Consider the following 57,671-nt stretch of genomic DNA (forward strand, 5'->3'; position numbering starts at 1 on the left):
AGCGGACTAATGGCTTCAATACTGATTTTGCGATTGGAGAAGATTTAGACTGGATGCTTAGGCTGGCGTTGATGGGCTGCGAAATTGTTTGGGTACGCCAGACTCACGCTTGCTATCGTCAGCATTCTGACAGTCTGATGTCGAGCGGTTCCAGACTACGCGCCGATATGGAAAACGTCATGGATCAATTTTTTGATCGAGCTGACGTTCCAGACTCAATTCGCCAGCTAAAAGCGCAGGAACGCTATCAAAGCTTAGTCTGGATTGCCTGGAGAATGTATCGAGACGGCTGTAGCGAAGAGATGGCAACCTGTTTAGAGAAATCTTTAAACTACACATCACTTTCATCGACTGAAACTGTCTTAAACTGGATTAATCTTTTTACCTCAGCTTCAGCTGAATATGGCTATGAGTTAGATGTATACTCTTTGATTAATTCATCCGACTGGCAGCGAGTGATAAATGTTATCAAGCAGTGCGATCGCCACCCTATTTCTTCAGCTCAACTTTAATGAAACACATTCTTTTATATAGTGATGATCCGGGAGAAGGGGGCTTAGCTCAGTACGAACATTCCCTGGTTTGTCAACTCAAGAATTTGGGCTATCAGGTGTCTAATGCTCATGGTAAACCGCTCAATGAAAAAATTGAACGGGAGCAAGAATTAGGCATTCAGCAAATCAATTTAGGTTTTACATCGGGTCAAGACTTTACGCGCACGCTCAAGGATCTTGGCAGTGCTGAAAATATCTTTAGAGAAGCGAAGCCTGATCTAATCGTGTTTAGCGATGGCTGGCCATTTTCCACCTTTGCAGCAAAGCAAGCTGCAATTCAGTTAGGTATCCCCTATGCGATTGTTTTGGGATTCATTAATGCTGAATGCGCCAACTTTTCCTATGGAGATGGAGTAGATTATACCGACGCTGTTTCTCATCATTACAGTCAAGCAAAAGCCTTAGTGGCTGTTTCTCAAGAGAATGCAGATCTAATTCACCAAATCTATCGAATTCCTCAGAGCAAAATCCAGATCATCCATTACGGTCGTCCCGCCAAATATTTTGAACCACCCGATCCATCAATTCGAGGAAAACTGCGGCAGCAGTTGGGATTGCCCGATGGAGCGATCGCCTGCTTAACCTCTGCTCGCCTTGCACCCGTTAAAGGGCATCAGTATCTATTAGAGGCAATTCAGCAGCTCAAACAGACTGAGGTTTGGGAAAAGCTTTACTTTTTGTGGGCGGGAACGGGGACGGGCGATCGCTACTCCAACATCGAATCGCAGCTCAAGGAGTCTGTTAGGAAACTGGGCGTTACAGAGCGAGTAAAATTCCTGGGACAGCGCTCAGATATTCCTGATTTGCTCACGGCAAGCGACATTTTTGTGTTTCCTTCAAAAGCTGAAGGGATGCCTTTATCTGTGATGGAAGCAATGGCAAAAGGATTGCCTGTGATTGCCTCATCTGTTAGTGGCATTCCCGAAGAACTTGGCGACACTGGCAAACTACTACCCGATCCCAATAGAGATCCAGAGGGAACCGTTAGAGAGTTAGTCAATACGCTTCAAGCTTGGGCTGGGGATAACCAATTACGCGCCTCTGTGGGTCAAGCGTGTCATCAACGAGCCGCCAAAATGTTCAAAGAAGAGCGAATGCTGGCGGAGCATATTGCCATGATTGAGCAAGCTTTGTCTGGTGAGGACTCTACTAAAGGTGAGAACGAGACAGATTTACTTGATCCATCTTGGATTCAAGAGTTAGCCAAACGCATCGCCTATGGCTCTATAGTGTGGAATGCTTGGCGGTTACAGCATCAGGGTGATTTGAGTGGAATGTCCAAACTACTAAAAACATCCATAAAAGACATTCCCTTCTCAAGAACGGAAGCGGTTCTAAATTGGATAGAAAGTTTTGCAAAATTTTCTCTTGAAAAAGGAGAAAAACTAGATACTTATTACCTGACTACTTCAGTAGAATGGCAAAACTTAATTTGCTCTGTCCAACAAGAAAAAATACTTAAATAAGTAGGCTTAGTTCATGTATGATACGTTACGCTATTGCTAACATATCAAGCTTTGTAACACAGTGCATTACGGCTTTGCCTGACACACTCTACAATATCGCTTACTTAGGAAGTATACTTACCCTCACTTACCTGAAAATAACTCACAACGCATGGACATTACTTTAGACTACCCAGTAAATCCACAGCCTCGATATGGATATGGTAAGCCTCCCCATGCAAAACTTTACGAGCTTATTGATAAGCGCAGACAGTCCTATAAGGAAGTATTGAATCTATTTCTGAAGTATGAAAGTGATTTACTCAAACTTCCTAAAGTGCCTGATCCAGACAATCTGAAAGAGCCTGCCTGGATTAATTCTTGGATTCCAGGAAGCGATTCAACTGCACTTTATTGCCTGCTACGGCTCTGTAACCCTGGACAATATTTTGAAATTGGATCGGGAAATTCTACTAAGTTTGCGAGACGAGCAATTACCGATGGCAATTTAAGAACCAAAATTTTTTCCTTTGATCCGCAGCCGCGGGACGAAGTGAACTCAATCTGCGACTCAATGGTTAGAAAACCAATTGAGGATGTTGATGTTAGTATTTTTGAGCAGTTAGAAGAAGGAGATTTTCTATTCGTTGATAACTCCCATCGTCTATTTATGAATTCAGACGTAGCGGTCGTTTTCTTAGATATTTTGCCTCGATTAAAGAGAGGCATTTTTGTAGAATTTCATGATGTCTTTCTACCCTTTGACTATCCGCCTCAGTGGAAAGATAGACACTATTCTGAGCAGTACATGCTGGCAGCCTATCTCTTAGCAGAAGGCAAAAAATTCGATGTTCTGTTACCTAACGCCTTTGTAGGCGTTGACCCAGAGCTTAGCAACATTCTATTACCTCTATGGAAGAAGCTAGAGATTGACGCAAGTGTGGCTAGACACGGAAGCTCCTTTTGGATTAGAACAAATTAAGGGGAGATTTGTATCACTGACTAATTCCAGTTAAACTCAATACCAAGATATTCTTCCAACATCTGATTGTGTGGCTTGAAGTAATCCGCTAAGGTCCGCCGTAACGATTCACTTACAGGAGACTTATAGTCTCCTGGGTAGTAATTCTTATATTTATTGAGCTGGTAGTTAGGCAATCCCAAAAAGTTGAAAGTATCTGCTACTACCTTCGCAGGATTTGCGTACAAGTCTTCACTCTTTATAATTAAGAAATTTTCTTTAGGAAATAGCTTCGTCCATCTTTTAATTGAATACACGTAAAGACTATTTAAGACATAACTCCAAGACTTACTGAAATAACTACCGTCAGTTAAAGTTTCCTCTGTAGCATCCTTCAAAATTTCTAATTCGGAAAAAATTGCGGTCTCTAAAGAACGTTCTTCATAATGCGCCCGCACAATATCATGATAGTGAGAAATCGTCCTATCTACTGGATTTCTCAGGAGCAGGATGAGTTTTGCATCAGGAAATAAGGAGAATAACTTTTGATCAGCTTCAGGAAATGCAAGGTAGCATGGTGTTGCCTCCCCAGTTAAAAACTTTAGCCCTTCAATTTCGCAGGGAAATTGGGCTAAATACCAGGGTAATCCTTCATCAAAATAGTGACTAAAAAAATTAACTTCCTTCTGTAGGGCAGGCAAAACTTGGGGATGTTTGACCAGGTACTTATACAGAGAAGTTGTGCCCGCTTTACCGACCCCCAAAATGAAAAAGTCTGGCTTGTGTGAGCTACCAAACTGCCAGGAATAGTTTGCTAAATCAGGCTTGATCTTAATCAGCTTTTGATAACAGGCCTGTTGATAGTAAGGAATTGCTTCATTAATTTTTTTCTGGGTTGAAAAGACGTTCCCTAACTGAAAATAATTCCAAAAATTGCTTGGATTAAGCTGAATAGCCTTCTGGTAGCAGAAAGTCGCTTCTTCGAGTCTCCCTGGTTGTAATAGATTGTCTTTTACCCAGGGGTAGAATCGATGTGAAATACGTCGAGATAAAACGTCTCCTAGTTTCTCGTAAGCTCCAAAAAAGTCTGGGTTCAATTTGATCGTCCGACGATAATATTCTTCCGCATTGTGCCAATCTCGCTGCCATGCAAGTGCTTCTCCTAATGCATAGTTAGACCAGCAAAAGTTTGGGTTCAATTGAGTGGACTGACGATATGAGGCGATCGCCTCATCAACTCGCCCCAGTTTTTCTAGAGTTCGACCTAGTTGATAGGAAGCAATATGGTTCTCAGAATTTAATTCAAGCGTTTTCTGATAGTACAAAATCGCTTCTTCTAGCTGCCCCTGCCGCTCCAATATGTCAGCTAGATAGAAATAAGATACATGAGAAGTTGGGTTTAGTTCGGCTGCACGACGATAGCTAGCAGTCGCAGCTGCTAGCTGATTCACAATTGCCAGAGCTTCCCCTAATCGCTGATGTGACTCGTAAAGTTCTGGATTTAGCTGAATTGCGCGATGATAACAGTCGATCGCCGCTTCGGTCTGTCCTTGAATAACTAGCGCTTCGGCTAAGTAATGGTGAGCTTGGGCATCTTCTGGGCTGAGCCGAACAGCATGTTGAAAGCAGGCGATCGCCTCTGGCAGATGATTCTTCTGTAGCAGCAAATTTCCTAAATCAAAATAGAGCTGAAAAACCTCTGAATTCAGCGTAATTGCTAGCCGAAAACAGCCAATTGCTTCGTCAACTTTTCCTTGTTGAGCCAGGACTTTCCCAAGCTGATAGTGAGCTTCAGAGGAATCTGGGCTGAGCGTAGTAGCTTGACGATGAGCGTTAATCGTTACCTCTTCAAGATAGCGTTGTTCAACCAGCAAATTCTCTAGAAGCTGATGAAACAAGTCGTTTTGTGGATCGAGTTGAATTGCTTTCTCGAACCAATTTCTTGCCTGATCTAAATGTCCCTGTGCTTGCAAAATGCTACCTCGATTTTTGCAAGCCAGAGCAAAATTAGGATCGATTTTGAGTGCGCGATCGCAAGCAATGATTGCCTTTTCTAGCTGTCCATGAACATAGAGAACTTCTGCCAAGTCATTGTAAGCGATTGCATCATGAGGATTTTTAGACAATGCCTGTTTGCAGGCTGAAATTGCTTCATCTAATGTTTGAGTATTTCTATGCAAGCTATTGTTGGGCAATGCTGTAGTCACTGAATTAGTTGATGAAGACATTTCTTTCTGCCATCCTTCTGATTAAGCTAGTTATCGATCACGACCATGAACTATTTGCTCAATGGACTTAGCAATCTATAACTAATAGAGAATAACTGACCCATGAGAAACAATTTAATTTCTCGTTGCCTTATTCAAGTTGTGATTTGCGATTCCAGGACTGCTTGAAAAGGGATTTAATCCATCGATTTAGCGGTACCCAGGTTGGGGAAGAAAACTCTTCTGATGCTAAAAGTAAATCTTCGGAATGCGTTATTTCCTGCACCACTTGGGAGTAAGGAGCGATCGCCACTTCGTCAAGTGCTAATTGAGGCAGCAAAGCTTCAACCAATGGCTCAACTTGTCTAGATAAGCTGCTAGGTGAATTGGTGATTAGTTCCGTAACAATCGGTTCAGATGAATCTACTAGTTGTATTTGAGACTGACAGGTCAGTTTAATCTGCAGTAGCGAATAGATTTGAGGACAGTTAACTTCAACCTGCTGCAAGATCGATTCAGACAAATCAGGATTTAATTCAGTCGCATGACAATAGGGAGCAATCGCTTTTTCGGGTTTATTTTGCTCAATCAAGCTATCGCCTAGTTGTCGCAAAACCTCTGCCAGTTTCACTCGAACCAAGTCTGAACTGGGGTGTCGATCGAGCGCAATTTGGTAAATAATAATTGCCTGATTAATCTGATTTTGAGCAACCAGAGCATCTCCCAATTGCAGATACCAATCCATTTGCTCAGGCTGCATCTCAATCAGCTTGTGATATGGCTGAAGGTTGTCCGGGTCAATTTGAATTGCCTGTTGCTGAGCGGCGATCGCCTCTTCCACTTGTCCCTGCTTGGCAAACACTTCACCCAGACACGAATAGGCCCACGATGCCTGGGGGTTAAGCTGAAGCGATCGCTGATAGGCAGTTACCGCCTCTTCCAAATCTCCTTGTTTTGCCAGCGTCTCAGCCAGTGCTGCCTGAATCACAAAAGAATGAGGTTCCAGTTCTACCGCTTTGCGGTAACAGGCGATCGCCTCCTGCCACTGGCGCTGACGGGCAAAGCTATCTGCCATGAAGTAATAGGACCAGGAATGGTTAGGGCTGAGGTCGAGCGTCTTCTGGAAGGACGCGATCGCTTCCTCCAGATGTCCCTGTTGCGCTAGCGCCTTACCCATGTGGTGATAAGACCAGGGAATATCTGGGTCAAGGGCGATCACTTCCTGGTAGCAGGCAATCGCTTCTTGCCAACGGTCTTGCTTTGCCAGTGTTTCACCCAAACACTGATGGTGCCAGACAAACTCAGGCTTCAGCTCGATCGCTTTTTGGTAACAGGCGATCGCAGACTCTAGCTGATTGTGTCGCTCCAGGATTTTACCCAGTTCAAAATGCGCTTCGGTGTAATCGGGCTGAAGCTGGATTGCCATCTGACAAAAGGCGATCGCTCCATCGATTCGTCCTTGTTTTGCCAGCGTCAGTCCCAGTTTCAAGTGCAGTTCAGCATTGTCAGACTGAATTTCCAACGCTTGATAGTAAAGCTGTACGTCGTCAGGATGTAGCTCAATTGCCCGAACATAGCAATCAAAGGCGCTTTGTAAATCTGACTTGGCTCGCTGTTGCAGCGCATCGCCCAGTTTTTGCTGAAGTGCAGGTAGATCTGGCTGCATTCGCAGGGCGTGGCGGTAGGCGGCGATCGCTCCTTCCCACTGTCCCTGTCCGGCTAGCGCGTCGCCTAGATTGACGTGTGACCATTGAAAATTGGGGTTTAACTCATTTGCCCGCTGGAACGCATCCGTCGCCTCTTGCCAACGCTCTAGTTGCAGCAGCGCATTGCCTAGATTGTGATGCGACCAGGAAAAATCGGACTTTAGTTTAATCGAGCGACGGTAGGCAGCAGCGGCCGTTTCCCATTGCTCAAGATTAAGCAGCGCATTGCCCAGGTTGTAGTGAAGCTCCCACCCATTTGCCTGAAAATTCGTCGCTTTCTGGTAACAGGCAGCAGCTTCTTCCCAGCGTTCGTGCTGCGCCAAAATCTTGCCCAGGCTGTGGTAAGAATCTGCATTCGGCTGAAGCTGAATCGCTTTGCGGTAGGAGGCGATCGCCTCTTGCCAGTTTTGCTGACGACAAAACACCTCACCCAGATTGTGATACGCCTCAGAAAAACCAGGGTTTTGCTCTAGAGCACGACGATAGCAAGTGGTCGCCTGCTCCAGTTTGTCTTGCTCCAGCAGCGTGTTGCCCAGGCTCAAGTGTTCCTCTGCCGTTGCCCAGCGTGGCTCCAGGGTAAATGCTCGAAACCAGCAGTCTGCCGCCAGTTCTGGCTTCTCGAGCTGCTGCCACACTTTTGCTAGGCTGCGGTGCGCTTCGACAAAGTTAGGGTTAAGGGCGATCGATCGCTGATAGCAGGTCAGCGCCTCCTGCCACTGGCGATTTTGCGTGTGCAGCGTTCCCAGACTCGTCAACACGTCTGGGGTCGGCTGAATTTCTAACGCTTCGGTGTAATGCCGCTGCGCCTCGGCAAGTCTGCCCTTGGCTTGCAGGGCTTTGCCCAAGGTGGCATGAGCCGCTGCCGTTTCCCGCTGCGCCTGAGAAATGGTTTGCTCACAGACAGCGATCGCCTGATCCCATTTGCCCTCGACACAGTAAGTGGCTGCTTTTTGAATCGGAGGCTGGCTGGGCAACTTCCCATTCTCAGACCGTCCACCGTTGAGGGAATGGCTCCCATTCGTATGGCTTTCATTTAGAGAAAGCTTGCCGTTCGTGGAACCGTTGCCATTGAGGGAATCCCCTCCCTTCACGCCATTTCCATTTCCATTTGCTGAGCCGAGGGAATGTCCGTTGCTGCCATTTAGTGGCACCGTAGGAGAGGGAGATGAGTCAGCTTCAGGATTGGCGCTGCTCAGTTCAATTGCTTTGCGGTAGCAGGCGATCGCCTCGTCCAATTCGCCCTGTTGCCTCAGCGCTTCTGCCAGGTTTTGGTAGGCTCCCACCACGTCAGGATCAAGCTGAATGGCTCGACGATAGCAGGCGATCGCTTTGGATAGGTCTCCTTGGCGAAACAGCACATTGCCCAGATTGACGTGGTCTTCGGGCTGCGCTTTATCTGGCTCCAGCGCCAACGCCTGATACCAGCACTCAGCCGCCGCTTTGGAGTTTCCGGTGTGGGTTAGCACTCGCGCCAAGTTGCGGAACGCTCCAGCAAAATTGGGCTTGAGGGCGATCGCTTTTTGGAAACGGGCGATAGCCTGCTGCCACTGCTGCTGCTGTGCGTGCAGGCTGCCCAGGTTAGCGTGCGCTTCTGCCCAGTCCGGCTGAATCGTCAAAGCCTTTTGATACCAACCCATGGCCGCTTCGGTTTTGCCTGCTTTTTGCAGCGCATTTCCCAGCAGTTTGCAGGCAGGAGCAAAGTCAGATTGAATGGTCAACGCTTGCTCACAGGTGGCGATCGCATCGTCTAACCGTCCTGCGCTCAGATGAGCTTCGGCTTTTGCGGCAAAGTGGGCGGCTGCCGTTGTTGAGTCTACAGTTGAAACCATATTCAGCGTCCTTTGCTTTCAGATGCACGGGTTCAATTCAAATTCAGTCAAATTCGGAGTGAAATAGGGTTTAAATCTATTCGTTTTAACAGGCTTTGGAGCGCATCAAGCCCCACCAAAACATCTTCCGTTAAAGGGTTTTGATACATCAATTCACGCAAGGGTTGACAGGCAAATCCTTCACCTGGCAAATAATAATGCTCTAGCCGAAGGTGTTGGCTGATCACCCAGTAATAATGTCTGATGTAATGGGGTGAAACAAGTTCCACAATTCTGGTGCCGGAGCGACAAAATATCAGATTGGTTAAGCCGCTACCGTGGGGAGCAATAATTACTTTTGCCGCAGCAAATAAAGCAATTTGCTGTTGAAAGGAAAGTGATTCTAGCGTGATTACAGCAAACCCATATTGCTCTAGCAGGTGAATCACTTCTGTCTCATTCAAGACGTTCCGATATCGAGCTTTAGAACGACTGATATAAACTCGTTCAGGATATTCAAAAGATTTGTTAAGATGACCCGTATCAGATATTGTTGCAGAATTTTGGGGCAAAAATTCGCGTCTTAAAAAATCGACTGCCCATGTTTGTACCCAGCCCAGATGTCCGGCAAAAGAAGGAACAATTAACCACTCTGCTTCAAGGTGAGGATGGTAATCGCTCTCTAACACCTTCTCTAACGGAATCCCTAATTGAGTGAGCGTCTCTTTTTGGAAGGGCTGCTGATAGCTATTCACCAAAAAATAATCGATTTCATCCCAGGTAATGCCATTTTGACGAAGTAGTTCCAGACGCGGTAAAACATCTACCATCCAGTGAAAGTAAACGTGTCCCGAAAGCCCCGATAAAACAGCAACCTTTCCCTGAATTTGCTCCAGCGGCGGAAATTCATTCAGATCAAACACGCGATGGTGAGTTTGAGCATACTGGCATCCGGGTAGCTGTCCTGGATATTCGCGAGAAAGGTCTGCTTGCAGGCAATTGTCAGACGTGAAAATGGCGATCGCATTGCAAACTTGCCAATAATTTTTCTGGGGTGCAATCCAGGCACGACCTCGGGCAATTTTTGCAACAGGAAGGGGAGCAGGGTCAGGGGCAATCGCCTCCTGGCTACTCAAGGTGTGAATTCCTTTGCCCAAGTGAATTGGTTCGAAGGAGCCAAAAGTTTGAGTGAGACAGGGGGGGCAGTTGAGTCCGAGGCAGGGGGGGGGGGGGGGGGGTTGGGAGTTGGAGGCTAGAGGGTTTGGAACTTCTAGTTGGGTTGTTGCTGAAGCTTTGCAGTTCCCTAAACCCTGGCGATAGTGGGCGATCGCTTCCTCCAATCGCTGCTGTTTGACCAAGCAGTCTGCTAGCCGCAGATGCAGAATGGGGTTTTGTGGCTCAAGTTGAAGGGCTTGATGGTAATAGGTTTCGGCTTGCTGGTAGATACCACTACCGCCGTACTCCGTTAGCGCATTTGCCAGATGCAGGTAGGTTTGCTGGAGGTAAGTCAGAACAGTTGGGTCGTCAGGCTGATGCTGAAGCGCCGTGAGAAACCGACCGCAGGCGACTTTTGCTTGCGTCAAGGAGTCTGTTTCCGTCAGGGTAGCGACTCGCTGACAAAACGATTCCACAAAAATTTGTTGGAGGGCGATCGCCCGCTGCCAGCACAGCATTGCCTCATTGAACTTGCCCAATCTCAATAGCACTGAACCCCAGTTGCCATACACCTCTGACTGGTCGGGCTGAAGTTGGATGGTTTGCTGAAAACAGCTAACCGCAGCGGCGTATTGTCCCTGCCGTTGCCAAAGTTTCCCCAGTTCGTAATGCGCTACAGCTAAGTCAGGCTGTAGTGAAATTGCACTTTGATAAGCAGCGATCGCCCGATTCACCTGCCCCTGAGCCACAAATACCTGACCTAAGCAGCAGTAAAATTCTGCTGAGGCAGAATGGCTCAAATTTCCAGCCAGTACCTGCTGGCAAGTTTGAATAGCTTCATCCAACTGTCCCTGCTGGATGAGTGCCTGACCTAGATTCAGGTAAGCCTTCAGAGAAAGCTGATTCCAATTATTCTCAGAATCATTCTCAGACTCTTGCAGCAAGATGGTCTGGCGGTAATAGGCGATCGCCGCCTCAGTTTGTCCCTGTTCATCCAGCGCTACTGCCAAGTTGTAATGAGCGCTGGCATGGCTAGGGCACAAAGCGATCGCTTGTCGATAACTGGCGATCGCTCCTGGCAGATCTTCCTGCTGATGCAGAACATGACCCAGGTTGTAATGTAACTGGTGCAGTTGCAGTTGCAATGCTAAAGCTCTCTGGTAGCTAGACCGACCGATGAGGGACAAAAGCTTTCATCCCTCATCCTCCATTCCTTATCCTTTCCAACTAAAAAATCTCAAAGGCAGAAGCACTGAGATTAAGGTTGCTCTGCAATTGGAATAGTGCAACGCTCTGACCATTGCCAGAGTAGTAATACACGAGACCAGTGCTTTGTTCGTAAATCACTCTGGCACGAACCTCTGACTGACCGAGCGGGGAGGTTGTTACCGAGTTAATATTTTGAACAATAGTGAAATCTTCTGCGCTTAATTGCCCTGTCCCAAGGTTGGCTCCTGGCAACAACGAGCGACTCATCTCAATTGTGTCTTCGCCAGGGGTAAAGTCCAGAATTCGGTCTAGCTGCCCATTACCTGTTGAGTCTTCACCCAAGCGGAACGTATCTCTGCCAGCACCACCCGTCAGCACGTCTGCGCCTGCGTCGCCGGAGAGCAAATCATCACCACCGTCACCAGAGAGGCGATCGCTGCCATCGCCACCAAAGAGGCGATCATTACCATCGACTCCACTATCTCCTCGCCGGGAGACATCTCCAAAAATTACGTCGTCTCCAGCACCACCGACAACAGCATCCCTGCCACTGCCACCATAGAGGCGATCGTTGCCATCTTCTCCGGCAACGGTGTCGTTTCCGGCATCTCCGAAGGCAATGTCATCTCCAATACCGCCTAACAGGCGGTCGTTGCCTACGCCGCCATAGATTTGGTCGTTGCCAGAGCTCCCCATTGCCAGATCGTTACCAGCATCTCCAAAGATAATGTCGTTGCCATTATCCCCATAGATGCGATCGCTTTCGCTGCCACCATAGAGGCGATCGTTGCCGTCCCCGCCGCGCAAACGATCCACACCTTGGTCACCCAACATTACGTCATCGGCAGCACCACCTATGAGTAGATCATTGTCTCTGCCCCCATAGAGGCGATCGTTGCCTGCCTCGCCGCGCAGAGCATCTGCACCTTGTTCGCCAAAGAGTTCATCATTATCGGCGCCACCAAAGAGCAAGTCGCCTTCGCTGCCTCCATAAGCTCGGTCAGTCCCCGACTCCCCATAGACAACGTCTCTACCTCTGCCGCCGGAGAGGAGATCACTGCCACGCCCCCCTAGGAGCCTGTCGTTGTTGGCACCGCCTTCTAAAGTGTCGTTTCCATCAACGCCCCGGAGGATAAACCGATCTGTATTACTTCGGGAAACTGTTCGAATGCTGTCATTGCTATTGCTCCCAAAAGCAATAATCGGGCCTTCGGGAGAAGGTCTTCTCAAGACAATGGCTCGACTACTGATTGCCCTTAGCCCGAAAAAAACAGGTGTAGGTGGCGTACCACCAGGTGGCTGAACAACGACTTCCGACATCAGGACTCCTCTATCAAACTGGGTGGTAGATTGTTTGCACGTTCAAACTTTTTAGCTACGCAGTTGCAACCATACAAGAAATCGACCCTGAGTTTCTAAAAATTCTATCTTTGGAGGTAGTAGATGTGATTGCAGTCTTCTTCTTATACCACATTTCATTCAAACAGACTCTTGTCTTTCTTTCAACAAGAGTGAATCAGCGCAATGCTTTTAGACTTTTCCTGAATGTAAAAACAGCTTGAATCCTAAGTAGGTTAAGACGGATTAGTCAAATATTTCTGAACACAGACTTTAGCCAGCAGTTCAGTAGATTTCGTTGTAAAAAATTGCAGTTACTCTGAATACTAAATGGATGATACACATCATTTTGGTCTGTGTTTTGTAGCTATCTTACAGAACCGTTTGGAATGGTCTGCATCAGAGCGACGCTTTTTCAGCGCTTGATATTAAGGCTGCTTGAACAGATTCAAACATTTTGGCTGCAAGCTGCTGCTTGACCTTAATGTTATACACCTCTGGTAGCAGGTTGAATCGCTGAGTTGCGCAAGGGGATCAAAATTCTGAGCAAAATCAAGACTTAAGCTGATCGCTTCCAGTTGCTCAAAAGACTGACGAATCGAAGATTGAAGGGAATGCACAAGGGAAGGAAAAGCTCTTTTTAAAGATTCTGTGAATTTTCGGATATCACTCCGGAACGGACATAATTCACAGAGCGATCGCCAGAACTTGCAGTGGTATAAATCCCCTAAATGCAATTAGGACAAAAAATGGGGCAGGGTGAAACCCTGCCCCATGCATGATAGATAAATCGAGCTTTAGAACCAATCTGCGTGGAATACTCCAGGCTTGTCGGTACGCTCGTAAGTATGAGCACCGAAGTAGTCACGCTGAGCCTGAGTCAAGTTTTGGGGAAGGCGATCGCGCCGATAGCTATCAAAGTAGTCCAGCGATGCGCTAAAGGCAGGAACCGGAACTCCTAGCTTAGCCGCAACAGCCAGCACCTCTCGCCAAGCCTCCTGACGATCGAGAATCGTTTGAACGAACTCAGGTGCGAGCAGCAGGTTAGCAAGCTGTGGGTTCTCATCGTAGGCATGTTTGATCTTGCCCAAGAAGCGTGCCCGAATAATGCAACCAGCCTTCCAAATTCGCGCCGTTTCACCCAGGTCGATGCCGTAGTTAAACTCTTGGGAGGCTTTGCCGATCAGTGCCATGCCCTGAGCGTAGGAGCAAATCTTAGAGCAGTAGAGCGCATCCCGAATTTTATTGATGAAGCTCTGGGTATCGCCGTCATATTTGCCCGTTGGGCCCGATAGCTGCTTAGAAGCTTCTATCCGCTCTTGTTTGTAGGACGACATGATACGCGCATTGACTGCCGCCGTGATCGTGGGAATACTCACGCCTAATTCTAGAGCGCTAACGACAGTCCAGCGTCCTGTGCCTTTTTGCCCTGCTGCGTCCATGATTACGTCTACCAGGGGCATCCCGGTATCCGGGTCGAGTTTCTTGAAAATGTTAGCGGTAATTTCGATTAAAAAAGAGTCGAGTTCATCGGTGGTGTTCCACTCAGCAAACACCTCCTGAAGCTGGTTGTGGTCAAGCCCCAGCGTGTTTCTCAAGAGGTCATAGGCCTCTGCAATCAGCTGCATATCACCATATTCAATGCCGTTATGCACCATTTTGACGTAGTGCCCTGAACCACCTGGCCCGATGTAGGTCACGCAAGGGCCATCGTCTACTTGAGCGGCAATTTTGGTGACGATTGGCTCGATCGCCTCATACGCAGCGCGTGTGCCACCGGGCATCAGGCTAGGGCCATTGAGTGCGCCTTCTTCACCACCGCTGACTCCCATGCCGATAAATTGTAGACCCGTTGATTCCAGGTTTTTAACTCGACGTTCGGTGTCCTCATAGAGAGAGTTGCCACCGTCAATAATCATGTCGTCCTGCTCTAGCAGGGGTTTGAGTTGCTCGATCACTGCATCGACAGGGCCACCCGCCTTCACCATGACGAGAATTCGGCGGGGACGCTCTAGGGATTGAACGAATTCTTCTAACGAATAGGTAGCTACGACGTTCTTGCCCTGAGCGCGTTCTGCCATAAACGTGTTTGTTTTTTCGGGTGAACGGTTGTATACCGTAATCGGAAACCCATTGCGCTCGACGTTAAGCGCCAGGTTTTCACCCATCACTGCTAAGCCAATTAAACCAAAACTCTGTGCCATAAGACTCTCTGCTTGCTTGTGATAGCGCTGGGGACTTCATCCCCTTCAGAGTAGTCAACTTTTTGGAGAACCAAGGCTCAGCAAAGATTTTCTTTATGCCTCTCAGGCTGTTTTCATATTCATTCTGCATGGATCATTTCTTAAGCATGAATGGGGGCGCGGCTTAGCTGCGCCCCCATTCATGCTTAAGGTGTATTCAAGGCGTGTTCCGTGTAGAAAGCGCCTTCAAATAATCGAATCAGTATCACAGGGGCGATTGCCCCCTGGTAAAATGCCTGCGTACACTTTGAAGCGCATTCCCAAACGGACTCCTATGGCTGCTGAAGTAAATCCTAATCAAACAACGGGTGCAGATGCTATCGATGTAGCGATCGCCAGCGGAAACGATTTTGATGGCTCACCCATTCCCCAAGCTAAGCTAGACCTCTATCACAAGGTGATGGGACTGGAAGCAGGGCGGCAGCGCAGCGGCGTTTCAAATACGATGCGATCGCGCATTGTCCGCATTGGAGCCAAGCACATTTCCCAAGCAGAACTCGATCAAATGCTGGTCGCAGCTGACTTTGCGCCATTAAAGGAAAAAGAAATCGCCTTTTACTATGGCGGCAAATAAAAGCTAATTTCTCTAAAGAGCTAATTTCTCAAAGAGACGCTGAAAAAAGCTTTTGCCCTTCTGAAGTTGTCAGTTTAGGCATGGAATGGCGATCGCGCATGGAGACAGTCCTCCAAGTCAGCACAGAGCTAGTTGAGTCAGGGAACTTATGGCGCTATAGCAAGGTCAGCCCGTACATCTGCTTAGCGCCAAAGAACCCATTCACTTCAAACTCAAACCTAATACCGATTTAAACGGATTCCGCGACACATCAATTTCTGTAAGGGCGCACTGCGGTGCGCCCCTACCCACATCTGCAACATCTGCAAATCAAGTTTGTATAAGAACTAGCACTGTTGAAAGCTTTAACGATTGCAACAATGACTTTTGAATGTGAAAGTAAGCTTTCACATTCAAAAGTATCTCCATTAAGCGGGGTGCTACTGGAAGCTGAAGCTAAAATCGTTCAGCGTCAGTTGCCCATCGAAGGCATAAAACGTGATCCGGTGAATGTTTGCCGCCTTCAAGCTAAGCTGCACATTCGGCGGAACGTCGGACCCCGACCCTGCCAGATTTGCCCCCGGAGTTTCTGCCTGAGCAACGGGCTGATTGTTGGCATCAAAAGCGGCTAGCACCGTGCGGCGAGAGCTGGTGACAAACCCACTGACAAATCGAACCGGGCAGCGGAAAGTCGCCTCAACCCAGCCGTTTTTGGGTGAACCAATCAACACCTTGGAACCAGAACGAGATGGAAAAGCTGGATTAGAGGGATGCAGAGCGATCGCATTTGAGAATTCGACCCCATGCTCCTGGAACTGCTGATCAACGACCTCAAAACAGTCCAGTTCCTCCAAATCAAGATGAATACAAGCTGGCGTAGCATTAGCTAACTCAGATGGAGAAAAATCTACATCTTGTAGCGGCAAGCCCACCCGATCTGGCACTTCAGCGAAATCGACTTGGGGTTGACGTATTGCACCTTCTTGCGCGTATTCAGTCTGAAATCTCAATTGCTCTGCCATAGAGTCCCCCTAGAATGGCTGTACTTGCTAGGTCATTAGCCGCCAAAATTACCGCTAGGACACGTCGCCTAGGAGAATGAACTCCTAAACGTGCAATTCTTCATGGAAACTTTCGTCAGGTAGAGCCTGTACTTAATAATTCTGTGAAGTCAATGGCTCATCCGGAAAGTTTGAATGAATTTTTTTTGACTGCGGTAAATGCTTCCCCGGTTAGTCGGCTGAAGCACGGTAGATAATGCCTAGCCCACTTTGCATTGCTTTACTTGCACTGCATTCTTGCGTTTCGTTTAACTGTCGCACCCTAACAAACTCACACCCTAATCTTTATGGGGATTGCACCCACGTCCCCAGTGACTCCCATCAACCCATTTAAGCCAGAGATGAACCCATAGGTGAACGCTTAACTCACACCAACCTGCAAGGACTCAAACGGGGCGATCGCTTAATTCAGGAACAAAGTCAAGAGTTGTGAAATTATCCTTATCAGAACTTTAACTTTAGTAAAGCAGAATTCACAGGTTTTTCACAACCATTATGTTGGACACTTCGTCTTCTGTCAGCACTTCTGCAACACAAATTAGGAAAACACACACTGTCTGCCTCATCTTGCCTACTTTTCTCCCTGCAACACAAATTATCGGAAAAGAACAATTTTTCAAATAGCTGCTTACCCCTCAAGCTTTTCTTCAGCCTGATTAAACAACTCAAGAATCTGCCGACAAAGCCGCTTAAACTGCTCTCCAGTCTCGGTCGAGGGACAGCTTACGCCGACAAAGCACCAATCCTGAATGGTGGAAAACTGCCACTGCTTGCCTTGATGGTCAAACCCAGCCGCCTCAACGCCGATCGCCCGGTACGAGTTGGTCAGCAAATCGGCATGAAACCGGATCTGGAGCAAAATACTGCGGCTTTGAAACAATCGGCTCCTGCCTGGAAAGTGAAAGCCAATGTCGATCGAGTCAGGATCAATCAGCTCACGGGTATCCGGGTCATTTGCCCAAGGCTTCAAGTCAGCCCTCACATCTGGGAACTCTGCCTTAAACAAATTCACGACCGTTGCGATCTGGGTAGCAACTTCAAAATTTATTGCTTGCTCGGCAGCGTTCACTCGCGATGCTCCTAAACTGTGCTGGTGGGAATGTGGGAAAAAGAACAGCAAATTCAGCCCATCACTGTAGCAATCCTAAATAGGTTATGAGCGCACCCCGATGGGGTGCGCTCACAACCCGATCGTCTTAAAACAATTAATTTAGGACTGCTATATCTAGATAGTAATAAGAAAAATTAATCGAGGATTAACCTGATTAATCCAGGAGGCAAATGGCTACTATTCCTTGTCACATCGTTGTAGAGGACAACCCGGCAATTATTTATGCCAGTCGAAATGGTTCCCCTGCCAAAGTTTTGCCAATTCTGAACCGATTCCTGGAGAAATTTTGGCAAGAAAGAGACATTTCCGGAGAATATTCTGATACTCCAGAATGTCTAGTTGCTCAAATCGTCGTGCGGTTTGGGTTTGAAATTTGTGAAGACGACTTCTCAAACCTGCGCATCGGACTGAGCTTCAAGCCAGATGTGGAATATCTCTACCAGGTTTTGCTTGACCAAACCGTGCGGGTTTGGGTGCCGACGGACACCTATTCGCAAGACCCAAACTCGGGACTAGCAGGCTGCCAGGAATGGACGGGTGATGGACAACTTTACAGCGGACTCTCTATCCAGGGGAACTCAATTTGATTTTTGAAAAGTGCTCACTTAACAGAACGTATGTTTTTCAAGAATTAAACTTTAAGAATTCAACAGGAACGCGATTGAATGACTAGAGTAGGGAGGGGGAGTAGCATTGAGGTCTACCCATGAGACAGATCAGTAAAACGAAACGGCTTGAATCAGCTTTAGAAGACTACAAGCGCTGGCAGTGGTTATCTACGATCCATTGTCCAGATGCTACTGACCAGGTTTTTCTAAAAATCGGTATTGAGCAAGGACTGTGGTTTCAAGTGCAGATATCGGAGCAACTCTACTTGCGCGAGTTTAGAGATGTAGCGTTTTAGGGCAATCGCCCTTTGCCTGGCTAAGATTGTGCAGTAGCGTTATCACGGGCAATGCGGCTTCTACTCAAACTTATTGGATTAGCACTGCTGCTAGTCGGGATTTACTTTCTGGGGCAAAATATCATTTTCACTACGCAAACAGCCCCCTATTGGTGGCGTGATATCTCTGCTGCAGGTTCAGTCTTAGCAGTCACTAGTGGAGTTGTAGCGCTGCTTTTCTTTAACAGAAGTGCGGGTGGCTTAGGTTGGGTTTTGGTTGGGCTAGGAATTCTGCTAGTCTTCGTCAGCGGTGGCGTTGTCCTGAAACCGACTAGCTTATGGACTTTTTTCCTGGCGTTTGTCTCCCTTGTTGCTGGGCTACAACTAATTACAACTGGCAGATTGCGTTTCTAATACCAATTCCAAAAAATAGGGCTACAGATGAAAGGGCACCCCGCTCGGTGGGGTGCCCTTTCATCTGTAGCCCTTTTCTAGTGAAATGCTATAAATCGACCTTTTGAATTTGCCATTTGCATTCTTTGGGAGGAGGTAAAGGAGGCGATCGCTTCCTACCCTAAAGAGGCTGAGTAATAAAACAAACTGCCTTGATTTATCCCACTCCAACTCCTGACCCCGGACCTCAAATCCCTGGAACAGAGCCACTTCCCCCTTCACCAATTCCTGACCCCAACCCACTGCCGCCGATCCCAGAACCGTCCCCTACACCCAGCCCGGTTCCTGGACCAGTCCCAGAACCAATCCCTAGCCCAGTCCCCGAGCCCATTCCCACTCCAATTCCGCAACCAATTCCGGCTCCGGTGCCCGAACCGATTCCTACGCCAGTTCCACAGCCAATTCCGACTCCAATTCCACAGCCAGCAGTACCCGATCCGGTCTAAAACCTGTAAAACTGGACTTTGGACTTATGATTCTTCAACAACGACATGCTAAGAGCCGGGATCGTCGGACTACCCAATGTAGGCAAATCTACTTTATTTAACGCTCTGGTTGCGAATGCCAAGGCGCAAGCGGCTAACTTCCCGTTCTGTACGATTGAGCCGAATGTCGGCGTGGTTGCAGTGCCAGACGAACGTCTACAGGTCTTAGCCAAAATCTCCGAATCGGCTGAAATCGTACCCACGCGGGTAGAGTTTGTAGACATTGCAGGATTGGTTAAGGGAGCCAGTAAAGGCGAGGGACTGGGCAACCAGTTTCTTGCCAACATCCGTGAAGTGGATGCGATCGTCCATGTCGTTCGTTGCTTTGAAAATGATGACATCATCCACGTTTCTGGCTCAATTGATCCGCTCCGCGACATTGAGGTAATTAATTTAGAACTGGCGCTAGCCGATCTATCGCAAATTGAGCGGCGAATCGAGCGCACGCGCAAGTCAGCCCGTTCTAGCAAAGAAGGTCAGGCAGAACTGGAAATGTTAGAAAGACTGGCAACAGCCCTGAATGAAGGAAAATCTGCCCGTCAGGTGCCGCTCAACGAAGAGGAAGAAATCTGGGTCAAGCCGCTAGGCTTGCTGACGGGCAAACCGATCATCTACGCGGCTAACGTCTCTGAAGACGATTTAGCAGAGGGAAATGGCTGGGTTGACCAGGTGCGGAATTTGGCAGTGCAGGAGAATGCCCAGGTGGTAGTTGTCTCTGCTCAAGTTGAGGCAGAGTTAGTCGAATTACCCGAAGAAGAAAGGGCAGATTTCCTTGGCTCTCTCGGCGTTGAGGAAGGGGGCTTAAAGTCGCTGATTCGTGCTACTTACGAACTGCTGGGACTGCGGACTTATTTCACCACCGGGCCAAAGGAAACTCGCGCCTGGACAATTCAGGCGGGAATGTTTGCACCCCAGGCAGCCGGAGTAATTCACTCAGACTTTGAGCGGGGCTTTATTCGGGCTGAAACGGTTGCTTACAAAGACCTTGTGACCAATGGCTCAATGACCGCTGCCAAGGAAAAAGGGCTGGTTCGCAGTGAGGGCAAAGAGTATGTGGTCCAGGAAGGCGATGTGCTGCTGTTCCGGTTCAACGTTTAGGGGCTAAGTCGCCATTCACCTGAGCGTTAGTTAGCAGGGGTTGGGTTAGCAGGGATAATTTGACGAGGCAGAGAATTGTTGGATTGACCATTTGACTGAGCGGGAGCCTGCTCCCCAGATTCAGCAGCGTCCGTTTGGCAGGTTGCTGGATCGACGCGGTAGTCGCCTCGCTCAAGTCCTCGTGTCCCGTAAGCTTGTAGGTTGTGTTGGATCAGGTCACACTCAACATCGGCGAGACGAGTTTCGGCTGAACGGGTTTGGCGCTCAAGCCGAACTTGCTCAGTCTTCATCGTTTTAATGGATTGCTGAAGCCGCTGCTGTTCTGCTCGCAGATCTGCCAGGGTCGTGACCAGGGAGGAGTCATCACTATTTCCCTGAATGTTGGCTTCCAGATCAGTCATGCGTTGCTCTAGCTGATCTAGTCGCTCTCTGGTACTGCGAATTCCTGTCAGAGCAGCCGGATTGGTAATGTCATAGCCGTGAATAATCAGTGTGACGGCTCCGGTTGTAATCACTGAAATTAAAGCCGCGACCCATACCGCAATCGATAGCGTATTGGCAGTAAGGTTTCTGCCGTAGTTATCAAGATTTTTGCTGTAATCCTGGGATCGATCTTGATGTTGCTCCATGTGATTCTTCCCCTGAAGTTAGAGCGTGGCTTTTGCAAGTACTAGTTGCATTTCTTAGGTCTGTGCAACCTTAACTTTCGTGACTTTAGCTTCTGCGCTTGTTGACTGATTTAAGCCTGAGCAAGTGCCCTACTGTCCTAATTCTCGGCGCAATCGATGAACAACGCTATCTGGCTCTATCTGTTCGAGGATGTCTTGAATGACGGTGTTAGCTCCTAGCGGTCCCCAAGTGCAGCCTTGCTCCAGGTAAACTTGAGCAGCTTTGCCAACTCGGTAAGAGCCATAGCCTGCTAAGGTTGCCTGGGCGATCGCCGCTCCTGTATAAGCCGCAAATCCTGAAATGCTATCAAACCCGCTGGCAACGGCTGCACCACTCTTGCCCACACCCAGCAACAAACCGCTGCCCAATTCGCCTAGCAGCAGTCCGCCTGAACTCCAGACAATCGTATTCCACAGTTTACCTGCTTCGTAGCGAGTCATCGGCAACCCATACAGCCGCGCTAGCGATCGGATCATGACTAAATCAGTTGCAGCACCACCCAACACATCCAGGAAGGCAATTGGATTGATGGCGATCGCAATGGACTTCCACCGGGTAAATTGCCAGATCAAGTCTTCGGCTTCCGCCTGATGCAGCTTTAGAGTTTTGTGGGCGATCGCCTCCTCTGACTCTCTCGCCTGTCGCAACGCATTCAGAGCAAGCAGCGATTTCCCATCTCGGTTCAAAATCTCTAGCAGCTTTTGCTTCAGCTCATCCACCTGGAACGGTGGGGCTTCCCATTCATGGGTGACGCGCCCGTCTTCCCATTCCACCCGCACTTCTACCGGTGCAGGATCAGCAGCGACCATCACAATGTCGTCCGGGGAAAGAATCGGACGATACCGGTCTCCGCTACTAGCAAAAAGGGTTTGCAGCTTTTCGTAAATAGTTTGGCGATCGCGGTCTGGATAAAGATCAGTCTTGTTAAACACCAAAATCAGCGGCTTATGCGCCTGCTGCAATTCCATCAGCGCCCGATATTCGGTGCGAGTCATGTCACCCGCAATCACAAATAGAATCAGGTCAGCCTGTTGCGCCACCTCTCGCGCCAAGGTAGCCCGTGCCTGTCCGCCAATTTCGTCTAGTCCAGGTGTGTCAATCAGTTCTACCTGAAAGGGTTCACCTGCGACCGAAGGCGACCAGTAAACAGAACGCGCCCACTGCGTCACACCATTGAGCGGTCCCGTTTGCAGTAATTTTTGCCCAACCAAGGCATTCAACACCGCCGACTTGCCCCGACTCACCAACCCAAACACCGCCACCCGAAAAACACTGTGATTAAGCTTATCGAGCGCTGTAGAAATGTGGTCTAAGTCTGCCTTAATTGCAGCCTGAAGCTCAATGCTGCCCCCACCTCGCTTGGGCACCCGCAAAAACTGAGTATATTGATTTAGCGCCTGCCGCAAACTAACTCGGGCGCGATTAAAGTGAGAATCTTGCGGTCTGACTTTGGCCAAACCGGACTGCACATTTGCTGTGTGTGATTTGGGTGAGGTGCTCAAGGTAAGGCAAGAGAGTTTGGTTCTATTTTCGCTTATTCGGGATGTTAGTGCGAGTGGTAATGGGGGTGAGAAGGTAGAGATCCCCGTCTTTGCAAGAACAATCAGCCTGACCCATATCCTAGAATAAGTGACAAAACTAAGGGGTTAAAGTCAGCCCGGTTTAGATTTAGTTAATTATCAATTCTTCGTTATTTTTTTGGAAAAGCCATCTAATCTTTTACTCAAGTTCAGTCGGCGGCTATTCTCAGATTTATCAGAGCAAGAACGTTTTATTGAAGCTTTGATGCAGCCGCAGCCCGATTATTCCTGCATTTTGTGGTGTCGCGATCGCACAGAAGTGCCCTTTGCGATCGCCCCTCCCCTCTCTTGGCAACCCACCTTTGTCGATCGCCTTTCTGCTACTGAGAAACCAGGAAAACATCCCCTGCACGAGCAAGGATATTATTATTGCTTGGACTTTTCTTCAGTCTTCGCCGCCTCTTCACTTTTAGCCATTCCTCAGGTAGAAACTCAGTTAGGAACTCAGCCAATACAACTCGTCATTGACATGTGTGCTGCACCCGGTGGCAAAAGCCTCTTTGCGTTAAGAACCTTGCAGCCTGAAAGTCTAATCAGTAATGAAGTCATTGGCAAAAGAATCGGCGCACTAGTTTCCAACCTAAAGCGCTGTTCCGTTTCAGGAGCCTTTAGCCAACACACTGCGGAGAAACTGGTGGTTAGCCTTGACTCAAAGATTCTCGCTGAGAAAATTCCTAAAACTGCTGATGTCGTGATTGTGGATGCGCCTTGCACCGGTCAATCTTTGCTTGCTAAAGGTGAAAAAGCGCCTGGATGCTTTCATCCAGTCAACATCAACAAAAACGCAAATCGGCAAAAAAGAATTTTAGCTAATTCTGCTCAGCTTGTTGCGCCTCAAGGCTATTTAGCCTACATGACTTGCGCCTATTCACCTGAAGAAAATGAGCAGGTCAGCGAGTGGCTTTTGCAAAAGTTTCCCCAATTCCAGCCCATAACAATTTCTCATTTACAGAACTTTCAATCCCACTTATCAGAACTTCCCTGCTACCGGATGTTTCCTCAGGCTGGATTAGGAGCAGGGGCCTTTACCGTTCTGTTCCAAAACACTGAAATAGGCGAAAAGCAAACTGTCTCTTCTGATTTTTTAGAACAGTTCAAACGCTACAGAATGAGTTGAAATTAGAAGTTCAGAAAAGCCAAAAACTAATTCTACTTGTTCTTAGTTCTACTGAAGTAGCGGTAATCAGTGAGGGCAAAGCATTCGGTCATAATCTCTGCAACCTAGTTAACCTCTCCACTAGATACTTCACCCATAACATGACAATGACTTTTCTTTACGCAACGGATTTTGTATCACCTATTCAAGCAGAAAATACAAATACAAAAGTCATGCACGTGTTTATTTAATTTCTTCCTTTTGCACTTTAAATTCCTAATTTTCCCCCTACTTCTGGCTCTAGGTAGATGCATCGTCTAGGCGATTTGAGCCACAGTACTGCTTGCAGGACTTCACCTTGAGCTAATGACACAGCCATCTTTTAACTCCTCTGATTCTTCGGACTGGATTGAGCGGTTTGCTCGGTTTGGCTTTGCCGCAAAAGGAGTCGTCTATGCCGTCGTCGGCATCTTGGCGGCTCAAGCGGCTTTTAGCACAGGGGGCAGAACGACCGACACCCAGGGTGCACTGCAGTCAATTGTGAAGCAACCATTTGGGCAAATTCTGCTCGTCATCATCGCAATTGGTCTGGCAGGATATGTTCTGTGGCGATTGGTTCAAGCAGTTCTTGACCCAGAGGGCATTGGTACAGACGCTAAAGGAATTGCTCAACGGTTGGGCTATGCAACCACTAGCGTAATTTACGCAGGACTAGCATTTTCTGCAATCAAGCTTGCTTCGGGGGCAGCGGCGGGCAGCAGTGACGGTGGTAACTCGTCAGCTCAAGACTGGACAGCCCGAATTCTTTCTCAACCGTTTGGGCAATGGCTGGTTGGTTTGGGAGGTGCATTTGTAATCGGTCTGGGCTTTTACTTCTTCTATGAAGCATTTAGCGCCAAGTTTTGTAAGGAACTCAAAATTAGGGAAATGAGCCAGGCTGAACGCAAAGCCGCAACCTGGTTTGGCAGAGTTGGCATTACTTCCAGAGGCATTGTTTACACCATTATTGGTCTTTTCCTGATAGTGGCAGCACGCCAATCCAACCCAGAGCAAGCAAGGGGAGTTGGGGGTGCATTAGGAGCACTAGCAGAGCAGCCCTACGGACCCTGGCTATTGGGAGTCGTTGCCCTCGGTCTCATTCTTTATGGAATCTACATGGGTCTGTATGCCAAGTACCGTTGCATTAGCGCCCCTAATCTTGAGCGCGAAGCTAAAGTGAGACTTAATCGATAGAAGAAGGATAGGTGAGAGCAAGCGATCGCCACCCCTCCTACTTATCCTTCTGGGACAAGGACTACTTGGGCAGACAGAATTAGTCCATTCTTCGGTGCGCTATCTTCTACCTCAGCAGCGTTTGACTGAATATCTTCTGGCTCGACAAGCTGACCTATTCCTAGAAAAAAACCATTTTCATGACGCACCCGACAAGCTGGTGCTGGGAAAAGCCCAGTCCGCTCTAGGCGAATTCGCTGTCCTTGACACCAGCGCTTACCCTCCGGTGCAGACAGGTTGACAATAGGCAAATGCTCTAAAGCGAGTTCAGGCAAAATAGGACAAAAAGTGTCCTGCTGAATTTGCTCAGATAGCTGGTCGAGGGTAAGGCTATCCGTCAAGAGAAAGCCACTGCTGGCAGTGCGAGTCAGGGACGCAAGCGTGCCACCACTATTTAAGCAATCGCCCAGGTCACGAGCGATCGCCCGTATATAAGTCCCTGCACCACAGGCGATCGCCACCTCCAGCTCAGGAAAATCGCCTGCTCGCCAATCCAGCACATCCATTTGAAACACTTCAACAGTGCGGATGGGAGCCTCTACTGCTTCGCCTGAACGAGCCAATTCATACAACCGCTTTCCCTGCACCTGAATCGCGCTGTAGCTGGGCGGAATTTGTTGAATCTTTCCCTGAAACTGGGGTAACGCCTGCTTGACTTGATCCAGGGTGAGAGTTGGTGAGGGCACTGCCGTAAGAATTTCGCCTTCCAGGTCATCGGTAGTTGTCTTCACGCCAAAGCGAACTGTGGCGCGATAGGCTTTGCCTCCAGGCAAAAATTGCAGCAGACGGGTAGCCCTTCCCAGAGCGATCGGCAAAACGCCTGTAGCTGCCGGATCGAGAGTGCCACCGTGCCCGACTCGCTTGAGCTTCAGTAAGCGCCGCACTTTTGCAACGCAGTCGTGGGAAGTTAGACCCGCAGGTTTGTTTAAATTTAGAAATCCGTCCATACCTTACGCTATCACTCCCCCCAGAGCCGCCGTCCTGATTTTCCTTTTAGCCGCTCATGGGCATCTCGCAGCAGTGTGGGAATGTCAAGCTGTTCTGGACAGCGAGGTAAGCAGTCGCCGCAGTCAGTACAGCGATCGCCCCTCCTTCCCGGAAACCAATGCCCCGCATTCTCAAACATGCCATAACGGTATTGCCCAAAAGCAGTCATATCGTAGCTGACAGCCAGATTGCGTAAGCGCAACACTTCAGGAATATTGATCGCTTCGGGGCAGGGCAGGCAAGCATAACACTGACTACAGCGATCGCTTCCTAAAACCTGAACCTGATGAGCTTGCAGCCGTTCTAAAGCTTCTACTTCTGACGCAGTGAGTGAGTCGTCTCGATCGCTGACTGCTAGCGGCTCGTCTAACTCTGTCGGATTTGCCGGACCTACACTGAGGGTCGTAATGCGGCGATCGCTCAACAAAAACCGATAGTTCAGCTCCAGCGGCGAGAAGGGATGGCACAGTTCTGAGAGCATTGGCGGCGGGGTATAGAGCATTCCACCTTTGTCAGCTGGCGAAATGATGAAGATGCCCATATCCTTCTGGCTGGCAAGTTCCAAAGCGGGAGCATTGCGCTGAAAGAAGTAGTTGTAATGGAGGCAGACAAACTCGAATTGGTCAGTGGCGATCGCCCTCAAAATCACCTCTAGCGGTGCGTGGGTCGAGAAGCCAACGTGACGCACCTTACCGGTGGCGATCGCCCGTTCCACAGGCTTCATGCAGCCGTCTGGAGCCTGCACCCAGGCGAGATGTTCCTCTGTGTTTAAGCCATGAATAGCAAGGCAGTCTAGATAATCCGTGCCCAGAGCAGTGAGGCTGTCATCAATGCTGCGTTCCACCGCGGCCGGGTCGGCAGTTGGAGGAATTTTGCTGGTGATGTGAACTTGAGTGCGAGGAATTTCCAGATCGACCAGCGCCTTTCCTAAAAACTGTTCACTTTTGCCGTAGCCTCTAGCGGTTTCTAAGTGATTGATTCCCAACTTGAGCGATCGCTCAACCGTCAAACGAGCATTCTCCTCAGAAGCCAAATAGCGCATGGTTCCCAAGGAGAAAATCGAGATATTCAGATTTGTTTTGCCAAAGCGACGATAGCGCATTAAACTGAGGCGGCTGTGTCAGATCATTCTAAGCTTCGCCGCTGCTGTATCGCCCTCTTTGGGTGAAGTCTTCTGGACGCAGGTTAGAGAGAAAATCGCGAAAGGCAAGCCGTTCGGCTTCGTCTGCATCTCGATCAACTGGAATCGAGGCATCTGCAACGACTTCTTCCATGACCCAAATTGGGCTTTTGGTACGCAGGGCAACAGCGATCGCGTCACTGGGACGAGCGTCGATCTCTTTCTTATTCTCCCCTTGCCGCACCGTTAAGATGGCGTAAAAGGTATTGTCCTGCAAAGAGTGAATCACCACTCGCTCCAAAGCCATGTCCCACTCTTCTAGGAGATTAACAATCAGGTCGTGGGTTAAAGGACGGGGCGGAGCCTGATTTTCTAACGCGTTGATAATTGCCCTTGCCTGGTCCTGCCCGATGTAGATAGGGAGCTGGCGACGGTCTGAAGCATCCCTTAAAAGCACAATAGGGCTACGGGTTGCTGCATCCAGGGCAATTCCAGCGACTTTCATTTCAATCATTGGCTTAGCCTCTAGAATCCATTGAGCAAGGACGATTCAACTCAAACAGATAAACTGGGGTTAGTGAATCCATAATGACAGATAGACGTAACATTTAGGCTGACAAAGGGCGTGAGGTTATAGCTAGACACTTACCGTTATATCCTTTGCGGTCAAAATTATCAGAGCTGAGATGAGTATTTTCACTCAACTCTTAAAAGTGTCCAGGTTCAAACACCTGCTTCTCCCTGTACAAGTTCCGGCGTATAAGTTTTACTGAACTCCAGTATGCCCTGATCTTGCCCTGATCCGTAGCCAAAAACCTGAATCTTTGACTAAAAAGATCACGATGCAAGCGAGTAAAATCTGCTCTCAGGACAGGCTTCTAGCCTAACTTCAAGCAAACCTGCAGATGGACTGCTAACTGGAGAAACAATGGAGATGCCTGCCTGTCGGGATCTCAGCAGCTAGTCTAAATTGACCCCAACACCAAGTTTCAGGATCAAGAGCTTGAAATCAGGACGGCTAAGGTGAAAAGGATTTGAAGTTAGTTCAATTTTTTTGCAAATTCTTTACGATCGCAAACTAAACCTAAACGGACGTAAAACCGTGTTTACAGGACTAATCCAGACAACAGGAACGATTCACTCTCTAGGGGACGACCAGCTACAAATCTCCTGCGGTACGACTGCACCAGAGTGGTTTTTGACAGATTTGGCGATTGGCGACAGCATCTCGGTCGATGGCGTGTGCCTTACCGTAACCCGAATTTTGCCAAACGGGTTTATCGCCACTGCTTCCCCTGAAACGCTGTACCGCACTACGTTAGGACAGCGAGAAGGCGATGATTACGTCAACCTAGAAGCCTCTTTGCAGGTCGGCAGTAAGCTAGGCGGACATTTTGTTACCGGACATGTAGACGGAGTAGGTTATCTGCAAGCATCGGTGCAAACGGCGAACTCCTGGGAAATGAGCTTTGCGGTCACTGATCCGCGAGTGGCTCGCTACATCGTCACCAAGGGCAGCATTGCCGTGAATGGGGTAAGCCTAACCGTTGCAGACTGCAATTCAGAGGGCACCTGGTTTAAGGTGGCAGTGATTCCACTGACTTATGCTGAAACAAATCTGCGTCACCTCAAGCTGAATGCTCTCGTCAATCTAGAAGGCGACGTGCTAGGTAAATATGTGGAAAAGTTTTTGCGGTTAGGGGGAGATCAAACAGGAAAGGCGATCGCCGACCTGGAAACTCTGATTCAACCTGCCAATGATGGAGTGAGTTCGGCGTTTCTCGCAGAACATGGATATCTTTGAGGTCATCTACTCTCCCATTAAAAGATTAGGGATGCCCCCGCGACGTGGGGGCATCCCTAATCTTTTAGTCCCTAATCTTTAACCGGGAAGGGAGTAATCAGTCGTGAGCCAAGACAATTTCCTTGACTCCTGAGCAGTCCACCTGCTGAAGTAACTCGGCGATCGCTTTCCCAGATACGGGTTCAACCCAATCGGCAGCAATTTCGGCAAGCGGTACCAGCACAAATGCCCGTTGATTCATGCGCGGATGCGGAATTTGTAGACCAGGCTGCTGCAAAATCTGGTCGTCAAACAAGAGCAAATCAAGGTCAAGCGATCGCGGACCCCAACGTTCTCGTCGGACTCGCCCAAACTTTGCTTCAATCTGCAGCAGGGTACTCAGCAAGTCCTGTGGCTCCAGAGTTGTTGCAAGCAGCGCACAGGCATTCAACACATCGGGTTGCGGTGGTCCAACTGCAACCGTGCGGTAACAGTGTGACGTTGCTTGTAGAACAATGCCCGGTGTGTGATCAAGAATATCCAGAGCAGATTTGAGGATGGCAGGAGAGTCACCGACATTGCTACCGAGGGCGATCGCCACCCGCTTAACCTGTTTGCCCAAGTGTTCGCTTGCCTCCATCACCCATTACCAGCTTGGATCAACAAACAAATTGATCGTAAGCTGCGGCTGACCAGACGGCACAGCAGTAATACAGGCACAAATCGTATCACCGCCTTCTACTTCTACTTCACAGGCATGGCAGGAACCCATCAGGCAGCCTGTAGGAATAGTCAGACCTGCCCGATCTGCCACTTGCAGCAACGGTTCTCCTACCTCAGCTTCAACAGAGACATCGTCGGGCAAAAACCGAATCAGAACGCTCATAACACAACCCTGAAATTTATTTGCCCAGGTAGGGCATGATCGGCGTTAAGTCGATGTAGGACTCAACCACGTCAGCAAGGGAGTCTAACATGGCTTCCCGCTGTTCTCGATAGTTGGAGATGCCAGTCGGCAGCGATTTCAGCCCTCGCTGTTGACGCAAACGATTCAACCAGGCACGTCGCCAGGGTCCGTTGTCAAAAATGCCGTGCAGATAGGCTCCCCAAATTGATTGGGTTGAATCAACTACACCCAAATTCACATCATCAAACAAGGGTTTGAAAGAAGCCCCTTCATTGTCAGGAGATTCAACGTCTAGTAAGTGGCTGCGTCCCTGATGAATCTCGTAGCCTGTGACGGGTAGACCTGTCTGAGGAAAGTTAGACGTGACTAGGCGTTGGCGCGCAACCTTCTGCCCTGTAATCACCGTTTTTAAGGGCAGCAGTCCTAACCCTTTGTATCGACCTTCTTGCCCTTCGATACCTTCTGGATCAGCCAACATTCTGCCCATCATCTGGAAACCACCGCAGATTCCCATAACGGTGCCTCCGGCAGCAGCGTAGTTTTGAATCGCTTCAGCCATGCCTGTACGCTGCATCATGATGAGGTCAGCGATCGTCGTTTTGGAACCGGGAAGAATGACGGCATCGGGGTAGCCCAGTGAATCCTTCAAGCCGATATATCGGACTGAGACGCTGGGTTCTGACTCTAGTGGGTCAAAATCGGTAAAGTTAGAAATTCGGGGCAGCCGAATCACCGCAATGTTGATTTCGCTACTAGCAGGACTAGCATTCCGCTCAAGCAGGGAAAGAGAGTCTTCTGCCGGAAAGGCATGATCGAGCCAGGGAACGACCCCCACAACAGGAACTCCGGTACGCTCTTCTAACCAGGTAATGCCCGATTGCAGGAGCGATCGCTGTCCTCGAAACTTGTTGATGATAATTCCTTTAACCAGCGATCGCTCTTCTGGCTCCAGCAGCTCCAGGGTACCGACGATATGAGCAAAAACGCCGCCACGCTCAATGTCAGCAATGAGTAGAGTAGGCGCATCGAGATGACGAGCCACACGCATGTTGGTCAGGTCACGATGCTTCAGGTTAATTTCGGCAGGGCTACCGGCCCCTTCACAGATGACCAGGTCAAACTCTTCTCCCAGGCGCGCCAGGGATTCTTCGATCGCCTGCCAGCCCGGTTCAAAGTACTGTTCATAATAATCAGCCGCACCGACCCTGCCTACGACTCTGCCCTTCAGCACGACCTGAGAAGTCATGTCGCCCTGAGGCTTGAGCAAAATTGGGTTCATCTCCACCCGAGGAGTAACCCCAGCAGCCCATGCTTGCACTGCTTGAGCATGACCAATTTCGCCACCGCTTGCAGTGACGTAAGCATTGAGCGCCATATTCTGGCCTTTGAATGGAGCAACTCGCCAACCTCGGCGACACAAAATTCGACATAGCGCCGCAGTTAGGAGCGATTTCCCAGCATGGGACGTTGTCCCGACAACCATGATGGCTTTCATGCAAAACCTCCGAGAAATCCCTGGCGATCGGGCAGATTTGCCGAACGAGGGGATGGCTGATATGAAAATGAACGTTTGGACGCTTTACGCAATCCCTCGACCAGTCATTATATTCGAGATATTTTTTTGAGCCAGGTTTGAGCCAGTTTCGAGCCAGTTGAACTGGTTCGGAAATACTTAAGCGATTTGGGGCAGCTATCGTATCCAGTCTGGTAGGCGAACCCAACGATTCCAAGCATTCTGTAAGCGATCGAGTAGGCTCGGTGCAGGTAGATGTTCACCCTTGTGCTGCCACTTTTCAACCAGTTGCCGACCCAGTGGCGTCAGTCGAAAGCTGTCTGTTAAGCCCTGTCCGTCTACCTCTCTTCGCAGCAATCCAGTTTGAATCAGCCAAAGTAAATCATTTTCTGCCACTAATTCGGGCAGGGAGCGACGGGTATAGCGGTTTTGGATGCCGGATTGTCCGGCGATCGCCTTTAACCCAACACTCTCCTGACGCATCGTAGCGAACAGATGGAGTTGAAAGGGCGCACACCGCACCGCCCGCTCTGCCCGCTCAACTGCGCGACGGGAGTATCGAATCGACGGGGCACTGCTGGATTGAATTGGGGTCATTAGCAACTGTTGAGGCTGGTTAGGTGAGGCTGGTCAAAAGAAAGCAGCGCAAGGCTAAGCAAAGCTAAAAATTTACATTCTTGTCTATCTTATGCTGTTTTTTTGGGGCGATCGCACGCCATCAGGCTTTAGCAGCAGTTTATGAGTAAGTCGGAAGCCGTCAGGGGAAGACAAAAATTAAGAGATTTGATCGATCCTGACGTTCTTTAGTAGCATCTATGACATTTTTTATTTAGTTCCATTGGTAACTCTTTTACTAAGCATCTGCAAGGTTTGTCAGCGAAGGGATAACAACACTCTATTGGGCGTTCGAGCCACTTTGCTTCGAATCTTGAACAGAGGCGGTCTAGTTTGGAAACCGAATTTTGACGGGTTCTTTACTAAGGTTCCCTCTGCTGAAGCTAGTAGAAACAATTAGGTCGCTTCTAGGGTTCCGGTTCAGGTCCTACGATTTGAGTGTCTGGTCCGAGAGAAGCCAGCTAGCCATTGCAACCATTTAGATGGAAGGTGAGCTAGCCACACGGCGGGATAAAAGCCCGGGAGAAGCAGTCTAATGGCTGAGACTGTCTCCTGGGCTTTGCCTTGCAGTTCAATCGAACTCAAGCGAGTTTCCCAGGTCAGTCAAAGAATTAGCATAATTCAACGATTTCTGGGTGACTTACATGACTGATGATCCTCTCTTTCAAAATCCATCTAACGGACATCAACCCCAAACAGAGGCTCAATATGCTCTAGAACGGGAAACTCATTTGCCCATGACTGGGTGGCAGCAAGAAGTCGCTAGAGGGCTGGAGTTTGGGCTAGAAGCGGCTGAAAGCATTCGCGATCGCTCCATTCCCACCTTTTCTCGCGGCGAACTGCCTCACTATGCAGGTATCAATACCTTTCTGAAAGCGCCCTATGTAGAAGACGTACGAAAGGTCGGGGAATATGATGTGGCGATCATCGGTGTGCCGCACGATTCGGGCACGACTTACCGTCCTGGCACCCGCTTTGGACCCCAGGGAATTCGCCGCATTTCTGCGCTTTACACTCCCTATAACTTTGAGCTAGGCATCGACCTACGCGAACAAATTACGCTTTGCGATGTTGGCGATATTTTTACCATTCCAGCCAATAACGAGAAGTCGTTTGACCAGATTTCCAAAGGAGTCGCTCACGTCTTCAGTTCTGGTGCATTTCCAATCATTCTGGGTGGAGACCACTCGATTGGCTTTCCGACTGTACGCGGGGTTTGTCGGCATCTAGGTGACAAAAAAGTAGGGATCATTCACTTCGATCGCCACGTGGATACTCAGGAAACCGACTTAGACGAGCGGATGCACACCTGCCCCTGGTTTCACGCCACCAATATGAAAAATGCTCCTGCCAAAAATTTGGTGCAGCTTGGTATCGGCGGTTGGCAGGTACCGCGTCAGGGTGTGAAAGTATGTCGCGATCGCGCCACTAACATCCTCACCGTTACTGACATCGTTGAACGGGGCTTGGATGCTGCGGTTGACTTTGCTCTAGAACGCGCCCTAGATGGCACCGATTGCGTCTATATCAGCTTCGACATTGACTGCATTGACGCAGGCTTTGTCCCTGGCACAGGTTGGCCAGAGCCCGGTGGACTGATGCCCCGCGAAGCACTCTACCTGCTTGGCAAGATTGTCGAAAAAGCTCCAGTTTGTGGGCTGGAAGTGGTTGAAGTCTCACCTCCCTACGACATCAGCGATATTACTTCATTAATGGCAACACGGGTCATCTGCGACACAATGGCGCACCTGGTGCTGTCGGGACAACTGCCGCGATCGCAAAAACCTGCCTACATTCATCCCGAAGCTCAACCCGAACTTGTTGAGTGGAGCTAGAGGAATGGAGAACGAGAGGCAAATTTTGGACTTTTTGCTATGCATGAAACGGATATGACAAAGGCACTGATTTTAACAGTGCGAGATTGGTGGGAAGCGCAGCCAGAACGCCCCCAAATTTCTCATGTGCATCTTACTGTCGGTCAGTTTACCTGTGTGGAACCTGTTAGCTTGCAGTTCGCTTTTGAAGTGCAAACCCGAAACACGTTTCTAGGAGCCGCCAAACTGGTCATTCAAGAAACGCCCTTGATTGCCTTTTGTCACCATTGCCAGCAGGAATATCGCCCTGAAATCGGCGTTCAATATGCTTGCCCTGAATGTCGATCGCCCATGGAAGACATTCGCTCAGGGCGAGAGCTAAAAATTGACCGAATCGAATACTGTTCTGACTCTGCGGAAAGTTATGCATCAAACCTTTGACGCGGCCCTGGGAATTAACCTGCTCCACGCGAACCAGGAAGGAGCCGACCACAATCGTGCTCATTTTGACGCATGGGGAATTACCTGTCTCAACATCATGAGCAGTCCCGGCGCAGGTAAGACTGTGCTGTTAGAAAAAACCCTGTCAGCCTTAAATCAAAAGCTAAAAATCGCCGTGATTGAAGGCGATATGACAACAGAATTAGATGCCGATCGCCTGCGCCAATATAACGTTCCTGTGATCGCAATCAACACTGGACGTTCCTGCCATCTGGATTCCAAAATGGTAGCGGGTGGACTGCATCAGCTAGAGCATCAATATAATCCTTCTGACTTTGATTTGGTGTTAGTTGAAAATGTTGGAAACCTGGTTTGTCCTGCCGAATTTGAAGTCGGAGAACATGCCAAGGTTGCCCTTTTAAGCATTACTGAAGGAGAAGACAAACCGCTGAAATATCCGGTGATGTTTCAAGAAGCAGATTGCTTACTCATTACCAAAATGGACTTAGCCCCTTATTTAGAGATTGACATAGACCGAATCATTTCCAACGTCTGTCAGATGAATCCAAATGCAACAATCATTCCCGTTTCTGCCAAAACCGGAGAAGGATTAGCTGTTTGGTTTGACTGGCTACAGTCACAAGTTCCTTCGGCTCAAACGACTTCTAAAACGCAAAACTTGACACCTGTATAAGTTGGATTGAAACATGAAACCCAACAGGTCTAAATCCTTGCTTGATTCAAAGTCTGTTGGGTTTCTTAAACTCTACCCAGCCTACAGTTTGGTGAATCTACATTGGGTGAATCTCCAACTGAAAATAGTTCAAGTTTATTAAAGCCATCAGCAAAGTTATCGCTATTCATTCACTAACCAACCTGTTCTAAAGGAGCCTGAATTGAGAATTCGCAAGCTGTTATCTTGGGGAGTTGCTTTTCTGTTTGGTTTAGTCGTTGTAGTAAGCTGTGCACCCAATCCTGGCACGGATTCTGCAACCCCTGGTACGGATACTGCTGCTGAGCCTGTCGTTATGGGCTTCAGCGCTTGGCCCGGTTGGATTCCCTGGCAGGTAGCTGATGAGGAAAGGTTGTTTGAGCAAAACAATGTCAACGTTGAACTGACGTGGTTTGACGGCTATCTCGATTCAATTAATGCCCTAGCCTCTGGACAGCTTGACGCAAATACTCAGACGCTTAATGACACGATTAGCTCAGTAGCTGCTGGCTCCGATCAGGTGATTGTTCTAGTCAACGACAACTCGACTGGCAATGACATGATTATCGCCAGCGAGGAAATTAACTCTGTTGAAGACCTGCGCGGCAAACGAGTTGCAGCAGAAGAGGGCACGGTTGACCATTTCCTGCTGTTGTTGGGTCTAAAAGATGCTGGCATGACTCAGGCTGATATCGATTTTCAGCCTTTAGAGACTGGGGCAGCAGCGGCGGCTTTTGCGGCAGGTCAGTTAGACGCAGTTGGAGTGTTTGCCCCATTCACCACTCAGGCTCTAGAACGTCCGGGAAGCAAACCACTGTTTACTTCAGCAGATTATCCGGGTTCAATTCCCGATCACCTAGTTGTGACTCGTCAAATGATTGATGAGCGTCCCGAAGACGTTCAGGCGCTAGTTAACACCTGGTTTGCCACGCTGGAATTCATTGAAGGCAATCAGGACAAGGCATTCGACACCATGTCGAAGCGGGCAGGCGTGACTGTTGATGAGTACAAAGAATACGACCAGGGCACAACCATCTTCAGTATTGAGGACAACCTCAAGGCTTTTGAAGCAGGTTCAGATATGTCTTCTTTGCCCTATGCTGCTGAACAAATTAGCCAATTCCTGGTAGAAAGCGAGTTGGTTCAAGAAGCTCCTGACGTAAGTAACATCTTTGACGATCGGTTTGTCAAAGCTTACGCAGAACAGGCAGGGAAGGGATAAAGAATTGGAAGGTTAGGTAGCAGGTAGGAATTGGGTTTAGGCAACCTCTTACCTCCTACCCATCATTTGATGATTTAGGTAGGTCATGTTGCTTGCAAAAGCACAGGCAATTTAAGGCAGTTTTGAGGCAAAGCAAATGAGCCAATCTAGCGAGTTTATAGGGAACGAAAATGTTTCTGATGAGCCCAGAATGTTGCCGCCTACTGTGTTTTGGCGAATTGCGGAAGATATTCCTAAGAACTTGTCCTGGACGCTGATCGTTTTGTCGATCACTGTACCGATCGCCCTTTGGTGGATGGTTTCTGAATACATCGCTGCAAACTATGAAGTATATACAATCTTTCTGCCAACTCCGTTGCGAACTCTAGCAGCACTGCAACGCCTTTGGACGGAAGGAATACTGCCCACAGACATCGCCTACAGCATGTTTCGGGTCTTTAGCGGTTTCTTCTTAGCAGCGATTATTGCTGTCCCTTTGGGTGTATTAATGGGTTCGTTTGCAAGTTGGCGATCGCTTCTGGAACCTATCATTGGCATCGTTCGCTATATGCCAGCCCCTGCCTTTATTCCCCTCCTAATTCTTTATTTTGGTTTGGGCGAAGTCCCCAAAATTCTGTTGATTTTCATTGGCACCTTATTCTTCAACACGCTGATGATTATGGATGCCGTTAAGTTTGTCCCCAAAGAATTAATCGAAACAACTTACACCTTGGGAGGGAAACGCTTACAGGTTTTACTTCAGGTGATTTTGCCTTACATCTATCCCAGCATTATTGATGCCTATCGCGTCAACATGGCTTCATCCTGGAACTTGGTGATTGTAGCAGAACTCGTTGCTGCAACCGAAGGGTTAGGCAAGCGAATTAGTATTGCTCAACGGTTCCTGAGAACGGATGAAATTTTTGCTGGGTTAATTGTGATTGGTTTGATTGGTCTGGCAATCGACTTGCTGTTTCGACTGCTATTAAAACTCACCGGCCGCTGGGCAACTTGAAAGGCTTGAAAAGCTTATTCCCCTATGAGGGCGTAGCGTTCGGGCGAGAATTCTTGGTTTGTTTCAAGGGCTATCTGCCGAATGCTGCACCCCTACATCTGCTTCAATTTCTAACTTCTAACTTTTAACTGCTAACGGGTTTCTGCTACTCACACTTACCTCACTCACAGCTATGTACCTTGAAGTTGCTCAACTCCACAAACAGTTTAAGACTCGAAATAGTCCGATTGTTGCACTCAAAGACATTAATTTGCACATTGAGGAGGGCGAATTTGTTTGCGCGGTGGGTGCGTCGGGTTCTGGTAAATCTACCCTGCTGCGGCTGATTGCTGGGTTGGAAACGCCAACAGCGGGCGAGGTGCGGGTAGACGGAGTGCGGGTGACAGGTCCAGGCGCAGATCGAGGCATGGTATTTCAGAATTACACGCTTTATCCCTGGATGACCGTTGCCAAGAATGTTGGCTTTGGGCTGAAGTTGCAGGGCATGTCTGAGAAGGAACGCAGACAGCGCGTGTCTTACTATCTGGACGTGGTAGGACTATCGCAATTTTCCAACGCTTTACCCAAAGAGCTATCTGGCGGCATGAAGCAGCGGGTGGCGATCGCCCGCGCTCTTGCCTCTCAGCCCAAAATTTTGCTGATGGACGAACCCTTTGGAGCGCTGGATGTGCAAACCAAAGAAACGATGCAGCAATTTTTGCTTCAAGTGTGGGAGCGTACCCGCACCAGCATTTTCATGATTACTCACGATGTTGAAGAGGCCGTTTTTCTGTCGCAACGCATCTACGTTTTGACTTCACGCCCCGGCACTATTTTGCGTGAGGTTGTGCTGGACTTGCCGAGGCAGCGGGACTACCACATTAAGCGCCAGCCTAAATTTCAGGACTATAAGGAGGAAATCATGGGGCTGCTGCGCGGCGAAGCGGTCGAGGCAATGGTAGCAGGAGGATAGTCCTATCCGCTCCAATCGGTTCCAATCAGTCCCAAGTAGCGCAAAACTGGTTCTCATGCAGCAAGACTTCGCCGTGATCGGGAACCCAGGCTAGCCAGCGATCGGCCGATTGCTGACAAAGCAAAAGCGCCTCATCAAAGCTAAAGGGGTTGGGAAGTTCTAATAGCTGCACCCAGGTAGAGGCTTGAAACTCGGTCTGGGGAACTTCTGGATGCGGAACTGTTTGCCAGTCGCAGGCGATTTTGGGAAGATTACACCAGCGGGACTGGGTGTCGTATTCTACTGGGCAAAAGTCTAACTTCATATCGTGTCTCTCAATCAGGAAAAATAAGCCAATCAGGAAAAATAAGCGACCTTGTGCTTCAAAGTCATCTCGCCGTCAGCAATTCCTCAAGATCGTTTCGGAAATAGAACTGTGGCTAAGTTGATATAAACAGAAAATATTCTGTATCAGTTACTACAAAAATACAGAATATTGGCTGCTGATATCAAGCAGTTGTCGCACATCTTTACGCAAGAGGGGCGATCGCCACACCAAAATTGCAGTTACAATCTGTAACGAACAATGCAAAAGCAGGAAATAGAACCCATGCCTTTATCAGTTGGCACAACGGCTCCCGCCTTTACCGTCAAAGACACCAACGGCAATACGGTTTCACTCTCCGACTACGCTGGCAAAACCGTCATTCTGTATTTCTATCCCAAGGACGACACGCCAGGTTGCACTAAAGAGGCCTGTGGCTTCCGGGACTACTACGCCGATTACCAGGGCAAAGACATTACCGTGTTTGGGGTGAGCATGGATGATGAAGCGTCCCACCAGAAGTTCACGGAAAAATATAGCCTTCCGTTCCCGCTCTTAGCTGATGTGGATGGCGCAATCACGAAAGCCTATGACGTGGATGGCGGCGGCTATTCCAAGCGCGTTACCTATGTCATTGGTGGCGACGGTAAAATTGCCAAGGTCTACAGCACCGTCAAAACAGACAGCCACGCTACTGACATTTTGGCTGAGCTAGCAGTCTAAGTTTGAGCTAAGTTTGACCAATCTGCCTGTAGGGGCGAACAGCCGTTCGCCCCTATCCCTTTGCTGGTTAGCGATCGCAGGAGCGGGCAGGTAAAATTTGGCTAAAACGGCGGTATTCTGACAAGTACTGCTCTAAAACCACAAATTGCGGCAGGTTGAGGCTGTAGTAAATCCAGCGCCCTTCCTGACGGGTTCGCACGAGGGCAGCTTCTTTGAGCGTCTTCAGGTGAAAAGACAGTTTGGACTGGCTGACCCCAATGAAGTCACACAGTTCGCAAACACAAAGCTCTTGCTCTCGGAGCAAATCCAACACCTTCATCCGCAACGGATCGGAGAGGGCGTGAAAGCCAATCGTAATTAGGTCTGTTGACGGCGATACCGATAAAGAGGGTGTTGTAGAAGTGGGTTGCATCAAGCTAATCCCGAAGCTGGGTTGACTTTACTGGGTTAGGAATTAGGCAGTAGGAGAAAGCCTTCCCTTCGAGTTTAGCGGTCTGTTAGCTGTACTGGAATCTGGCTCATTCAGTGCGATCGCCTTTTCTGCCAGCGTAATCACGGTAACCTCTGGGCGACAAAACAGCCGTCCAGGCAGGTAGGTGCCTAAGCCCCGATTCACATATAGACAATTGGAGCCAACTTGATGAAAGCCCTGCGCCCATTCCCAGTGGCGCACGACTTTGTAGCAGTCTTCTCGCATGTACGGAATCCAGCGGCGCAGTCGTCTAGGGACGTGTCGCCGCACCGCTTGATACCAAGTGGGAAGTGGACCTAACCCCGGAATGACAACCTGCCCACCGTGCGTATGTCCCGAAAGCTGGAGGTCTACCCGCCAAGGCTGGAGATGAACGGTGCTATCTGGATTGTGAGACAAAACAATTCGAGGGGTAGCTGGGTCCAACCGATTCATCACAGGGGCAGGGTCAAATTCTCTCGACCACAAGTCGGCAAGCCCGACCAGCGGTAACTCTGACCCAAACGGATAGCCGATCTGATTCCACAAAACTTGAATTCCGGCTTCGACAAATGCGGTAGTAATTTCTGTTTGCGAACCCGCAGGAAAAATATCATGGTTACCCAACACCGCATAGGTGCCAGCGCTGCTGCGGAGCTGCTTTAGACGTGAGGCAAGGGTACGGGCAGGGGCTGGGTCATCGGTTACATAGTCGCCCGTCAGCACAATCAGATCAGGTTGAACGGCATTGGCGGCAGCGATCGCTTCTGCTAGTAGTTGCTCAGAGAGTCGCAAGCCATCGTAGTGCAAATCTGAAAGTTGAACCAGCTTGCAGCCCTGTAGCGGTTTTGGCAATTCGGCAATTTCAACGGTTAAATGATCAACGCTCAGCGATCCTGATAGTAACCTGTGCATAACTTAGAAGGGTTTTCTCTGGATTAGCCACCCCAGCTTATCAAAATAAAGAGAGAGGGTTGGTGAGAATGTATCGACAGAAACATAGCTGGTTTACTTAGATAAATTGGCTGGCAAAACTGACTGGCAAAACTCATACACCCGATCCGGTTTCGCGCAGTACATAGCCTACACCGCGCACAGTTTGAATCAGTCGTTTTTCACCATCGGCTTCCAGTTTGAGACGCAGGTAGCGGATGTAGACTTCAATAATGTTGGAGTCGCCCATAAAGTCATAACCCCAAACTTTTTCTAGAATGCGATCGCGCGTAATCACCTGGCGCGAGTGAGCTAGCAGATATTCCAGCAGGTCAAATTCTTTGGCGGTTAGCTCGATCAGGCGATCGCCACGAAACACTTCTCGGGTTTGACGATTGAGCAGCAAATCTGTAAAGCTCAGCACGTCTGCCTCCGTATCCTGACTGCGGCGTAAAAATGCTCTCACCCGAGCCAACAGTTCTTCAATGCTAAACGGCTTCACCACATAGTCATCGGCTCCAGCATCTAAGCCTGCAACGCGATCGTTAATCTCATCCTTGGCAGTGAGGATAATCACGGGCGCTCTGCCGCCCGTTGCCCGAATCCGCCGACAAATTTCTAGACCGCTCAGTCCAGGCAGCATCCAGTCGAGGATGATCAAATCAGGCCCAATATCTCGCGCTTTGGTCAATCCAGTTAAACCGTCATGAGCCACGGTGATGCGGTAGCCTTCGTAGCTCAGTTCTAGCTCGATGAATCGCGCCAGGTTAATTTCATCTTCAACTACTAGGATATGAGCTGTCATAGTTCTGCTGTCATAGTTCTATAGAGTTCTATGGATGGAGTTCTACGGAGTGAGAGGCATTATAAAGTCAGGGAATCCGTGAAGGGTTGAAGTTAGGGCGTACCTTAAAGCTGACTACAAGGTCTATTTTTGTGCGGAAAGCAGATAAGAATAAACCTTCAAATTAGATCTAAGGAGTTAGATAAGGGCAAGGTGACAACAAAGATGCTGCCTTCGTTTAGCTTTGAGCGCAAGGTGACACTACCACCCATGCCTTCAACCAGGGTTTTAACGATGGATAGCCCCAAACCGCAGCCACCCGTTGTGCGGGCACGGGCTTCGTCTATTCGATAGAAGCGATCGAAGATTCGGGACTGATGCTGGAGGGGAATGCCATGGCCGCGATCGCATACCTGAATCACTGCCTGCCCACCCACCTGGTCGAGCTTAAGGACAATAGGTTGGTCAGGTTCAGAGTATTTCAAGGCATTATCGAGCAGGTTGAGCAACACTTGCTTAAGGCGGTTGCGGTCTGCTTCAACCACAATTTTTTCTTGAGCTGCTTCAATTTGAATATCCCGATCGCTGAATTTTGAGGCCATGCCGAGCAGTTCTTCAATCACTTCAGTCAGGGCAAAACTTTCCAGGTTGAAGTGCATGTACCCAGCATCTGCCCGTGCCAGGTCTAGCAAATCTTGCAGCAGTCGAATCGTGCGATCGGTTTCTAGAGCGGCAATTTCCAGTGCTTCTTGCTGCGGTTCGGTCAGGTTGGTGCTACGGCGCAAGTGCTTTGAATGTAGCCATGAACCACCGTGAGCGGAGTGCGGAGTTCGTGTGAAACATCGCTGACAAATCGTCGCTGTTGCTCTAAGGATTCGGAGAGCTTTGCTAGCATTTGCTTGCAGGTTTGCACTAACTCTCTCACTTCGGTAGGGGCATAGCGAAGTTGAGTTTGAGCTTTGTCTAAGTCCTCGACTGACAGTGTGGTTGTAAGCTGATTCATTTGACGCAACAGCTGTAGCGATCGCTTCACATACAGCGCAATGCCAATAGCGATCGCCACCATCGCCAGCAGGCTACCAATTGCTAAATTGCGGATCACAGCCCAAAACATTGTGTGAGCGGTGGTAATATCCTGTGCGACGTACAGGGTGCCTAAGTTATTGCTCTCTATAACCAGCGGCACTTTGGAGAGAATGATGTAGCGATCGCTGGCTTCGTAGATTGCAGGTTCGGGAACTGCGGGAAGGGTAGCAATCACCGTCGAAATATCTTCGCGCTGCCGCATATCCGTGGTTTGAACGATCATCTGACCTGCATCATCAGTCACCACAACCATCAGATTAGGTAGCGTGCGAGCATCCACTGCGCGCTGCAACGCTTCTGACATAGGCAGCATGTCGCTATACAGTTCAACATCTTGCGGAAAGCGATCGCTGATAGCCTGGATACTTTGCTTGTAGCTACCCACAAGAATCTGCTGCGTCTTCCAGGTTGTCCACATTCCCACACTGCCGATGCCCAAAATTGAGACTAACGTAGCGCCAACCGTCAAACGAAACTGAAGCGAAAATGGGTCAATTCCTCGCCAACCCTTTTTGAGATTCGATAAACGCTGCCTCACTGTTTTGATGTCCATGCTACCCAAAGGCTAGCGAGTAAACTGTCAAAGTTGGAATCTGGGCGAGAAAGTGTGAACCTACTCACTACGCGGGAATTTTTACACCAAAACGTTTCCTAAAGTATGCGCGTAGCGCTATACCTATCAGGCTTAACCTCATTCTTTATTTAATTTATCCGTAGTCGTTTCAACCCGAATGAGTTTTTCCTGAGTTACCCGTTAATTGCTAGATGTCCAGCGTGAATGTTGGTGCGGCGAAATTGATATTCCGTAGGTTGGGTGAAGCATCGCGGAACCCAACAAAACCAAGGCAGGAGTTGGGTTCCGCTTTGCTCCACCTAACCTACATCAGAAGATTTGTCAGTCAATCAGCCATTCACGCTTCAAAAAATGATTCGTGCAGGAAATCAACTCATAGAGGTGGCTAATTTTGAGGATAATTTTCGAGCGTGAAAGTTTACTTTCACGCTCGAAAACTTCTTCGACCAGCAAGACTCATTCACCTACTGCTGAGCTTCAACAGGGCGTTCGTCGGGTACAAACTCACCGGGCTCTGTTTTTACAGCAGGTTTAGTGACTTCAGTGCCGGGTATGGGAAGGTCAAGATTTGGCCCTTTGCGAATAATCCGACTGCCAAAGTAGAGCGTGGCGACAAACAGCAGTGAGTAAACGAGGGCAAAGGCAGTGAGTGAAACCAGAACATTACTAGCAGGCACATGAGAAGCTGAATCGACGGTACGAATCTGTTCGTAGAGCGTCCAGGGCTGCCGTCCAACACAGCGAACAATCCAACCGGAGTCGATCGCAATGAATCCCAAAGGCGCAGCAAAAATCCAGGTTCGCATTAACCATTTTTGCTGAGCAATGTTTTCGGCTGAGAATCTGCCCAGTAGCCAGTAAAGCGTACTCCACAGCATCAAAAAAGCGAGGAAAAAGCCGATCGCAATCATGATGCGGAAGGAATAGTAAATTAGCCCAACCATGTGAGGGCGGTTTTCTGGCTCAAAGTCCCTCAGTCCAATTACAGGTTCGGTGAGGTTTTGCTTGAACTCTAGAATGTAGCCGAGGGCATTGGGAACGGTGATTTCCCAATCGTTCTTTTCGGCGCTGTCATTGGGAATGGCAATCACACTCCAGTCAGCAGGCTGTCCGGCGGGAGTCGTTTCCCACTGGGCTTCCATTGCGGCTAGCTTTGAGGGTTGATAATGATAAACCTGTTCGCCGCTGAGGTGCCCCATGTAGATCTGAATGGGGGCGACAGCGATCGCTGTTGCCAGCACGACTTTGAAGGATTTTGAAAAAAATTCTGAGTGGCGATTTTTGAGGATGTACCAGGCGCTAATGCCACCGATCACAAAGAGAGAGGTTTCTGTGGTGGCAAAGAACATGTGCAGGACGCTGTTCTTCATGAAGGGGTTGGCGATCGCCTGAAAGTAGTCATGCACGACAAACTTACCGTCAATCATTTCCCCACCTGCTGGGGACTGCATCCAGGAGTTTGCCGTCAAAATCCACAGCGTTGACAAATTCGCCCCCACCGCCACCAGAATTGTGGACATATAGTGAATTGGCGCATTCACCCGCTCCCAGCCAAACAGCATGATGCCGAGAAAAGCCGCCTCCAGCATGAATGCCCAGGATGCCTCAAAGCCAATCACACTGCCAAAGAAATTGCCGACCGCTTCTGAGAAGGGAGCCCAGTTAGTGCCAAACTGAAACTCCATCGGAATGCCCGTAGCCACGCCAATGCCAAAGTTCAACACATACAGCTTTGACCAAAAGCGAGCATGGAGATAATAGTCGGGATTGCGGGTTTTCAACCATAGTCCTTCCACAATGACGAGATAAATCCCAACTCCCGTAGTCATTGTGGGCCAGAGCATGTGAAACAGTGCAGTAAGCGCAAACTGCATCCGCGATAGCGCTACTGTATCCGACAAAATATCCATAATGGTTTCCTTCGGCGTATGAGAAGCGATCTGTGAGAAGTAGAATTTCTACCGCATATTTTGTTTGCGTTCTGCCTTCGGATCGCGGGTTCCGGCGGCGGCAAGTTCGGCATCGAGCAGCGTTTTTCCGGTTGCGGCAAGGTAAACGTCATCCAGGCTAGGACGAGCTTGAGAAATGCCAAACGTTGGCAGTCCAGCTTCCTTAAGTGCTTGCTGAATGGTGATCAGAGCTTCGCTTTGTGGATCGACAACTAGATTGAGTGAGTTGCCCTGAGCTTCATTGATGATCACCTCTTGCACAAAGGGAAGGTCTTTCAGCATTGTTTTGGCGGTTTCGGCTTCCTCAGGTGGAGTAAACTCTCGGATACGAAGGGTGACGCGATCGCCCCCCACCCTATCTTTCAACTCAGACGGCGTACCCGTGGCGATGACTACACCCTTGTCGATGATCGCGACGCGATCTGCCAGTGCATCCACCTCTTCCAGATAGTGACTGGTGATTAAAACGGTCGTGCCATTGCTGCGAAGCTGGCGCAAAAAGTCCCACACGGCCACGCGACTTTCGATATCCAGCCCGACTGTTGGTTCGTCCAGCACTAAAACATCAGGCTGGTGCAGTAGCCCTGCCGCCAGATCCAACCGCTTCTTTAAACCACCTGAATAGGTTCCAGTTTTTTTGTCTGCCCAATCTGCTAAGCCCAGCAGTGAAAGCATCTGGTCAATCCGCTCTTTGGCAGTGCCGCGTGGTAGGTGATAAAGCGCCGCTTGGAGCTGAAGCAACTCTCGACCGGTCAATACTTTGTCGAGGGCAACCTCCTGCGCCACATAACCCAGCAGTTGTCGTGCCGTTTTGGGGTTATCTAAAACTGAAACGCCTGACACTTCTAACGTCCCAGCATCGGGAGTGGCTAACGTACAGAGACAACGCAAAGTCGTCGTTTTGCCTGCTCCGTTCGGTCCAAGCAGCCCAAAGATTTCTCCAGGCTCAACCTGGAGCGAAACATCTTTGACTGCTTCGATGCTGCCATAGCGCTTTTGGAGCTTTTCGATTAAAACTGCAGAGGCCATATCACCCTTCACCATGAAATACGAACAATGGAGGACAAAATCTTGGTGTAGTAACTAACCTTTCAACCCCCTTTCAGCCCCTCGTTCAACCCCATTGCTAAAGTGCTGACAAGCGAATTTAGGTTCTCGGTTAGAGCGCCCGTAAGCTGATGGGTAATGGGAAGGCTATCGACTGCCATACCTGCGCAAAGCAACATCATGTAAAGGATGGAGTACTTGAACAGCGATCGCGCTAGTTGTTGGTCAGAAGGTGATTGCAGCAAAGACCACGCTTTCGTCACAAAAACACCGCCTAACAGTAGCGCCACAGCCGTGTAAACCGCGCCCATCACATGCAGCGGATAGACCAGCAGCAGCGTCACCGGAATCAACAGCAGCGTGTAGATCCAGATCTGGCGAGCAGTTGGGGCATCGCCAACAATTACAGGCAGCATTGGCACTTTCACCTTGGCGTAATCTTCGCGAATCATCATCGCCAGCGCCCAGAAGTGAGGTGGGGTCCAGAAAAAGACAATCGCAAAAAATACCCAGGCAGCCCAGCTCAGCTCACCCGTCACCGCAGCCCAACCTACTAAGGGTGGAATTGCACCAGCCGCACCGCCAATCACAATGTTTTGGGTGCTGTGTCGCTTTAGCCAGTGAGTGTAAACGACAACGTAAGTGGCAATGCCCGACATGGCTAGCAGTGCGCTCAGCAGGTTGGCAAAGACGGTAAGCAGCGTAAAGGAAAGGACGGCAAGGGCGATCGCAAATAGCAGCGCATCCCTTGGCTGAATTCGTCCAGAGGGAAGCGGACGATGGCGGGTTCGCTCCATTTCATAGTCAATGTCGCGATCGTACAGACAGTTAATCGTATTGGCAGAAGCCGCCGCCAGCGCTCCACTGAGTAGCGTCACCAGCAGCAGCAGCGGATCGACTTTGCCTTCAGCAGCAATCCACATGCTGCCTGCGGTGGTGATCAGCAGCAAGATGATGATGCGGGGCTTGGTTAGCTGCCAATAGCTTTGAATCACCTGCCAAACGTTTTGGTGGTGACGAGGGGCATCATTCCAAACGGTTTCATGCATTAGTTGAGTTCCTAGAATTTGTAGGCAGAAGCCAAGATCAGGTGGCGAGAGGAGATTGGGAGTTGGGGATTGGGGATGAGGGAGCGGAAGCAACAGTTTTGGTGAATTGGCGATCGCGCAGTCCCAATGCGGTAAAGCAAACCAACGTACCCAGCAGAGCGGCTCCGATTGCTTGGTGGGCAATAGTAAGTGGCTCAACCTGCAAGTGGAAGTGGAAGGTCGCAAATCCTAATGCCACCTGGAGCAACAGAAATCCTCCAGCAACGTAAGCCAGTCGGCGCAGGGCAGGATGGAGAGCCGGAGTACGCCAAGCTAAAACAACGACCGCTAAAGTCATCAGGCTCGCGGGAACCACACCAAACAAATGAGTGTTCATTACCCCGCAAAGCTGGGAGCCAGCCAAACACTGGTGCACTGCCCAACGAGAGCCAACTAGCGCACCGGACAGGCTTTGCAGGTAGACCAAAATTGCAGCCGTCAAGCTAACCCAGGGCAATTTGCCGACATTACCTGTCCCCTGATAGGGCAGCAGCGCCACACCCATAAGCAGCAGGGTAGTGAAGAACAACAGCGCTGTCCCCAAATGGGCAGTGACGATATCAAATCGCAGCAGTTCGGTGACAGTAAGACCGCCCAAAGCACCTTGAAACACGATCAGGCTGAGGGCAAACAAGGCTGCCCAAGGTGTCCAGCGGGGCAAGGCCCGACGATGCCATACGCTTAGAGCAACGAGGGCGATCGCCAGCAGCCCAATCAGAGCAGCATCCAGACGGTGAAACCACTCCAGAAACACCTGCAAGTTCATCTGCTGGCTGGGAATCAGGGTGCCATAGCAGAGTGGCCAGTCAGGGCAGGCTAGCCCTGCGTTCATGACGCGAGTGGCGCTGCCGATCGCCATTAACAAGAACGTGGCGATCGCTATCTTCCACACGAGCCGTCGAATCTGGTCTTGAGGCTGAAGCGGAGGTCTAACTTGAGAAGAAGGAACGGAAGCTGGCATACTCTGATGCGTTTGAGCGTGAACGTTAGTCATCAGCTATGCCTCCGTAATCAAATTGAGAATCATTCAATACCAAAGTTGACAAAAACCTGAGTATTTACTTTTTCCACTGTCTACAACAGCTTCATTCACCAGCTTAGCGACGCAATGCCCAGGCGTGAAAAGCTTTAGGATTTTCTTCGGATTGTGGTTGAAAAATTCTTAACTAAAGGAATTAAAAAATTGCAGCTTAAAGTTAGCTTTCGCCCAAATCTTTCACAAGATTTAATATTGTTATTTCACCTTGTAGTGTTTGCTACACAAGGGCTGCTGAGATCCCAAAAAAAGCGTTAAGGATAGATATGAATTCCGTGTCGTTATCAATTCCTGCTTTAACGTGGTAGTTGAACGGAACTAAAGCTGAATGAGCTGAATCAAACTTACCGTGAAAATTCCAAGCAACATTCTTACCCTACTGGCTGGCATTATCCTAACGCTGGTGAGTCTTTGGTATGGTCAAAACCACGGTTTACTGCCCGAAGCTGCCTCCGATGAGGCTAATTTGGTGGATGGGCTGTTTAACTCCATGATGACAGTCTCAATTGGGCTGTTCGTCCTGGTGCAAGGCGTACTAATTATCTCTATAATTCGATTCCGCCGTCGTCCTGGCGACAATACTGACGGGCCACCGATTCACGGCAACATTCCGCTGGAAATTGTCTGGACGGCAATTCCAGCAGTGATTGTGCTAATCATTGGGGTTTACAGCTTCGACATTTACAAAGCGATGGGCGGATTTGACCCACAGGCGGCGACCGACCCTGGCATTGCTCAGATTGCAATGCTGCCTGGCGAATCGGCTACTGGGTTAATTGACCCATCCAACCAGCCCAAACCCCGCCACATCCACAACCATTTGGCACTTGGGGTTGGAGCCTTTCCCAAAGACGAAGGCAGACCCGCTGATGTCAATATTGATGTGATGGGGTTGCAGTATGCCTGGATCTTTACTTACCCAGACAGTGGCATCACCTCAGGCGAGATGCACATTCCCGTGGATAAAGAGGTGCAGCTTAACATCAAAGCGCAGGACGTGCTCCACGCCTTCTGGCTACCCGAATTTCGGTTGAAGCAGGATGCCATTCCCGGTCGAGACACGGAACTGCGGTTTGTCCCCCGGCACACGGGCACCTACCCGGTGATTTGTGCAGAACTGTGTGGTGCTTATCATGGCGCGATGAACACGAAGCTGTTTGTCCAGACCCAGGAAGAATATGACGGCTGGATTCAGGAGCAAATCGCCAGTTTGAACGATCCAAATCAGGCTGTTGCAATGAAAGCGATCGCTCCCTCCGAAGACCTCTCTGATGCTGAGTTCTTAGCACCCTTTGTAGATCAAATGGGAATTGATGCTGCCGCCGCATTAGAGCAACTCCATCCCCAGCACATCTCGATGAATCGTTAGTTTAAGAGTTTCAACAGCCAAGAGTCACAACAGCCAGCTATGACACAAGCAGAATGGCAATCCACTACTACCCCCACAACCGAAGGCGCGATTCCGGGGAAACGCAAGTGGCAAGACTACTTTACGTTTAACACTGACCACAAAGTAATCGGGATTCAATACCTGATTACCTCTTTCATTTTTTATATGATTGGCGGCGTTCTGGCGACCGCCATCCGCACCGAGCTAGCGACACCAGAGTCAGATTTGGTTAGCCCAGAACTTTACAACAACCTGCTAACCGTTCACGGCACGGTGATGATCTTTCTTTGGATCATCCCGGCAGGTTCAGGATTGGCGAACTACCTGATTCCGCTGATGGTAGGGGCGCGGGATATGGCCTTCCCGAAGATGAATGCCCTTGCTTTCTGGATGGTGCCCCCAGCAGGTCTGGTACTGATCGCCAGCTTTTTCTTGGAAGCGCCTCAAGCAGGCTGGACTTCCTACCCGCCGTTAAGCCTAATGACGGGCAAGGTAGGTGAGGGAATTTGGATCTTTACCCTGCTGGTCTTAGGAACTTCCTCGATCTTGGGCGCAATCAATTTCTTTGTGACCATCTTGCGGATGCGCGTGCCCAGCATGGGGATTAACGATATGCCCCTGTTCTGCTGGTCTATGCTGGCAGCTTCAGCGCTGATTTTGATTGGTACGCCTGTGTTAGCAGGAGCGTTGATTCTGCTGGCGTTTGACCTGTTGGCTGGGACCGCATTCTTCAACCCCACAGGCGGCGGCGACCCGATTGTTTACCAGCACATGTTCTGGTTTTACTCGCATCCGGCGGTTTACATCATGATTTTGCCGCTGTTTGGCGCAATTTCAGATATTCTCCCGGTTCACTCACGCAAGCCGATCTTTGGCTATCGGGCGATCGCCTACTCCAGTCTCGCAATCAGCTTCTTGGGTCTAATCGTCTGGGCCCACCACATGTTCACCAGTGGCACTCCTGCCTGGTTACGCATGTTTTTCATGATCACCACGATGGTAATCGCTGTCCCAACAGGGATTAAAGTCTTTGGCTGGTTAGCCACGATTTGGGGCGGCAAGATCCAACTCAACAGCGCCATGCTGTTTGCAATGGGCTTTATTTCGATGTTCGTGATTGGCGGTATCAGCGGCGTAATGGTCGCAGCGGTACCCTTTGACATTCACGTTCACGATACCTACTTCATCGTGGCTCACCTGCACTACGTCCTGTTTGGCGGCAGCGTGTTTGGCATCTATGCGGCGATTTATCACTGGTTCCCCAAGATGACTGGACGGATGCTGAACGAGCCGCTGGGCATCGTTCACTTCATCCTCACCTTTATTGGCATGAACCTGACCTTCATGCCGATGCACGAACTGGGCTTATTGGGAATGAACCGCCGGATTGCGCTCTACGATCCTAAGTTCGCAACGCTCAACCTGGTCTGTACGATTGGCTCCTACATTCTTGCGGTTTCAACCCTACCCTTCCTGGCGAATGCAGGCTGGAGCTGGATTAGCGGCAAAAAGGCAGGAAACAACCCCTGGCGGGCATTGACCTTTGAGTGGATGACGACCTCACCTCCTGCGATCGAAAATTTTGAGGAATTGCCTGTACTTACCAGTGGTCCATACGACTACGGTTCAGGTAACCGCAATCCTGAAATGGAGCCAGAGGAATCTCAATCAAATATGGAGGCACCTCCGGGCTTCATTCCTCCTGAAGAAGCGAGGGCTGGCAGTCCAGAGCCTTAATCAGCGCATAGTGGGCGGTGCCAACCTACCTACTCCCAGTCCGGTGAGCACCGTCCATTTCACTTAAATTTCAAAAGTCGCATTCGTAGGTATCAGAAACTTATGCAAGGTTCAACGATTGATCCCGCTAAGACTGCACTCAACTATCATCACGAAACTGAGGCAGCCGCTCACCACGAGGAACATCCAGACCATCGTCTGTTTGGACTGCTCGTCTTCCTGGGTGCTGAGAGCATGATCTTCGCAGGTCTGTTTCTGGCGTACCTGACCTTCCGCGTGGTCGCGCCTGTTTGGCCACCTGAAGGCACTCCTGAGCGCGAACTGCTTGTACCAGGAATCAACACTCTAATTCTGATTTCTAGCAGCTTTGTGATTCACCAAGCGGATGTGGCAGTCAAGAAGAATAACGTCAAGGGCTTACGTACCTGGTTCCTAGCGACTGCGGTAATGGGCGCAATCTTCCTGGCAGGTCAGGTTTATGAGTACAACAACCTGGAATTTGGCTTAAAGACAAACCTGTACGCCAGCACTTTTTATGTGTTGACTGGCTTTCACGGTTTGCACGTATTCCTGGGACTGTGCTTGATTTTGGCAGTGCTATGGCGATCGCGCAATAAGGAACACTACTCCGGCGAACACCATTTCGGCGTAGAAGCAGCAGAAATCTACTGGCACTTCGTAGACGTGATCTGGATTGTGCTGTTCTTCTTGCTTTACATTCTCTAGCAACGCAACCAAAACTAAGCAGTAGGGAAGGTAGGACTTCACAGTCCTACCTTTTTTTAATTGTTCTATGCAGCTTTCGGTCTACGCTTCAAACGTGAACCTGCACCCACAATCACTACCAGTAGCCCAAATACCGATGCAGGCTCAGGTACCTCTTCAGGAGGCGTGCTAATCAAGGCTCCTACTGCCCGATCTGCTTGAATCAGCCCAAAACCGCTGTCAAAATCGAATCCGGGAGCGTTCATGTCGATCGCCGTTTCTTCCAGCGTCTCGTAAATCACCTCAGGACTTGTACCGGGTGCCGCTTCCAGCATCAAGGCTGCAACTGCCGCCGCATGGGGAGCCGCTGCCGAGGTGCCAAAGAAGTTGGGGAAGCCATCACCCTCAACATCTAAACCGGGAATAAAGAAAGTGGTATTGGTGCCATCGGGCGCAACGATTTCAGGTTTGAGGCGAACTTCGGGAGTGGAGAGGCGATCGCCATTCTCATCAAACAAAATTGGAGTTGACCCAGCCGAAGAAAATGGCTCCAACACAGGTGGATTAGTTCCAAACTCAGGCGTATCGGCGTAGAAGGATGCTCCAACCGCCTCAGCACCTTCAGCATTTGCATGACCATATACAGTGCCACTATTGGTGTCGTACTCGCTGATGCTGGCGTTACCGAACACAACATATTTCATGAATCCAGCATCGGGACCAGAAAAGTTAGAGATTGCCAGGTTAAATTGGTCTGTGCCAAACGAGCCGTCGTTAAAGAAACTCAGGATTTCTACCGCGTCGCCACCTTCATTTGCGTCTGCCCCCAAAGCTAGTAAATTGCCGAAATCATCGAACAGAAAGATGTCGAGATCGTTCGGAGAGCCTTCACCGCCGCTGACCGAGAAAAAGGGCGAATCCCACTGGAAGGAAATAAAGAGTTCTCCGCCAACTGGAACCGAAATGCTTTGAAACGGATCTACACCTGCGCTAGGGTCAAAGTCATGCAGTTCACCTCCAAAGATGGGATCAAGCACACTGCTGTTTCTGAAGGTGCTTTCGTAGGCATTGCGATCGTTGTTGCCTGCCGAGGAGAAGTACGGTATGCCATCAGCTACGACTTGGTCAACTGCTTGGGCAATGATGCCATCCTGAAACATTGGTTCAGCCAGGTTAATGACGTCATCCACAATCACATCAGATCCGCTTGCGGCCAGCGCAAGAATGCCATTTGCAAAGTCTGCTTGCCCCCCCAGGAATGCAGTGTAAAACGCTAGATCTGCACCAGGAGCGACATCATGAATCAGTTGCAGCATTGCACGCCCTTCATCGCTGCCACCACTAGGAAGGTCTAAAAGCACGTTCACATTGGACGGCAGATCGCCACTAGCAATGTCAGCGGCTTCACCATCTAAGTTGTTGTAACTATCAGACAGCGCACCTACTGTCACACCTGTTCCATCAACCCCAAAGGTCGATCGAGCAATATCAGCCCGCATTGATCTATCAGCCTGACTTGTCGTTACCCCTACGTTAGATAGAAACTGTGTGGGTCGGGCAAATTTTAAGCTACTCAAGCTGTCCATTGAGGAAATTGCGTCAAGCGGCAGCAAACCAGAGACAAGGGAGCCATATTTGGAGCCGTTTTGGAGTCCCAGTCCAAGCAAATCTTTGTAGAGGACATTGGTGTTGTCAGAGGCGATCGCATCAATCACCACATGACCGCCATAAGTTTGTAGTAGAGAACTATTTGCCCGAGTTCCTGGGAACAACCCTGTATTATTTCCTGAATTTGCTGAAAGTGAAATCAGGCTTGAACTGACTTTGCTGCCAGATTTTGAGAGGTATTCTCCTATCAGCGTCGCTGCCTGTGTACCCATGCACAGGCCACCGAGCAAAGTAGTCGTAACGATTGTTGCCGATGAAATCTGAGTGAGAGGCTTCATATCTGGGTTCCTTGCTCAGGGGTGTGAGATTAATCAGGGGGCTTAACGATCAGCGCACTCAAACAGGAAATATCTCGGATCATGCCCACTCACCTTTTACTGAAGCTTCAAGTTTCCAGCTAGCGACTTCACTTAGTCTTGTTGGAAAGTAGATACAGCATGGCTTCCTATGAAGATTAGATGAGTTTCTTGGAAGTCAAGTTTGGGTTGGTTAGGATGGTAAATCGCTTTACCCCTGACTCGGTTGGGAAGGCGATCGCCCCTCCGCTAAAACACTGTTTCGCTAAGATACAGACAGTGCATTCCGGCGGGGCATTTGGGTATTTCTAAAGTGTTGAAACGGTTTTTCCCTTTTCTAAGAGTTCTACTTCTCAGTTTTACAGTACTGCTCCTTGCAGGCTGTACTTTGCCTCAGGTCAGTGCCGAGGAGCGACTCTTTTTAGACCTTTCCCTTGATTTCTTAGGTGAATATCGATTGCCGACCGATACGGTGTTTCAAGACACACCTGTGCGTGGGCTTTCAGCACTTACCTATGACAGGCAGGGCGATCGCTTCTACGTTCTCTCAGACGATCGCAGTGAATTTGCCCCGGCTCGCTTTTACACGCTCAAGCTCAATTTGAGTAATGAGTCTGGGGAGGTGGCGATCGCTGGAGTTGAAATCGAGAAAGTAACCACCTTACTTGGAGAAAACGGAGAACCCTTTGCCCAAGGCACCATCGACCCTGAAGGGCTTGCCCTCTCTCCTCGCCAAACGGTCTTTATCTCCAGCGAAGGCGTTGCCTCTGATGGCATTCCTCCATTTATAGACGAGTTTGACTTGGCGACAGGCGCATGGCAGCAGCACTTGCCGATTCCAGAACGCTATCTCCCTAAAACTGTGGAGGATCAGCCCCAGGGCGTGCAAAATAACCTTGGGTTTGAAGCCCTAACGCTCAATCCTGGAGGCTTTAGCACGACCTGGCTAGAACCGTTTCGCCTATTTGCTGCAACCGAGGCAGAGCTGGAACAAGACCGCCGACCCGTCAACTCAGACGAGACAGAAGCGTCAGAACGACCCAACTACAGTCGATTTCTGCACTATCTTATTGGCAATGAGCTACCTGTGCTGATCGCGGAATATCTTTATCCCAATGATTCGCCACCCCTGCTCACGGTGAATGGTTTGACTGAGTTACTCGTGCTAGACCAAGGCGGTCATTTCCTGAGCATGGAACACTCTTTTGGCGTTGCCGGAGCGGGTGCCCGCATTTTTGAGCTGGCTACAGGTGGAGCCACAGATACATCCGGCATTCCCAGGTTAGGTGGAGACTTGAGCGGCATCGAACCCATTCGCAAGCGGCTGTTGCTCGACCTGGCAGATTTAGGCATTCCCCTGGACAACCTAGAAGGTATGGTGCTGGGGCCGCAGTTACCAGATGGCAGTCAAAGTTTGCTGCTGGTGAGTGATGACAACTTCAACTCGGATCAGTTCACCCAATTTTTGCTGTTTCGCCTGAATGGGTTGCAGCGCGGGGCGTGACCTTCCCTGGTATGATGAGGTGTTCGCAAGGCAATAGGGCTGGCGTTGCTCAAACTACTCAGCAAGTCAGTTGGCGAATTGCTGTTGGTGCGATACGCTCAAGATCTTGGAGCAATGAGCATCCGCACTTTTAACTTGGCGGAGCGTGTTCCTATTTGTTTGTGAGATCTCAGTGAATCATCTGTCATGCAACCACCCATTCCCACCGGGACTGTTTTACAAAATCGCTACCGCTTGTCGAGCATTTTGGGGCAAGGCGGGTTTGGTCGTACCTATCTGGCAGAAGATTTAGGACGATTTAACGAGCGCTGTGCGCTGAAGGAGTTCATCCCATCGCAGAGTGGCGCTTACGTTTTAGATAAATCGAAGGAACTGTTTCAGCGGGAAGCCGCGATTCTTTATCAGATTCAGCATCCTCAAATTCCGCAGTTTCGTGCCACCTTTGAGGAAAATCAGCGTTTATTCCTCGTACAAGACTACGTTGAAGGCAAGACCTACCGTACCCTACTCAACGAGCGGAAGGCGCAAGGTAAAGCGTTTACAGAAGCCGAGGTGCTGCAACTGATGCAGCAGCTTTTGCCCGTGTTGGCGCACATTCACAGCAAAGGAATTATTCATCGAGATATTGCGCCTGACAACATCATTCTCAGGCAGCAGGATCATTTGCCTGTGCTGATTGACTTTGGTGTAGTCAAAGAAATTGTCACTCGCGTTCAACCAGCAGAAACAGAGCATCAACCGACGACCGTTGGCAAGATTGGGTACGCGCCAAGTGAGCAAATTCAGTCAGGACGGGCTTACCCTAATAGCGATCTCTATGCGTTGGCGGTTAGTGCTGTAGTGCTGCTGACGGGCAAAGAGCCCCAGGAATTGTATGACGATCGCAGCCTTACCTGGTACTGGCAGCAGTGGGCAAAGGTAAATCCTGGTTTTGCTCAAGTGTTGAATCGAATGCTGAGCTATCGTCCGGGCGATCGCTACCAATCTGTCAGTGAGGTAGCGCAAGCGCTCCAGGCATTAGCTAACCCTTCGGTCGTTACACCCCCACCCCCACCCCCACCGACCCCAACCTCAGCAACTCAGGCAGCCAACCCTACTTCTCGAATGCAAACCGTGGCAGTAGGTCGCCGCCCAGAACCAACAGCCCATAGCTCCAATGCACCCCGTCGGGCTGCAGGGCCAGTCATTCCGACTCAGACAGAAACCTCTGTCTGGGACAATCCTTGGGCGGTAGCTGGAATTGTCACCGGACTGGCAATTGTCACGTTGATAACCACCTTTGCGGTGGTTAGCGCGATCCGCAATGGGTCTGACAACACACCCGTTGCAACGCCGACCCCAACTGAAACAGCAACCCCAACTCCAACTGACGAACCCGTTGAATACAGTCAGCGGCTGAACCTTGCGCCAGGAGATACGACCAGCGTTGAGGGAACACTGAGAGAAAATGAGGTTGTAACTTACATTGTGTCTGCCGAGCAAGCGCAAACTCTGTCTGCTGCAATTGACGGTGAGGGAGTATTGCTCAGCGTCTTTGCCCCCAATGGAGACTTGGTGGAGGGCAACGCTGAGCGAGTCCAGCAGTGGCAGGGAGTACTTGATTTCACGGGTGAATACTATCTTGAGCTAAGGCCCGTCCGAGGAGTCGAGGAAAGTGACTATAGACTAGACCTCAGCCTGGAAGCGGCTCCCGAACCGGAGCCAGAACCAACCCCGACCCCAACTGAAACTCCAACACCCAGCCCTAGCCCAACTCCAGTCGAGCCTCAGGTCGATACACAACGCTTGAGTTTTCCGGCGGGCTCAGAGGGTGTAGAAGTTAGCGATACGGTGAGCGATCGCCTTACCAAACGCTACCTTGTCAATGTACAGGAAGGGCAAGTCTTTTCCGCCGAGATCATAGACGGCGCGGCTACCCTCAATATCCTTTTCCCCAATGGTGAACCGGTGCCTGATGCCTCGAATGTAGTTTTCTGGGGTTTCCAGGTGCCAGACAGTGGCGATTACATTGTAGAAGTGATATCCACCGACGAAACCGACTTTACGTTAGGCGTTAGTGCGACGGCTCCCACGGAACCGCCACCAGAATAAGCTTCTCTTGAAGCGCCAGAAGGGTATAGTTCCTGATTGTGAATTGTTAATTGAAAGTGGAGTGACGCTTGAACGCCCTCTTGATTGCAGGCACCGATACGGATGCCGGAAAGACTGTTTTAACGAGCGCTTTGGCAGCTTACTGGCAAACCTATTGCAGCTCACAGCGGCTCGGTATTATGAAGCCGCTTCAATCGGGGAAGGGCGATCGCGAACTTTATACTCACCTGTTTACCCTACAGCAGTCTGCCGATGAAATTACGCCACTCTACTTTGAAGCCCCTTTAGCACCCCCGATCGCTGCCGATCGCGAAGGTCGCAAAATTCAGCTTGAAAAGGTCTGGCAGCAGTTTCAAAC

Annotated in this window: 54 protein-coding genes and 1 riboswitch (2 of these 55 cut by a window edge); of the genes, 27 read left to right on the forward strand and 27 right to left on the reverse strand. The window is 49.5% G+C overall.

The window, feature by feature from the left end; translation table 11 throughout:
- From H6F93_RS27410 to H6F93_RS27420, 3 genes are all read left to right on the forward strand, one after another.
- On the forward strand, window positions 1-512 hold the end of the coding sequence (locus H6F93_RS27410; RefSeq protein WP_190687829.1) for a glycosyltransferase family 2 protein. 1,480 nt of this gene lie to the left of the window's left edge; the window shows 512 of its 1,992 coding nt (coding positions 1,481-1,992); its start codon lies beyond the left edge, outside the window; the stop codon is at window positions 510-512.
- Window positions 512-2,020 (forward strand): glycosyltransferase, encoded by a 1,509-nt coding sequence (locus H6F93_RS27415; RefSeq protein ID WP_190687832.1) that lies wholly within the window; start codon window positions 512-514, stop codon window positions 2,018-2,020. Before H6F93_RS27410 ends, H6F93_RS27415 begins: the two co-directional genes overlap by 1 nt.
- Window positions 2,021-2,171: 151 nt before the next feature.
- A complete protein-coding gene (locus tag H6F93_RS27420) occupies window positions 2,172-2,981 on the forward strand; it encodes a class I SAM-dependent methyltransferase (RefSeq protein ID WP_190687835.1) in 810 nt (269 codons plus the stop codon).
- A gap of 20 nt (window positions 2,982-3,001) precedes the next feature.
- Here H6F93_RS27420 and H6F93_RS27425 read toward each other — a convergent pair whose 3' ends face one another.
- The 5 genes from H6F93_RS27425 to gnd form a co-directional block, all read right to left on the reverse strand.
- Window positions 3,002-5,188, reverse strand: coding sequence for a tetratricopeptide repeat protein (locus H6F93_RS27425; RefSeq protein ID WP_190687839.1), 2,187 nt, complete (start codon window positions 5,186-5,188; stop codon window positions 3,002-3,004).
- 130 nt (window positions 5,189-5,318) lie between these two features.
- Window positions 5,319-8,702 carry a tetratricopeptide repeat protein gene (locus H6F93_RS27430; protein WP_190687842.1) on the reverse strand — a complete coding sequence of 1,128 codons (3,384 nt, stop codon included), beginning with the start codon at window positions 8,700-8,702 and terminating at the stop codon, window positions 5,319-5,321.
- A 47-nt stretch (window positions 8,703-8,749) separates the two neighbouring features.
- Window positions 8,750-11,023 (reverse strand): tetratricopeptide repeat protein, encoded by a 2,274-nt coding sequence (locus H6F93_RS27435; protein ID WP_190687845.1) that lies wholly within the window; start codon window positions 11,021-11,023, stop codon window positions 8,750-8,752.
- A 40-nt stretch (window positions 11,024-11,063) separates the two neighbouring features.
- Window positions 11,064-12,365, reverse strand: coding sequence for a calcium-binding protein (locus H6F93_RS27440; RefSeq protein WP_190687848.1), 1,302 nt, complete (start codon window positions 12,363-12,365; stop codon window positions 11,064-11,066).
- Window positions 12,366-13,180: 815 nt separating this feature from the next.
- Window positions 13,181-14,587: an NADP-dependent phosphogluconate dehydrogenase gene (gene gnd / locus H6F93_RS27445; RefSeq protein ID WP_190687851.1), complete on the reverse strand. Its 1,407-nt coding sequence runs from the start codon at window positions 14,585-14,587 to the stop codon at window positions 13,181-13,183.
- 313 nt (window positions 14,588-14,900) lie between these two features.
- On the opposite strand from gnd, the gene H6F93_RS27450 reads away from it, so the two are divergent.
- Together H6F93_RS27450 and H6F93_RS35955 are read left to right on the forward strand one after the other, a co-directional pair.
- Window positions 14,901-15,200, forward strand: a complete 300-nt coding sequence (locus tag H6F93_RS27450) for a small RNA NsiR4-regulated ssr1528 family protein (RefSeq protein ID WP_190687854.1) — start codon at window positions 14,901-14,903, stop codon at window positions 15,198-15,200.
- A 23-nt stretch (window positions 15,201-15,223) separates the two neighbouring features.
- Window positions 15,224-15,433, forward strand: a complete 210-nt coding sequence (locus tag H6F93_RS35955) for a DUF3253 domain-containing protein (RefSeq protein ID WP_524538029.1) — start codon at window positions 15,224-15,226, stop codon at window positions 15,431-15,433.
- A 186-nt stretch (window positions 15,434-15,619) separates the two neighbouring features.
- Here H6F93_RS35955 and H6F93_RS27460 read toward each other — a convergent pair whose 3' ends face one another.
- Window positions 15,620-16,201 (reverse strand): hypothetical protein, encoded by a 582-nt coding sequence (locus H6F93_RS27460; RefSeq protein ID WP_190641315.1) that lies wholly within the window; start codon window positions 16,199-16,201, stop codon window positions 15,620-15,622.
- Window positions 16,202-16,868: 667 nt separating this feature from the next.
- Window positions 16,869-17,309 (reverse strand): Tery_1686 family protein, encoded by a 441-nt coding sequence (locus H6F93_RS27465; protein ID WP_190641314.1) that lies wholly within the window; start codon window positions 17,307-17,309, stop codon window positions 16,869-16,871.
- Window positions 17,310-17,521: 212 nt separating this feature from the next.
- Between H6F93_RS27465 and H6F93_RS27470 the strand changes: the two genes are divergently transcribed.
- The 5 genes from H6F93_RS27470 (at window position 17,522) to ychF (ending at window position 20,270) form a co-directional block, all read left to right on the forward strand.
- A complete protein-coding gene (locus H6F93_RS27470; protein ID WP_190687857.1) occupies window positions 17,522-17,938 on the forward strand; it encodes a histidine kinase in 417 nt (138 codons plus the stop codon).
- 119 nt (window positions 17,939-18,057) lie between these two features.
- Window positions 18,058-18,255 (forward strand): hypothetical protein, encoded by a 198-nt coding sequence (locus H6F93_RS27475; RefSeq protein ID WP_190687860.1) that lies wholly within the window; start codon window positions 18,058-18,060, stop codon window positions 18,253-18,255.
- A gap of 51 nt (window positions 18,256-18,306) precedes the next feature.
- Complete coding sequence (locus H6F93_RS27480; RefSeq protein ID WP_190687863.1) at window positions 18,307-18,648, forward strand: hypothetical protein; 342 nt, start codon at window positions 18,307-18,309, stop codon at window positions 18,646-18,648.
- A 191-nt stretch (window positions 18,649-18,839) separates the two neighbouring features.
- The gene (locus H6F93_RS27485; RefSeq protein WP_190641311.1) at window positions 18,840-19,133 is read left to right on the forward strand and encodes a gamma-aminobutyric acid A receptor, epsilon-like protein; all 294 of its coding nucleotides are present in this window, start codon (window positions 18,840-18,842) and stop codon (window positions 19,131-19,133) included.
- Between the two features lie 45 nt (window positions 19,134-19,178).
- On the forward strand, window positions 19,179-20,270 hold the full coding sequence (gene ychF / locus H6F93_RS27490) for a redox-regulated ATPase YchF (protein WP_190687866.1): 1,092 nt from the start codon (window positions 19,179-19,181) through the stop codon (window positions 20,268-20,270).
- Between the two features lie 26 nt (window positions 20,271-20,296).
- On the opposite strand, the gene H6F93_RS27495 is transcribed toward ychF, so the two are convergent.
- Together H6F93_RS27495 and H6F93_RS27500 are read right to left on the reverse strand one after the other, a co-directional pair.
- Window positions 20,297-20,899 (reverse strand): hypothetical protein, encoded by a 603-nt coding sequence (locus tag H6F93_RS27495; protein WP_190687869.1) that lies wholly within the window; start codon window positions 20,897-20,899, stop codon window positions 20,297-20,299.
- Between the two features lie 129 nt (window positions 20,900-21,028).
- Window positions 21,029-22,408 (reverse strand): DUF697 domain-containing protein, encoded by a 1,380-nt coding sequence (locus H6F93_RS27500; RefSeq protein WP_190687872.1) that lies wholly within the window; start codon window positions 22,406-22,408, stop codon window positions 21,029-21,031.
- A gap of 229 nt (window positions 22,409-22,637) precedes the next feature.
- Here H6F93_RS27500 and H6F93_RS27505 point away from each other — a divergent pair, with 229 nt between their 5' ends.
- Window positions 22,638-23,636, forward strand: coding sequence for an RsmB/NOP family class I SAM-dependent RNA methyltransferase (locus H6F93_RS27505; RefSeq protein ID WP_190687875.1), 999 nt, complete (start codon window positions 22,638-22,640; stop codon window positions 23,634-23,636).
- A gap of 345 nt (window positions 23,637-23,981) precedes the next feature.
- Window positions 23,982-24,848 (forward strand): DUF1206 domain-containing protein, encoded by an 867-nt coding sequence (locus H6F93_RS27510; RefSeq protein WP_190687878.1) that lies wholly within the window; start codon window positions 23,982-23,984, stop codon window positions 24,846-24,848.
- A gap of 41 nt (window positions 24,849-24,889) precedes the next feature.
- On the opposite strand, the gene truB is transcribed toward H6F93_RS27510, so the two are convergent.
- From truB to H6F93_RS27525, 3 genes are read right to left on the reverse strand one after another with little or no spacing between them, the layout of a single operon-like run.
- The gene (gene truB / locus H6F93_RS27515; RefSeq protein ID WP_190687881.1) at window positions 24,890-25,834 is read right to left on the reverse strand and encodes a tRNA pseudouridine(55) synthase TruB; all 945 of its coding nucleotides are present in this window, start codon (window positions 25,832-25,834) and stop codon (window positions 24,890-24,892) included.
- A gap of 11 nt (window positions 25,835-25,845) precedes the next feature.
- Complete coding sequence (locus H6F93_RS27520; RefSeq protein ID WP_190687885.1) at window positions 25,846-26,976, reverse strand: aldo/keto reductase; 1,131 nt, start codon at window positions 26,974-26,976, stop codon at window positions 25,846-25,848.
- Window positions 26,977-27,004: 28 nt separating this feature from the next.
- Complete coding sequence (locus tag H6F93_RS27525; protein ID WP_190641303.1) at window positions 27,005-27,508, reverse strand: bifunctional nuclease family protein; 504 nt, start codon at window positions 27,506-27,508, stop codon at window positions 27,005-27,007.
- A 540-nt stretch (window positions 27,509-28,048) separates the two neighbouring features.
- Here H6F93_RS27525 and ribE point away from each other — a divergent pair.
- Window positions 28,049-28,798 (forward strand): riboflavin synthase, encoded by a 750-nt coding sequence (gene ribE / locus H6F93_RS27530; RefSeq protein ID WP_199314067.1) that lies wholly within the window; start codon window positions 28,049-28,051, stop codon window positions 28,796-28,798.
- Between the two features lie 97 nt (window positions 28,799-28,895).
- On the opposite strand, the gene folK is transcribed toward ribE, so the two are convergent.
- From folK to H6F93_RS27550, 4 genes are all read right to left on the reverse strand, one after another.
- Window positions 28,896-29,417 carry a 2-amino-4-hydroxy-6-hydroxymethyldihydropteridine diphosphokinase gene (gene folK / locus H6F93_RS27535; RefSeq protein WP_190687889.1) on the reverse strand — a complete coding sequence of 174 codons (522 nt, stop codon included), beginning with the start codon at window positions 29,415-29,417 and terminating at the stop codon, window positions 28,896-28,898.
- Window positions 29,418-29,423: 6 nt separating this feature from the next.
- On the reverse strand, window positions 29,424-29,663 hold the full coding sequence (locus tag H6F93_RS27540) for a 2Fe-2S iron-sulfur cluster-binding protein (RefSeq protein WP_190687892.1): 240 nt from the start codon (window positions 29,661-29,663) through the stop codon (window positions 29,424-29,426).
- 16 nt (window positions 29,664-29,679) lie between these two features.
- Window positions 29,680-31,179, reverse strand: coding sequence for a cobyric acid synthase CobQ (cobQ, locus tag H6F93_RS27545; protein ID WP_190687896.1), 1,500 nt, complete (start codon window positions 31,177-31,179; stop codon window positions 29,680-29,682).
- 195 nt (window positions 31,180-31,374) lie between these two features.
- Window positions 31,375-31,794 (reverse strand): Npun_F0494 family protein, encoded by a 420-nt coding sequence (locus H6F93_RS27550; protein WP_190687898.1) that lies wholly within the window; start codon window positions 31,792-31,794, stop codon window positions 31,375-31,377.
- Window positions 31,795-32,208: 414 nt separating this feature from the next.
- Window positions 32,209-32,339, forward strand: a riboswitch (guanidine-I (ykkC/yxkD leader).
- A gap of 117 nt (window positions 32,340-32,456) precedes the next feature.
- On the opposite strand from H6F93_RS27550, the gene H6F93_RS27555 reads away from it, so the two are divergent.
- The 6 genes from H6F93_RS27555 (at window position 32,457) to H6F93_RS27580 (ending at window position 37,947) form a co-directional block, all read left to right on the forward strand.
- Complete coding sequence (locus H6F93_RS27555; RefSeq protein WP_190687901.1) at window positions 32,457-33,647, forward strand: agmatinase family protein; 1,191 nt, start codon at window positions 32,457-32,459, stop codon at window positions 33,645-33,647.
- 39 nt (window positions 33,648-33,686) lie between these two features.
- Complete coding sequence (gene hypA, locus H6F93_RS27560; protein WP_190687903.1) at window positions 33,687-34,067, forward strand: hydrogenase maturation nickel metallochaperone HypA; 381 nt, start codon at window positions 33,687-33,689, stop codon at window positions 34,065-34,067.
- Complete coding sequence (gene hypB, locus H6F93_RS27565; RefSeq protein WP_190687905.1) at window positions 34,051-34,761, forward strand: hydrogenase nickel incorporation protein HypB; 711 nt, start codon at window positions 34,051-34,053, stop codon at window positions 34,759-34,761. The genes hypA and hypB overlap by 17 nt, the downstream gene beginning before the upstream one ends.
- Before the next feature lie 202 nt (window positions 34,762-34,963).
- Window positions 34,964-36,001 carry an ABC transporter substrate-binding protein gene (locus H6F93_RS27570; RefSeq protein WP_190687907.1) on the forward strand — a complete coding sequence of 346 codons (1,038 nt, stop codon included), beginning with the start codon at window positions 34,964-34,966 and terminating at the stop codon, window positions 35,999-36,001.
- Between the two features lie 136 nt (window positions 36,002-36,137).
- Entirely contained in the window at window positions 36,138-36,995 is an 858-nt protein-coding gene (locus tag H6F93_RS27575; RefSeq protein WP_190687910.1) for an ABC transporter permease, read from the forward strand.
- Between the two features lie 172 nt (window positions 36,996-37,167).
- Window positions 37,168-37,947, forward strand: coding sequence for an ABC transporter ATP-binding protein (locus H6F93_RS27580; RefSeq protein ID WP_190687913.1), 780 nt, complete (start codon window positions 37,168-37,170; stop codon window positions 37,945-37,947).
- Window positions 37,948-37,972: 25 nt separating this feature from the next.
- Here H6F93_RS27580 and H6F93_RS27585 read toward each other — a convergent pair whose 3' ends face one another.
- Window positions 37,973-38,251, reverse strand: coding sequence for a hypothetical protein (locus H6F93_RS27585; RefSeq protein WP_190688148.1), 279 nt, complete (start codon window positions 38,249-38,251; stop codon window positions 37,973-37,975).
- Window positions 38,252-38,536: 285 nt separating this feature from the next.
- Here H6F93_RS27585 and H6F93_RS27590 point away from each other — a divergent pair, with 285 nt between their 5' ends.
- Window positions 38,537-38,974, forward strand: a complete 438-nt coding sequence (locus tag H6F93_RS27590) for a peroxiredoxin (protein WP_190687917.1) — start codon at window positions 38,537-38,539, stop codon at window positions 38,972-38,974.
- A 67-nt stretch (window positions 38,975-39,041) separates the two neighbouring features.
- Here H6F93_RS27590 and H6F93_RS27595 read toward each other — a convergent pair whose 3' ends face one another.
- From H6F93_RS27595 to H6F93_RS27630, 9 genes are all read right to left on the reverse strand, one after another.
- Window positions 39,042-39,386, reverse strand: coding sequence for an ArsR/SmtB family transcription factor (locus H6F93_RS27595; protein ID WP_190687920.1), 345 nt, complete (start codon window positions 39,384-39,386; stop codon window positions 39,042-39,044).
- 42 nt (window positions 39,387-39,428) lie between these two features.
- Entirely contained in the window at window positions 39,429-40,340 is a 912-nt protein-coding gene (locus H6F93_RS27600) for a metallophosphoesterase (protein WP_190687923.1), read from the reverse strand.
- Window positions 40,341-40,473: 133 nt separating this feature from the next.
- Window positions 40,474-41,163: a response regulator transcription factor gene (locus H6F93_RS27605; RefSeq protein ID WP_190687928.1), complete on the reverse strand. Its 690-nt coding sequence runs from the start codon at window positions 41,161-41,163 to the stop codon at window positions 40,474-40,476.
- Window positions 41,164-41,321: 158 nt separating this feature from the next.
- Entirely contained in the window at window positions 41,322-41,927 is a 606-nt protein-coding gene (locus H6F93_RS34290) for a sensor histidine kinase (RefSeq protein ID WP_199314069.1), read from the reverse strand.
- On the reverse strand, window positions 41,906-42,781 hold the full coding sequence (locus tag H6F93_RS34295; RefSeq protein WP_199314071.1) for a histidine kinase dimerization/phospho-acceptor domain-containing protein: 876 nt from the start codon (window positions 42,779-42,781) through the stop codon (window positions 41,906-41,908). The genes H6F93_RS34290 and H6F93_RS34295 overlap by 22 nt, the downstream gene beginning before the upstream one ends.
- Before the next feature lie 485 nt (window positions 42,782-43,266).
- Entirely contained in the window at window positions 43,267-44,712 is a 1,446-nt protein-coding gene (locus H6F93_RS27615) for a cytochrome ubiquinol oxidase subunit I (RefSeq protein ID WP_190687931.1), read from the reverse strand.
- 48 nt (window positions 44,713-44,760) lie between these two features.
- Window positions 44,761-45,780 (reverse strand): ABC transporter ATP-binding protein, encoded by a 1,020-nt coding sequence (locus H6F93_RS27620; RefSeq protein WP_190687936.1) that lies wholly within the window; start codon window positions 45,778-45,780, stop codon window positions 44,761-44,763.
- A 62-nt stretch (window positions 45,781-45,842) separates the two neighbouring features.
- Complete coding sequence (locus tag H6F93_RS27625; RefSeq protein ID WP_190687940.1) at window positions 45,843-46,847, reverse strand: heme o synthase; 1,005 nt, start codon at window positions 46,845-46,847, stop codon at window positions 45,843-45,845.
- A 37-nt stretch (window positions 46,848-46,884) separates the two neighbouring features.
- A complete protein-coding gene (locus H6F93_RS27630) occupies window positions 46,885-47,880 on the reverse strand; it encodes a COX15/CtaA family protein (RefSeq protein WP_524538027.1) in 996 nt (331 codons plus the stop codon).
- Window positions 47,881-48,271: 391 nt separating this feature from the next.
- On the opposite strand from H6F93_RS27630, the gene H6F93_RS27635 reads away from it, so the two are divergent.
- The 3 genes from H6F93_RS27635 to H6F93_RS27645 all read left to right on the forward strand — a co-directional run bounded on the left by H6F93_RS27635 (window position 48,272) and on the right by H6F93_RS27645 (window position 51,775).
- Window positions 48,272-49,291: a cytochrome c oxidase subunit II transmembrane domain-containing protein gene (locus H6F93_RS27635; RefSeq protein ID WP_190687943.1), complete on the forward strand. Its 1,020-nt coding sequence runs from the start codon at window positions 48,272-48,274 to the stop codon at window positions 49,289-49,291.
- 39 nt (window positions 49,292-49,330) lie between these two features.
- A complete protein-coding gene (gene ctaD, locus H6F93_RS27640; RefSeq protein WP_190687947.1) occupies window positions 49,331-51,049 on the forward strand; it encodes a cytochrome c oxidase subunit I in 1,719 nt (572 codons plus the stop codon).
- Window positions 51,050-51,151: 102 nt separating this feature from the next.
- The gene (locus tag H6F93_RS27645) at window positions 51,152-51,775 is read left to right on the forward strand and encodes a cytochrome c oxidase subunit 3 (RefSeq protein ID WP_190641282.1); all 624 of its coding nucleotides are present in this window, start codon (window positions 51,152-51,154) and stop codon (window positions 51,773-51,775) included.
- Between the two features lie 65 nt (window positions 51,776-51,840).
- On the opposite strand, the gene H6F93_RS27650 is transcribed toward H6F93_RS27645, so the two are convergent.
- A complete protein-coding gene (locus H6F93_RS27650) occupies window positions 51,841-53,700 on the reverse strand; it encodes a S8 family peptidase (RefSeq protein ID WP_190687952.1) in 1,860 nt (619 codons plus the stop codon).
- 180 nt (window positions 53,701-53,880) lie between these two features.
- Between H6F93_RS27650 and H6F93_RS27655 the strand changes: the two genes are divergently transcribed.
- From H6F93_RS27655 to bioD, 4 genes are all read left to right on the forward strand, one after another.
- Window positions 53,881-54,030, forward strand: a complete 150-nt coding sequence (locus H6F93_RS27655) for a hypothetical protein (RefSeq protein WP_190687955.1) — start codon at window positions 53,881-53,883, stop codon at window positions 54,028-54,030.
- Window positions 54,031-54,106: 76 nt separating this feature from the next.
- Window positions 54,107-55,222, forward strand: coding sequence for an esterase-like activity of phytase family protein (locus H6F93_RS27660; RefSeq protein WP_242043626.1), 1,116 nt, complete (start codon window positions 54,107-54,109; stop codon window positions 55,220-55,222).
- A gap of 186 nt (window positions 55,223-55,408) precedes the next feature.
- On the forward strand, window positions 55,409-57,313 hold the full coding sequence (locus H6F93_RS27665) for a serine/threonine-protein kinase (protein ID WP_190687958.1): 1,905 nt from the start codon (window positions 55,409-55,411) through the stop codon (window positions 57,311-57,313).
- A gap of 68 nt (window positions 57,314-57,381) precedes the next feature.
- Window positions 57,382-57,671, forward strand: partial view of a dethiobiotin synthase gene (bioD, locus tag H6F93_RS27670; protein ID WP_190687962.1) — the 5' end (the start) only. Its footprint extends 421 nt past the window's final position; 290 of the gene's 711 nt are visible here — the first part of the coding sequence; its start codon is at window positions 57,382-57,384; its stop codon lies beyond the right edge, outside the window.

The sequence above is a fragment of the Leptolyngbya sp. FACHB-671 genome (assembly GCF_014695745.1).
In the GTDB taxonomy this organism is placed as follows: domain Bacteria; phylum Cyanobacteriota; class Cyanobacteriia; order Elainellales; family Elainellaceae; genus JAAUTN01.

Coding starts and splice junctions, on each gene's coding strand:
- H6F93_RS27415 (WP_190687832.1), top strand. CDS start 512: ATGAAACACATTCTTTTATATAGTGATGATCCGGGAGAAGGGGGCTTA.
- H6F93_RS27420 (WP_190687835.1), top strand. CDS start 2,172: ATGGACATTACTTTAGACTACCCAGTAAATCCACAGCCTCGATATGGA.
- H6F93_RS27425 (WP_190687839.1), bottom strand. CDS start 5,188: ATGTCTTCATCAACTAATTCAGTGACTACAGCATTGCCCAACAATAGC.
- H6F93_RS27430 (WP_190687842.1), bottom strand. CDS start 8,702: ATGGTTTCAACTGTAGACTCAACAACGGCAGCCGCCCACTTTGCCGCA.
- H6F93_RS27440 (WP_190687848.1), bottom strand. CDS start 12,365: ATGTCGGAAGTCGTTGTTCAGCCACCTGGTGGTACGCCACCTACACCT.
- gnd (WP_190687851.1), bottom strand. CDS start 14,587: ATGGCACAGAGTTTTGGTTTAATTGGCTTAGCAGTGATGGGTGAAAAC.
- H6F93_RS27450 (WP_190687854.1), top strand. CDS start 14,901: ATGGCTGCTGAAGTAAATCCTAATCAAACAACGGGTGCAGATGCTATC.
- H6F93_RS27460 (WP_190641315.1), bottom strand. CDS start 16,201: ATGGCAGAGCAATTGAGATTTCAGACTGAATACGCGCAAGAAGGTGCA.
- H6F93_RS27470 (WP_190687857.1), top strand. CDS start 17,522: ATGGCTACTATTCCTTGTCACATCGTTGTAGAGGACAACCCGGCAATT.
- H6F93_RS27475 (WP_190687860.1), top strand. CDS start 18,058: ATGAGACAGATCAGTAAAACGAAACGGCTTGAATCAGCTTTAGAAGAC.
- H6F93_RS27480 (WP_190687863.1), top strand. CDS start 18,307: ATGCGGCTTCTACTCAAACTTATTGGATTAGCACTGCTGCTAGTCGGG.
- ychF (WP_190687866.1), top strand. CDS start 19,179: ATGCTAAGAGCCGGGATCGTCGGACTACCCAATGTAGGCAAATCTACT.
- H6F93_RS27495 (WP_190687869.1), bottom strand. CDS start 20,899: ATGGAGCAACATCAAGATCGATCCCAGGATTACAGCAAAAATCTTGAT.
- H6F93_RS27510 (WP_190687878.1), top strand. CDS start 23,982: ATGACACAGCCATCTTTTAACTCCTCTGATTCTTCGGACTGGATTGAG.
- truB (WP_190687881.1), bottom strand. CDS start 25,834: ATGGACGGATTTCTAAATTTAAACAAACCTGCGGGTCTAACTTCCCAC.
- H6F93_RS27520 (WP_190687885.1), bottom strand. CDS start 26,976: ATGCGCTATCGTCGCTTTGGCAAAACAAATCTGAATATCTCGATTTTC.
- H6F93_RS27525 (WP_190641303.1), bottom strand. CDS start 27,508: ATGATTGAAATGAAAGTCGCTGGAATTGCCCTGGATGCAGCAACCCGT.
- folK (WP_190687889.1), bottom strand. CDS start 29,417: ATGGAGGCAAGCGAACACTTGGGCAAACAGGTTAAGCGGGTGGCGATC.
- H6F93_RS27540 (WP_190687892.1), bottom strand. CDS start 29,663: ATGAGCGTTCTGATTCGGTTTTTGCCCGACGATGTCTCTGTTGAAGCT.
- cobQ (WP_190687896.1), bottom strand. CDS start 31,179: ATGAAAGCCATCATGGTTGTCGGGACAACGTCCCATGCTGGGAAATCG.
- H6F93_RS27550 (WP_190687898.1), bottom strand. CDS start 31,794: ATGACCCCAATTCAATCCAGCAGTGCCCCGTCGATTCGATACTCCCGT.
- H6F93_RS27555 (WP_190687901.1), top strand. CDS start 32,457: ATGACTGATGATCCTCTCTTTCAAAATCCATCTAACGGACATCAACCC.
- hypA (WP_190687903.1), top strand. CDS start 33,687: ATGCATGAAACGGATATGACAAAGGCACTGATTTTAACAGTGCGAGAT.
- hypB (WP_190687905.1), top strand. CDS start 34,051: ATGCATCAAACCTTTGACGCGGCCCTGGGAATTAACCTGCTCCACGCG.
- H6F93_RS27575 (WP_190687910.1), top strand. CDS start 36,138: ATGAGCCAATCTAGCGAGTTTATAGGGAACGAAAATGTTTCTGATGAG.
- H6F93_RS27580 (WP_190687913.1), top strand. CDS start 37,168: ATGTACCTTGAAGTTGCTCAACTCCACAAACAGTTTAAGACTCGAAAT.
- H6F93_RS27585 (WP_190688148.1), bottom strand. CDS start 38,251: ATGAAGTTAGACTTTTGCCCAGTAGAATACGACACCCAGTCCCGCTGG.
- H6F93_RS27590 (WP_190687917.1), top strand. CDS start 38,537: ATGCCTTTATCAGTTGGCACAACGGCTCCCGCCTTTACCGTCAAAGAC.
- H6F93_RS27595 (WP_190687920.1), bottom strand. CDS start 39,386: ATGCAACCCACTTCTACAACACCCTCTTTATCGGTATCGCCGTCAACA.
- H6F93_RS27600 (WP_190687923.1), bottom strand. CDS start 40,340: ATGCACAGGTTACTATCAGGATCGCTGAGCGTTGATCATTTAACCGTT.
- H6F93_RS27605 (WP_190687928.1), bottom strand. CDS start 41,163: ATGACAGCTCATATCCTAGTAGTTGAAGATGAAATTAACCTGGCGCGA.
- H6F93_RS34295 (WP_199314071.1), bottom strand. CDS start 42,781: ATGGACATCAAAACAGTGAGGCAGCGTTTATCGAATCTCAAAAAGGGT.
- H6F93_RS27615 (WP_190687931.1), bottom strand. CDS start 44,712: ATGGATATTTTGTCGGATACAGTAGCGCTATCGCGGATGCAGTTTGCG.
- H6F93_RS27620 (WP_190687936.1), bottom strand. CDS start 45,780: ATGGCCTCTGCAGTTTTAATCGAAAAGCTCCAAAAGCGCTATGGCAGC.
- H6F93_RS27625 (WP_190687940.1), bottom strand. CDS start 46,847: ATGCATGAAACCGTTTGGAATGATGCCCCTCGTCACCACCAAAACGTT.
- H6F93_RS27630 (WP_524538027.1), bottom strand. CDS start 47,880: ATGACTAACGTTCACGCTCAAACGCATCAGAGTATGCCAGCTTCCGTT.
- ctaD (WP_190687947.1), top strand. CDS start 49,331: ATGACACAAGCAGAATGGCAATCCACTACTACCCCCACAACCGAAGGC.
- H6F93_RS27645 (WP_190641282.1), top strand. CDS start 51,152: ATGCAAGGTTCAACGATTGATCCCGCTAAGACTGCACTCAACTATCAT.
- H6F93_RS27650 (WP_190687952.1), bottom strand. CDS start 53,700: ATGAAGCCTCTCACTCAGATTTCATCGGCAACAATCGTTACGACTACT.
- H6F93_RS27655 (WP_190687955.1), top strand. CDS start 53,881: ATGAGTTTCTTGGAAGTCAAGTTTGGGTTGGTTAGGATGGTAAATCGC.
- H6F93_RS27665 (WP_190687958.1), top strand. CDS start 55,409: ATGCAACCACCCATTCCCACCGGGACTGTTTTACAAAATCGCTACCGC.